We start from the raw sequence: 57671 nt of genomic DNA on the forward strand, positions 1-57671 counted from the left end.
ATCTCATCTTTGGTACGCTCGCCCGTAATTCCTTCACGTGACCATACAGCGACATCGTTTAGATCATTGCCCATCGCACCAGCAATCGCTTCGCCCATACCAATCGCAGTGCCTGACGGCGCATCGACTTTATGGCGATGGTGAGCCTCAACGATCTCAACATCACAATAATCGCCCATCACTTTAGCGGCCTTTTCTAGCAGCTTGAATACTAGGTTTACACCAACGCTGTAGTTAGGAGCCATTACGATAGGCATCTCTTTTGACGCCGCATCAATCACCTGTTTCTCTTCTTCAGAGAAACCTGTCGTACCGATAATTAGCTTCTTTCCGTGACGTTTACAAAGTTCAATATTCGCTAATGTGCTCACAGGTGCGGTAAAGTCGACGATCACGTCAAACTCTTCAATCGCTTTCGAAAGGTCATCGACTAGAGCTACATCAAAACGGCCTTCACCGCATAACTCGCCAACATCAACACCGACCAAAGATGACTCTGGGCGCTCTGAACCAGCGCCAACGCTTGCTTCTGAATTTTGGTGAGCGGCTTTCACCAAGTTACGACCCATACGGCCAGCTGCTCCTGCAATTGCAATTCTTACCACTGCGAATATCTCCATTGTTTTGGTTACCGTCACTGCTCATCTGTCGCAGCAACGTTCATTCGATTAATCTCTTTAAACTAACAACAATCTCAAACTCAGGCTAGCAATTACGAAAACTCTTTTATTACTCGCTCTAAAATGGGCACATTCGCTTCAGGGAATGCGTATTGGCTCAATGATTCAAGATCGACCCATTCACCTTGTTGCCCTTCTTTACCATAAGGCTGTTGCTCGAAATCAGTCACAAGAATGAAATCAAACTTAAGCGACTTGTCACTGTAATCAAATTCAAGGTGCTCAAACAGAGACTGATCTGTCACCTTAATGCCAATTTCTTCATCAAGTTCACGAGCCATCGCTTGCTCAATGGTTTCGCCCGCATCTACTTTACCACCAGGGAATTCCCAGAAACCGCCTTTGTGCTTGTCGTCTGGGCGTTTAGTGATAAAGACCTGTGACTTATCTTGGTTGAAGATAATACCTGCGACAATATGGATTCTTTTCATATGATGATGTTCCTTAATAAAACGCTTCGCTCAAGCTGCCCCTGAATACGTCATCCTCCAGAAGGAGTAACGACTGAGTTGGGGATCTAAAACAGCGTGAGCCTAACTATCAAACGAGATTCCCTACTGCGCTCGTTCCTCGCTATAGGGAATGACGACTTCCCCTCTCATTAAAGGTAAGCCATGAAATTCACATACAAAAAGAGCCGCCTAAGCGACTCTTTAATCAAAACTATATTAAGGCAAAGCTGTATTGGTTGAGAACGAGGAGGCGACGCGGAGTTTACAAGTGTAAATGAGCATCGCCGACGAAGTTATCAGCCACTACAGCAAAGCATTAGTCAATTTTGCCGTGACACTGCTTATACTTTTTACCACTTCCACATGGGCATGGTTCGTTACGACCCACTTTACGCTCATCACGTACTACCGTTTGTGGAGATGCAGCATCAGCTTCATCGTCACCTAGCTGGTTTTCAGCCGTTGCATGTTGTGCTTGTGCACGACGTGCCGCTGCTTCAGCTTGAGCTTGACGTTGAGCTTCCATCTTTTCAACTTCTTCTTGTTGCTGAACGCGAACTTTAGAAAGAATGGTAACAACGTCTGTTTTCAGTGCATCTAACAGGCCTTCAAACAGTTCAAACGACTCGCGCTTGTACTCTTGTTTCGGGTTCTTCTGAGCATAACCACGTAAGTGGATACCTTGACGAAGGTGATCCATCGCAGCCAAGTGCTCTTTCCAAAGACCGTCTAGCGTTTGTAGCATCACAGACTTTTCAAAGTTACGCAGTACTTGAGCACCAACCACTTCTTCTTTCTGTTTGTACGAATCAACCGCCATACCAAGAATGCGCTCACGCAATGCTTCTTCATACAGCTTGTCGTCTTCGTCTAACCAGCCTTGAATATCAAAGTCTAGATCGAAGTCATTCTTCAGACGATCTTGCAGACCCGCAATATCCCACATATCTTCAAGAGACTGAGGAGCGATGTATTCATCAATAACTGACGCCAGTACATCTTCGCGGTTGTGTTCGATCATCTCACTGATGTCATCTGAGCTCATCAGTTCATCACGCAGCTCGTAAACAACCTTACGTTGGTCATTGGCTACATCATCGTACTCAAGAAGCTGCTTACGGATGTCGAAGTTACGACCTTCCACTTTACGCTGTGCTTTTTCAATTGAACGAGACAGCATCTTAGATTCAATCGCTTCGCCTTCGTCCATACCACTTTGGATAAGACCAGCCATACGATCAGACGTAAAAATACGTAGCAGAGAATCTTCCATTGATAGGTAGAAACGAGAAGAACCTGCATCACCTTGACGACCAGAACGACCACGTAGCTGGTTATCGATACGGCGAGATTCATGACGCTCAGTACCAATGATGTGCAGACCACCTGACTCAAGTACTTTATCGTGGATGATTCTCCAATCAGCTTTGATCTTATCGATCTGCTCTTTGGTTGGATTATCTAGCTTCTCAATTTGAGCCTGCCAGCTACCACCCAACACGATATCGGTACCACGACCGGCCATGTTAGTTGCGATAGTTACCGCACCTGGCATACCAGCTTGTGCAACGATCTCTGCTTCCATTTCATGAAACTTAGCATTTAGAACGTTGTGCTTAATTTTTGATTTTTTCAGTGCGTTAGACAGCAGTTCAGATTTCTCGATAGAAACCGTACCAACCAGTGATGGCTGACCAGCCGCCACGCGGTCTTTGATGTCTTCGATGATCGCATTGAACTTGTCTTCTTCAGTACGATAAACCACATCCGGCATATCGTTACGAACCATAGGCTTGTTGGTTGGGATAACCACCGTTTCTAGGCCGTAGATAGACTGGAATTCGAAAGCTTCAGTATCGGCAGTACCTGTCATACCTGACAGTTTTTCGTACAGTCGGAAGAAGTTCTGGAATGTAATCGATGCTAGCGTTTGGTTTTCATTTTGAATCTTCACACCTTCTTTAGCTTCAACAGCTTGGTGTAAACCTTCTGACCAACGACGACCTGGCATAGTACGACCAGTATGTTCATCAACGATAACCACTTCGCCTTCTTCAGTAACGATGTAGTCGACGTCTTTCTCAAACAATACGTGTGCACGAAGAGCTGCATTTACGTGGTGAAGTAGGCTGATATTCGTTGGCGAGTAAAGCGTATCGCCCTCTTCCATCAGGCCATTTTTAACCATTAGCTCTTCAACAAACTCTTGACCGTTTTCAGTCAGGTGAACCTGTTTTGATTTCTCGTCCATGGTGTAGTGACCTTCACCACGGTACTCTTCTGAATCTTCTTTATCTTGACGCTCTAGTGAAGGAATTAGAGTGTTGATGCGCGTATAAAGGTCAGAACTATCTTCAGCTGGGCCAGAGATAATTAACGGAGTACGGGCTTCATCAATCAAGATTGAGTCAACTTCATCGACAACTGCGAAGAAGCGCTCACGTTGAACACGGTCTTCGGCACGGAAAGCCATGTTGTCACGCAGGTAATCGAAACCAAACTCGTTGTTTGTTCCGTATAGGATATCCGCTTGGTACGCTTCTTTTTTCTCTGGCGGAGCCATGTTTGGCACGTTCACGCCAACCGTCATGCCAAGGAATTCAAATAATGGGCGGTTTGTTTCCGCATCACGCTTCGCTAGGTAGTCGTTCACTGTTACGACGTGAACACCTTTACTTGGGAGCGCGTTTAGATAAGCAGGTAGGGTTGCGGTAAGTGTTTTACCTTCACCAGTACGCATCTCTGCAATTTGGCCAGCATTAAGAACCATGCCACCAATCAATTGCACGTCAAAGTGACGCATGCCGTAAACACGCTTCGACGCTTCACGTACCGTAGCGAATGCTTCAGGTAGAAGTTGATCTAACGATTCACCTTTATCTAAGCGCTCACGAAACTCAACCGTTTTTGCTTTTAGCTCATCGTCTGAAAGAGCTTCAAACGTTGGTTCGAAGTTATTAATTTCTTTTACAATTTTTCTAAGGCGGCGCAGTGTTCTGTCATTGCGACTGCCAATTACCTTTGTCAGCAGCTTAGTAATCATGTGCTTGGAATCTCTTCGTTCTCAGATCGTCCGCGATCTATTTTAAATGCCGTCAGTCTCTACTAGCTATAAACTAGTCTTTAGTTACTAACCAAGGATACTGAGATAAATCTAGTATCTTTGATATTGTACTTGAGAGTAGAGTTTTCAAGGCTTCCGTTAAAATTAATGCCCTCTAGTGTAAGTAATTTTCACACTAACGACCATTTATAACCCCATTTGTTTGATGTGCTTGGTACTTTTCTTTCTAATTGTTGATGGATTAGCCAGACTGTCGCCAAATACTAGGCAACTTTTAAATGCTGACGACACTGTATCTGGAAAATAGATACAAAAAAACCAGGTCAATGACCTGGTTTTCAAAATCTTATATTGTCGTAAACAACAATTACGCTAGAACCATTCCTGGCTCAGCAAACGCAACAGGAGAGCCAACTTCTTCTTCGAACGTTGCCCATTCCCACGCTTCTGCATCAGCAAGTACTGCGCGTAGCAATTGATTATTTAGACCGTGACCTGATTTGTATGCACGGAACTCACCGATAATAGCGTGTCCACACATGTAAAGGTCACCAATCGCATCTAGCACCTTGTGCGTTACGAACTCATTTTCGAAACGTAGACCTTCTTCATTAAGAATTCGGTATTCGTCTAGTACGATTGCGCAATCAAAGCTACCACCTAAACACAGGTTTTGTGATTGTAGGTATTCAATATCACGCATAAAGCCGAAGGTACGAGCTCGAGAAATTTCTTTCACAAAGCCTTGTGAAGAAAAATCAAACAACAGGTGCTGTTCATCAGATTCAATTGCTGGATGGTTGAACTCGATTTCGAAGTCCATACGGAAGCCGTTAAATGGAACAAACTCTGCCCACTTATCGCCATCTTCAAAACGGATTGGCTTTTTGATTCGAATAAAACGTTTCGCTGCATTCAGTGTTTCTACACCCGCTTGCTGTAGCAAGTATACGAATGGGCTTGCGCTGCCATCCATAATTGGGATCTCAGGTGCATCGACTTCAACAATAATGTTGTCGATACCCATACCCGCTAGAGCTGCGTTAAGGTGTTCCACTGTAGAGATACGTACGCCTTCGTCATTAACAAGAGCAGTACATAACATAGTGTCACGAACTGATGCTGGATCAGCTGGGAAATCTACAGGTGGATTGACATCTGTACGACGATAAACAATACCTGTATTTGCAGCTGCCGGGCGAAGAGTAAGTGTGACTTTACGACCAGAGTGGAGACCCACACCAGTTGTTTTCACAATTTCTTTCAGAGTACGTTGTCTGATCATCTGCTTGCCTCGTTATCAGTGCTACAAATCACGGTCAGTATTTACCGACCGCGAATTTTACCATTAATTTGACGATAGTCAAACTTTGGGTATTTGTTAATCAGCCTGACGTCGTAAGAATGCCGGAATATCTAAGTATCCACTCTCTTTCTCAGCTTTAGGTGCTGCACTTTGGCTAGCGCCTGTACCTGAAGAAACAGGTGACGTTGTTGGCTGCGGCTTAACTTGAGGTTTTACCTCAGTTTTTTCTTGCAATGGTTGTGCCACTTTATCTTCCACTTTTGGTGCAGCTTGAGCCGCGACTTGTGGTTGAGGAGTTGGTGCAACCTTAGCTTTACCACCAGCAACTAATGTAATGTCTGGTTTTTTCTCTGTACCGATACCTGTTGCTACAACAGTTACACGGATTTCATCCGTCATATCAGGGTCTAGAGAAGTACCAATCACAACTGTTGCGTTATCAGATGCGAATGCCTTAACTGTATTACCTACTGTTTCGAACTCATCTAAGCGCATATCTAGGCCAGCAGTGATGTTCACAAGAACGCCACGAGCACCCGCTAGATCGATGTCTTCTAGTAGTGGGCTAGAAATTGCCGTTTCAGCAGCTTCTTCAGCACGGTCTTCACCTTTTGCGATACCGCTACCCATCATTGCATGACCCATCTCTGACATTACGGTGCGAACATCCGCGAAATCGACGTTAATCATACCAGGGCGAGTAATTAGCTCTGCGATACCTTGTACAGCATTTTTAAGTACATCATTTGCACTTGCGAAAGCTTCTAGCAGAGTGACGCCGCGGCCAAGTACCTTAAGTAGCTTTTCATTTGGAATCGTAATTAAAGAATCCACATGCTTAGAAAGCTCTTCGATACCTTGCTCAGCAAACGCTAAACGCTTTTTGCCTTCGAAGCTAAATGGCTTAGTTACAACAGCAACCGTTAGCACACCCAGCTCTTTCGCAACTTCAGCAATAACTGGAGCAGCACCTGTACCCGTACCACCGCCCATACCAGCTGCGATAAATACCATATCGGCGCCAGTTAGAACTTCTTTAATTCTTTCTCGATCTTCGAGAGCTGCATCACGGCCTACTTGTGGGTTTGCACCAGCGCCCAAACCTTTAGTGATATCACCACCAATTTGGATCACGCTGCTCACGCTTGTTTTACGAAGTGCTTGTGCATCAGTGTTAACACTGATGAATTCTACGCCTTCGATTGATTCACGTACCATGTGCTCAACAGCGTTACCGCCACCGCCACCAACTCCAACGACTTTAATTACTGCATCGTCAGACATTTCCATCATCGGTTCAAACATGTGTTATCTCCGTTTTTTCCTGCAACTCAGGTTAAAACTCTTTTTGTATCCAATTACGCAATTTACCAAATAAACCAGACATAGAAGGTGCTGAACGCTTAGGTTCGCTGTAATCACCTTCATCGCAGATCTGACAATCTCTTGCGTAATGAAGTAAACCAACCGCCGTAGAATGATACGGCTCTTTAACATAATCGGTTAAGCCACTAACTTCTAACGGCTTACCAACTCGAACTTGATTGCGGAAAACACGTTCCGCACACTCTACCAATCCGTCAATTTGTGCCGCTCCACCAGTGAGAACGACGCCAGCTGCAAGGTGGTGTTTAATACCTTCATCTCGTAGCTGTAATTGAACCGTATCAATAGTTTGGTTAACGAGCCCCATAAGTTCAGTGTAACGTGGTTCAATCACTTCCGACAAAGTTTGTCTTTGCAAACTTCTCGATGGACGACCACCTACACTAGGGACGTTAACAGAATCATCCTTGCTTACGAGTTCACTCAGAGCGCAACCATGGTTTACTTTTATCTCTTCAGCATCGCTCACTGGCGTGCCGAAAGCGAAGGCAATATCACTGGTTACTGCATTTCCTGCGTAGGAAAAGACTTCTGTGTGTCGCAGTGCGCCGCCAGTCCAAATGGAAATGTCCATCGTACCAGCACCAATATCAACAACACAGACTCCAAGCTCTCTCTCGTCGTCAGTAATTACCGCATTGCTTGAGGCAAGTCCTGAAAACACGATTTGTTCTACAGTGAGACCACATCGTTCAACAGCTTTAATAATGTTTCTCGCCATGTCGCTGTGGCAAGAAATTAGATGAACACTGACTTCCATTCGAACACCAGATAAACCAAGTGGATTCTTGATCCCCTCTTGATAATCGATGGTAAATTCTTGTGGAATCACGTGCAGAATTCTCTGCTCATCACCTATTTTAATTGATTTCGCGGTATGGATCGCTCGATCCATATCGTCTTGAGACACCTCTTCATCAGAAATAGTGCCCATGCCTTTTTCAATTCGGCTTGCGATATGTTTGCCCGATAGCGAGATAAACACATTGCTGATTTGGCATTCCGCCATCAACTCTGCTTGATCAATCGCTCGCTGAACCGACTTCACTACCGACTCTAGGTCGTTTACACCACCTTTATCCATACCTCTGGATGGGCTTTGCCCTGAACCAATGATATTGATTTGACCATCAGGCAATATTTCACCAACTAGAGCTGATATGGTCGCAGTGCCTATATCAAGACCAACGATTATGTTGTCATCTGCGGTCTTAGTCATCTGTGCTCTCTTCTAACTCTTGCTCTGGAAACCAGCCTACAGCGGCTCCCGTATCATACCTGAGGTCGATGTAGCTCACTTGATTCGCTTTACTACCAAGTTCGTTGTAAAGCGAAATGAAGCGTTCAACACGCTCATCTAAAGAATCTTTACCTAGTTCTAAACGGATACCGTTATCTAGGATTATTTGCCAAGCGCGACGCTCATTGAGAACGAGCGAAGTAACGGTTAACCCTAGATTATTAATCAAAGGAGTTATTTGTCGCCACTTTTCTATCACTTTTTGGCTGGTGCCGTCTGGGCCGTAAAGCTTGACTCTATCGCCCTTCAAAAGACCGATATCACCATTAAACACCTGACCATTGTCATTCAACAGCATGTTACCGTTCCAGATTGCTGCTGCATGATACTCAGTCAAAAATACTTTTATTGTGTCTGGCCACTGCTTACGAATGGACACCACTGAAACCCAAGGTAACGCTTCTAAACTGCCTTGCAACACACCGATGTCTTGCGACATGAACGTTCCAATATGCTCTAGCTCGCCAAAGGCATGTTGAACATCACCAGCGGTTACGTAAGTTAAGTCGCCTTGAAGTACTATTTTGGAGAGAGGCAATCGCTGATCGTCCCACATCCAAGTCAGTGTGGTATAGAAAAGAAATCCAATGAATAGCAGTACCATGACAAAAAAAGACCCGCCTACAGCGTGTTTCTTTAGCGATGGTAAACTGAATAGGTGGCGGTTTTCGCTAAAAGTACTTTCTACCAAAGCCCGCATTTCCTGTCGTTGGTTCGCAATTCTATTCCCTATCTTCGTAATAGAGGTAAAAGCACTTACTTTAACCTATGAATTATACTGAGCAAAATCAAACTATCAAACGTTGATAATAAGATTTTTGGTCAATTTTAGGTCAATCGCAAGAAGTGAGCGATTAACCACAGTCTGTAGACAGTATTCTGTTACGCGTTCTGCATCTTATTAATGTCTAACTGTAACGATTCCAACTTCTTCGCTACTCGACCAACATCGCCCGCCCCCTGTGTTAAAACAAGGTCACCGCCTTGAATTACGTTGGCTAGAGCCGATGGCAGCGTGTTGATGTCTGCAACAAAGATGGGATCTATTTTACCACGCCCACGAATAGTTCGACTTAGTGAACGTCCATCTGCCCCTGCAATTGGTTTCTCACCTGCAGAATATACATCTAATAGAATAAGAACATCAACCTGCTCAAGAACATTCGCAAAATCATCATACAAATCGCGAGTACGGCTGTAACGGTGTGGTTGGAAGATCATCACAAGACGCTTATCAGTCCAACCACTTCGTGCAGCTTGTATAGTTACGTCCACTTCAGTTGGGTGATGACCGTAATCATCGACCAACATTGCCACACCTTTACCCGTTTCATATTCACCTAGGTGATCAAAACGACGTCCAGTGCCTTCCGTTCCCGCCATCGCTTTTAGAATCGCTTCATCGCTTATGTCATCTTCTGTCGCTACCGCAATCGCAGCTGAGGCATTCAATGCATTGTGACGGCCCGGAATGTTCAACGTGATATCTAGGTTAGCTTTGCCTTCACGAACAACCGTGAACTTACCTTGCTGGCCTTCTTGTACGTAGTTCTCAATGCGTATATCAGCATCTTCGGAGAAACCGTAAGTAATCACTTGGCGGCTAACTTGAGGAATAAGCTCACGTACCACAGGATCATCAACACACATCACAGCCTGACCGTAGAATGGCAGATTGTGTAAGAAATCAATAAACGTCTGCTTTAACGTTTCAAAATCACCGCCGTAGGTATCCATATGATCCGCTTCAATGTTAGTCACAATACTAACCATTGGTTGCAGATGCAGGAATGATGCATCACTTTCATCGGCTTCAGCGATCAGGATACGGCTTGAACCTAAACGTGCGTTAGTGCCTGCACTTTTCACCAGACCACCATTTACGAAGGTTGGATCTAGGCCTGCTTCAGAATAAATCTGTGTCACTAGCGCTGTAGTGGTGGTTTTACCGTGCGTACCGGCCACAGCAATGCCATGACGAAAACGCATCAGCTCAGCCAGCATTTCTGCACGACGAACAATTGGTGTACGCGCTTCACGAGCAGCAATAATTTCTGGGTTTTCTTCGTTGATAGCAGTTGAAACCACCACAACACTTGCATCGGCAACGTTACTTGCTTGGTGGCCAACGTAAACAGTCGCCCCCTTGCTAACTAAGCGTTCTGTCACTGGATTTTGAGCAATATCAGAACCCGTGATCTGGTAGCCTTCATTGAGCAAGACTTCAGCAATCCCGCTCATTCCTGCGCCACCAATACCAATGAAGTGGATAGATTTAACACGGCGCATCTCTGGCACCATTGCACGGATTTGCGCTAAGTCTTGGGTATGTTCAATCGTCATCAATTCAATCTCATTATTTTGCTAAAGCTTTGATCGCTTCAGCGACAGTCACATCAGCATCAAACTTTGCGGCTTGACGAGCTTTTGTTGCCATCATTTTTAATTCATTTCTATCAAGCTGCGCGATAGTGTTCGCGAGCTTATCAGCCGTTAGTTGAGGCTGTTCAATCATTAACGCCGCGCCACACTCGACTAAGTGATCGGCATTCAACGCTTGTTGTCTGTCTTTATGCATAAACGGAACGAAGATAGATCCGACACCTGCTGCAGACACTTCGGATACGGTCAAAGCACCTGAGCGACACACTAATAGATCTGCCCACTCATAAGCTTGCGCCACATCATCAATAAATTCAGTCACTTGAACATTATCTACAGAATGTGATTTGTATTGTTCAATAACTTGCTGTTGATTGTTCTTACCCGCTTGGTGCATCACAGTGAAGCCTTCACCAAGCTGCGCCATCGTTACTGGCAAGGTATCGTTCAGGATTTTTGCGCCCTGACTACCGCCCATAACCAAGATGCGGATGTCACCATCACGCTCAGCCATGCGTTGCTCGGGTTCAGCTAAGGCAACAACATCTTCGCGTACTGGGTTACCCACCACTTCTGCGGTAGGAAACGCACCAGGGAAAGCTTGGAAAACCTTTTTAGCAATCTTAGACAGCCATTGATTGGTTAAACCCGCCACGGCATTTTGTTCATGCAGAACCACTGGAATACCAGATAACCAAGCCGCGATACCACCCGGGCCACTGACGTAACCACCCATGCCAAGCACCACATCAGGCCGCCATGCTTTAATATGTCGTCTGGCTTGAAGTATGGCATTAATAATCTGGAACGGCGCTTTAATTAATTTACTAACGCCTTGACCACGCAGGCCTTTCACCTTAATGAAGTCGATCTCAATACCATGTTTTGGCACCAGATCTGCTTCCATTCTGTCTGCGGTTCCTAACCAGCGAATTTCCCAACCTTGTTGCTGAAGCTTTTTAGCCACCGCTAACCCTGGGAAAACGTGACCGCCAGTACCACCAGCCATCACTAAAAGTTTTTTGTTTTGTTTCATAACGTTAGATTCTTATTCTACTAATTCGTTTTGATTGTCGGCTTGTTCTTTTTGTTGCACTCGGCATTCATGATCGATACGCAGCAGCATAGAAACCGCTACTGACATCACGATAAGGCTTGAGCCACCGTAACTGATCAGCGGTAAGGTTAGCCCTTTGGTCGGAACAATACCTGAAGCGGCACCTACATTAACAAGCGTCTGAAAAGCAAACCAAATACCAATGCCAAACGCCAGATAACCGCTGAACACTTGGTCGTTTTCGAAAGCTTTTTTGCCAATAAAAATAGCTTTAAAAACCAAACTAAAGATCAGCATCAACACCAAGGTTACGCCAACAAAACCCAACTCTTCTGCCAGTACAGCAAAAACAAAATCGGTGTGTGCTTCAGGTAGGTACTCGAGTTTTTGAATTGAATTACCAAGCCCTTGTCCCATCCAATCACCACGACCGAACGCCATCAATGATTGAGTTAGCTGATAACCACTACCAAACGGGTCACTCCAAGGTTCCCAGAATGACGTAACACGTCGAACACGATAAGGCTCAATAACAATCAATCCCACAACGGCAGCAATACCTGCCACCATTAGGGCAATAAACTGTGACAGCTTAGCACCTGCGATAAATAGCATGCCAAACAAGGTAACCAGCATGACGACAACGGTACCTAAATCAGGCTGGCCAAGCAGCAAAACCGCAAAGGCACCGAACACCATGATCGGCTTACCAAAACCACCGAAGAAGGTTTTTCTCACTTCATCTTGTTTACGAACCAAGTAGCCCGCCATAAAGATAAACAGAGATAACTTAGCGACTTCAGCAGGCTGTAAGTTAAACAGTCCGAGAGGAATCCAACGTGAAGCACCGTTAACCGACTTACCGACGGCCAACACCACCACTAGCAAAAAGAAGGATAAGCCCAATAGGTACATACTGTATTGAAACCAACGTTTCATCGGGATTTGTAATATTACGCTGGATACGCCCAATGCTAACACAAGGAAAATGGCGTGGCGGAACATGAAGTGAAACGGCTGATCGGTCAAACGAGCACTGATTGGGAACGAAGCCGACGTTACCATCACCAAACCTGTCAGCATTAGCCCAAGAGCAATCCAAACCAACTGACGATCATAGAGCGCCTCTGGTGTGGCACGGTTTAGCCATTGCCAAATGGATTGGTTAATCTCTTTCACTCTTTGCACTGAATGTTAGTCCTTCAACACATTAGGCGTATTCATGAGCAAGTTCAGTGAACGCATCACCTCTCGCCATGAAGTTATTAAATTGATCGAAACTGGCACATGCAGGAGACAGCATCACCATGTCGCCGGCAGCTAACTGCTTCGAGATACTCTCGATGATATCGCGCATGGTATTAAACATCTTAGCCGATGGATGCAACGGCATAAATTGCGCGGCATCTTCACCAAAGCAACACAGTTGAACGTGGTCTAGTTCAGACAGCACAGGTTTAAGCTCACTAAAATCAGCGCCCTTACCTACACCACCAACCAGAAGGTACAAGGTGCCCCGATATTCTAAGCCCGACAGAGCTGCTAATGTACTGGCTACGTTGGTCGCTTTTGAATCGTTAACCCATTTGATTTCGCGTTTGTCTGCCACCACTTGGCAACGATGAGTCAAACCATTGTAGGCCTTCAGAGCTTCAAGGCTTTTGCTGTAATCAATACCGACTTGTTTAAGCAGTGCTAGCGAGACTAGCGCATTTGCTACATTGTGACGTCCAACCAATGTTAAATCTTGAGTAGGAAGTACTGGCTTGCTGTTATCCACCAGCCATTCAGTACCATCAATCGTCGCCACACCAAACTCTTGGTCGTCGAGTCCGAATGTCACTAATGACATGCTTTGATCTGGATACGTCTCTTTGTCGTCGCGGTTTACGATTGCACACTGAGCATTATTAAAGATTCTTAGTTTAGCTTCACGGTAATCAGCCATGCCTTGATAGCGATCCATATGATCTTCTGACAAGTTCAAAAAGGCTGCCGCTGCAAGGTTTAGACTGGACGTTGTCTCTAGCTGAAAGCTTGAAAGCTCAAGGACATATAGATCGGCATTAAGCTCTAAAAGATCTAAGGCAGGAATACCGATGTTGCCACCGACACCAACGTTAAGACCAGCAGCTTTAGCAAGCACACCCGTTAGATCGGTCACTGTGCTCTTGCCATTAGAACCTGTTATTGCCACAACGGGTTTGTCTACCGCCCAACCAAAAAGTTCAATATCGCCAACAACCGGAATATCCGCTTGAATAACATCTTGTATTTCAGCGGTCGCTAAGGCGATACCCGGATTAGCAACCACCAAATCAGCTTCCGCTAACCATTGGCTATTCCAACTTCCAGAATGCAGCTCTGCCGATTCAGGCAAAGATTCTCGGCCTGGTGGTAGCTCGCGAGTATCAATCACCTTCACATGAGTATGAGGTTGATATTTTACGAGATGTTTAACGACAGAGAGCCCGGTAATACCGAGCCCCACAACCACTACATTTTGAATATTTTGCCAACGTTCCATTTAAACAAGATGCTCTTAATAGTTTTAAAGAGCCTCTAATCAGAGGCTCACATTGAATTAACGAACTTTCAGTGTCGCTAGACCAACCAATACTAATACCATTGAGATGATCCAAAAGCGCACGATTACACGTGGCTCCGGCCAACCTTTCAGTTCATAGTGGTGGTGAATTGGTGCCATGCGGAAAATACGCTGACCGCGCAATTTGTAAGAGCCCACCTGCAGTATCACTGACAAGGTCTCCATTACAAACACACCGCCCATGATAACCAGTACCAACTCTTGGCGAACTAACACCGCGATCACACCCAATGCACCGCCAAGCGCTAGCGAGCCAACATCGCCCATGAATACTTGTGCAGGATAAGTGTTGAACCATAGGAAACCAAGTCCGGCACCCACGATTGCAGTACATACCACAACCAATTCAGAAGTGTATGGGATGTATGGGATATGTAAGTATGCCGCGAAGTTAACGTTACCTGTTGCCCAAGCAATCACAGCAAAACCAGCAGCAACCATAACCGTTGGCATAATCGCTAAACCATCTAGGCCGTCGGTTAGGTTTACCGCGTTACTGGTACCCACAATAACAAAGTACGTTAGTACGATGTACAATAAACCTAATTGTGGCATCACATCTTTAAAGAAAGGGACAACCAATTGAGTTGCTGCAGTATCATGCCCGTGAGCATACAGAGCAAATGCGACAACTAAAGCAATCGCCGATTGCCAGAAGTACTTCCAGCGAGCGATCAAGCCGTCTGTATTTTTACGAACCACTTTACGGTAGTCATCAACAAAGCCAACCGCGCCATAACCAGCAAGTACAACTAATACAGCCCAAACATAAGGATTCGAGAGATCAGCCCACATCAATACCGTAATAATGATGGCAGCTAAGATCATCACTCCACCCATGGTTGGCGTACCACGTTTGCTGAAATGAGATTCAGGGCCGTCATTACGAACAACTTGGCCAATTTGTAGCATTTGCAGACGCTCAATTAAACGAGGTCCCATCCACAGCGACAGACATAAAGCCGTCAAAATACTCGCGATTGCACGAAACGATAGGTATTCGAACAAACGGAAAAAAGAAAGGTGTGGCTGTAGTAGCTCTGCAAGCCAAATTATCATGAAAAGTTCTCCTTTAAAGCAGTGGCTATTTTACTCATTCCTGCACTATTCGCGCCTTTTACCAATAAGGTATGTGACGTGTTTTCTGGCAAGCTTAAGTGCTGCTCTATCTGCGCGATCATCGCTTGATGCGTAGTAAAGTGGGTGCCATTACAGACCTCACTAATCACCTTGGTATCATCACCGTAAGTAAGTACATGCTCAAAAGCGAATGGGGCAGCATATTCACCGACTTGACGGTGAAGTGCAAGACTTTCATCGCCTAATTCAGCCATATTACCTAAAATTAACCAACGTTGACCTTTGAAGCTCGAGAGTAGCTTCGCTGCCGCCTTCATTGCTGGCACGCTGGCGTTGTAACTGTCATCTATCAGCTTAATATTCTGACTTAATTGTTGAACCTCAACTCGCCCTTTTACAGAGATCAGATTCGCTAAACCATTTTTCACCTCATCAAGCGTGGCGCCAAATTGGATGCTCAACGCCGCGGCTGCTAATGCATTCGCTACATTATGTTGACCGATGATACCAAGCTCAACAAACATTGAGCCTTGAGGTGTTTGCATATCAAAGCACGCTTCACCTTGCTCATTGATGTGAATATTCTTGGCAAAGTAATGCGCCGAGTTGTCGCTTTCTGAAAATGTCAGCACTGTTTTATCTGCAAGCACGTCATTCCAAAATTCACCACCATTGCTCTCTAGATTAACAATAGCAGTATCACCAACTGCAAGCCCTTGGAAGATTTCACCTTTCGCTTTTTTCACACCATTGATAGACCCAAAGCCTTCTAGGTGCGCTGCAGCTACGTTATTCACCAAGGCAACCTGTGGTTTCACGAGCTGCGTGGTGTAGGCGATTTCACCAATATGGTTAGCGCCTAATTCGATCACCGCATAGTCATCGCTTGGTTCACTGCGTAGCAAAGTCAAAGGCACACCAATATCATTATTGAAGTTACCTGCCGTAAACAGCACCTTGCCACGCTGTTGTAGAATACTTGCCACCATCTCTTTGACGGTCGTTTTGCCACAGCTGCCTGTAATCGCCATGGTTGGAACATTACATTGCTTATGGATCCAAGCACTTAGCTGACCTAAAGCAAGTTTAGAGTCTTCAACAACAACTTGAGTAATATTTAGGTCAAGTTTTCGTTCGACTAATAACGCGCTCGCATTCGCCTCTACCGCTTGATTACAAAAGTCATGCGCATCAAAACGTTCGCCAACGAGAGCTACAAACAATGCGCCCTCTTCAACGGTTCGAGTGTCCGTAGAAACCGCATTAATGACACTATTGCTCGATTTGCCAGCCTCAATCAGCTGACCGCTCACCGCTGAACAAATCTGCTCGAGTGATACATCAATCATTGTGAAATACCTAAAAGTTGTAGCGCAGACTCTCGGTCTGAGTAATGGATCGTTTCGTCTTTCAATACTTGGTAATCCTCATGGCCTTTACCAGCCAGAAGAATAATGTCATTGCTGTCTGCTTGCTCAAGCGCAAACTTAACGGCTTGATAGCGATCGTGTTCGACGAACGCAGATTCAGGTTCTCTTAAGCCAGCCAGCATGTCTTTAACAATCAGTGCCGGGTCTTCGCTGCGAGGGTTGTCATCTGAAATAATGATTTTATCGGCGAACTGCTCTGCGGTTATCGCCATCATTGGTCTTTTCCCGGTGTCACGATCTCCGCCACAACCAAAAATTGCCCACAATTGTCCAGAGCAATGTACACGTAGTGCTGCCAATGCTTTCTCTAGCGCATCGGGCGTATGAGCGTAATCAACAACCAACTTTGCTTTGTTCGGCACTTGGAAAAGCTCCATACGGCCAATCACAGGTTGAAGCTGAGGCGCAGTGTCGACCAAGGTTTGCTTGTCGATACCCAACGAAAGCAAAGTCGCAAAAGCAACCAGTACGTTTGATGCGTTGAACTGACCAATCAGTGGAACAGAAAGCTTCCCTTGCCCCCAACTACCATCAAACGACATCTGAATACCCGTTTCAGCATAAGCAACGTCAGATGCCCATACCGATTGTTGATAGCCCGTTAGCGGTGACAATGAAACGGCTATCGCATTGGATAAATCTGACATCCAAGCCTTGCCTACCTTATCATCGACATTGATGACCGCCTGCTTGCATTTGTGCTCAGTAAACAGGCTCTTCTTAGCCAAAGCGTACTCTTCCATCGTGCCATGGTAATCAAGATGATCACGACTCAGATTAGTAAATACACCAACCTCAAAGTCCAAAGCCTTTACACGACCTTGCACCAAACCATGAGATGAGATTTCCATCGCAGTATAAACTGCACTTTCCTCAGCCAACTCGCTCAGTGTGCGTTGTATTTCAATCGCGCTGCCTGTGGTATTAGCCGCTGTTTTTAGGTTATCTAAGAAGCCATTACCCGTGGTGCCCATAACCGCAGAACGTTGGCCGACCAAATCAAGCCACTGAGCAATCAATTGGGTAATGGTAGTTTTGCCATTGGTGCCGGTAACACCAATCAATTTGGTCGATTGAGAAGAATAGATACGACCAGCCAGTTCAGAGAGAATTGAATCGAGCTCTGCTACATAAACCACTGGCACTGAGTCAAACCACTCGACCAAACCATGAGCTTTGTCATCGCCAGCTTGTGCAATGACGGCTTTCGCGCCTTGAGATACCGCTTTGTCGATAAAACGACGACCATCAACAGCATGTCCGATTACGGCAACAAAAATATCACCTTCCTTGATGTTACGGCTATCCAACTCCAATTGCTCAACAGCAATCGCATCTAGCTCAAGTGAACTAAAGTCCCCCCAAGGAGAAAGTAAAGATGACAGCGTAAGGCTATTACTCATATTGAATCCTGATTGTCTCTATTCTTGAAACTTGTTTTCATCAGCAGGGACATTGAGTATTTGCAGTGCCCCCTTCATGATTTCAGAAAAAACCGGGGCAGCAACTGAACCGCCATAGTAAAGGTCACCTTGCGGCTCATTGACTACGACAACCAGAGCTACTCTTGGATCGCTAACGGGAGCAAAACCCGACGTGATAGCAATATACTCATCACTATAGCCACCCGCCGCGGCTTTACGAGATGTACCCGTTTTTGCCGCAACTCGATAACCCGGAACAGCGGCTCTGGTTGCCGTTCCGCCCTTTTGAGTCACGCCTTCTAACATTTTAAGTACCATCTCTGCATTTTCACGTTTGATGATCTGCTTTGAGAAATCTTGGTCGTTGCTTTTGATGATATGAATCGGTTCATACATACCTTTGTTGGCTAACGTTGCATAAGCATGAGCCAACTGAAGCGGGGTCACAGCTAAGCCATAACCGAACGATAGCGTCGCGATTTCGAACTTGGACCAACGGCGACGGTTAGGGAAAATACCACTCGTTTCACCCACGAGATTTAGCCCAGACATTTCGCCTAAACCAACCGAACTGTACATACCAAGCAAGGCTTCAAGTGGCATATCAAGCGCTAACTTCGCCACACCGATGTTACTTGATTTTTTAAGGATCAAGGCTAAATCAGCTTTACCGACTTTAGAAGTATCACGTACTCGGCTACCTCCAATTTGCATGATGCCATTACCCGTATCAATAATAGACTTCGCATCAGCCGTACCATTTTCCAATGCGGCGAGCACCACAAAAGGTTTCACTGTTGAGCCGGGCTCCATAGCATCGGTCAGCACGCGGTTTCGCATTTTAAAGCTTTGTAAATCAGAGCGGTTGTTCGGGTTGTAAGACGGTGCATTGACCATGGCTAACACAGCGCCCGTTTTCACATCGAGCAGTACAGCAGAGCCTGAGGTCGCTTTATGATCGGCCACCGCTTGCTTGATCGCTCGGTAGGCGATCGCCTGCAGTCGTTGATCTATGGTAAGTTCTAGTGGTTTGCCTTCTTCGCGTTCTTCTAACGCAATATTTTCGACAACGCGTCCGTAGCGATCTTTACGAATCGTTCGCTTGCCCGCTTCGCCCGTGAGCCATTTGTCGTAACTGCGTTCAACCCCTTCCAGGCCGTGCCCATCAATTCCGGTCACACCGATAAGGTGTGCACTGACTTCACCTGCGGGGTAGTAACGTCGAGATTCCGCTTTCAGGCCAACACCCACCAGCTTAAGCTCACGGATGTACTTAGCCATCGCAGGGCTAACTTGTCTTTGTAGATAAATAAATCGACGGGATTTGTTGCTAGAGATCTTATCGATCATTGATTGTCGCTGTAGGCCAAGTACATCGGCTAATGCATACCAACGATCAATCTGAGCCATACCATTTTTATCGAAAATCGTTTTGGGGTCGGCCCATACCGCTTCAACGGGAACACTCACAGCAAGCGGTTCGCCATTACGGTCAGAGATAATACCGCGAGCAGAAGGAATAGCCTTAACACGTACCGAGCGAAGATCGCCCTGACGGATTAAGTTATCGGGTTCAATAATTTGGATGTAAGCCACACGACCAACGAGTGCAGCAAAGGCAAGAAACACGAAAGCAATAACGACGTTGAAACGCCATTTAATAAGAATTGGATCCGAATCCTCTTCGCTCTTCACTCGCTCTTTCGTTGATTTCTTAACGGGTTTAGCGGGTGCTTTTTCCTTTTTACCGGTCATTTCAGTGTGATCACAACTTCTTTGTCAGAGTCTGGACGTTTCATGTCTAGCTCTCTTTTTGCCGATGCTTGAACGCGGCTATGTTCAGCCAGAGCCGTCTCTTCAAGCATTAAATTTCGCCACTCATCATCAAGCTGTTCCCGCTCCACCAATGCCATGTCTTTTTGCGTAATCGCCTGACGTGATACATGTGTCGTAAGAACGACCCCCATCGCACTCGCAAAGATGCAGATAAGAAGCCCCAATGGGACTTTACCCACGGAGATCAAATCAAGAAATATTATCTTGGCTAAGTTGGGTTTGGAGGTCTTCATTGACTATAGCTTTTCTGCGATTCGTAGTACTGAACTGCGCGAACGAGTATTCTCATCCACTTCATCTTTAGAAGGCTTGATCGCTTTACCAATTGGTTTCAGATCGGCACTGCCTAACGCTTTAATTTGGTCTTCTGTTAGCGGTAAACCGTGAGGAACTTGTGGACCTTGGCTCTCTTTACGGATAAAGCGCTTCACCATACGGTCTTCAAGCGAGTGGAAACTGATAACAGAGATACGACCTTGAGGAGCCAGAATACTCGCTGCTCCTTTCAGTGCAGTATCGATCTCTTCCAGTTCACTGTTAATGTAGATACGGAATGCTTGGAAAGCACGTGTTGCTGGGTGTTTTTTCTCTTTGAAGCTTTTTGGAGCGACATCAGAGATAAGCTTAGCCAACTGGCCAGTGCGCGTTAGCGGTTCGTTCTCTTCATTCTCTTGATAAGCAATGATGCCTTTCGCGATACGACGAGCGTGTTTGTCTTCACCGAACTCACGAATAACCCATGTGATGTCATCAAGATCAGCTTCAACCAACCACTGGGAAACAGGAATGCCGGTTGTTGGATCCATACGCATATCAAGCGGGCCATCTTTCATGAAACTAAAGCCACGCTCAGCGTCATCCAACTGTGGTGAAGAAACACCTAGATCCAGTAAAACACCATCCACTTGACCGACTAAGTCATAACGCTCTGCATATTCAGCCATACCTGAGAACGGGCCATGAATAATCGTAAAACGAGGGTCATCAATTTTTTGTGCTTCTGCAATCGCTTGTGGATCGCGGTCAATACTAAAGAGTCTTCCATTCTCGCCCAGTTTAGACAGGATTGTACGGCTGTGACCACCACGGCCAAAAGTACCATCGATGTAGGTACCGTCAGGTTTGATCGCAAGTCCGTCAATAGATTCGTTAAGCAATACTGAAATATGTTTGAATGCTTCTGTCATAGTCTTCTCAGTGAGTGGATTGAGCCATTAGTTCGGCAATAATTTGTTCTATTAACGTTTTAGTGTACTGATTTCACGCTGTATCTCCACCATATTGTGTATAGGCATTTGGAATTTTTGACCCAAGCTTATATCAGGGTGAAAGATTTTAAGGAAATCTAAATAATTTACGTCAATATAAAGCAAAAAACCCATCACTACGGTTAAGTAATGATGGGTTCTTTATATAGGTGGAGTTGACACATACGCCGGGTTCTGTTCCGCTTGCGCGGCGGTAACCATTCGTCTAGGCCTGCAATCGCTCACAGGCTCAAGCAATCTACCCGCCCCCATACGCGAGCAACGCAATGTGAGGGCCTATTTGATCTTGCTCCGGGTGGAGTTTACCTTGCTACGAACTGTTGCCAGTCGCACGGTGCGCTCTTACCGCACCCTTTCAGCCTTACCTGTGCCCCTTCCGAAGAAATGAGGCCATCGGCGGTCTTCTCTCTGCTGCACTTGTCGTGGGCTCGCGCCCCCCAGACGTTATCTGGCACCCTGCTCTATGGAGCCCGGACGTTCCTCCCCTCTACCAGTCTCCCGAAGGACTTCAACGTCAGTTTCCCGAAGGACCTCAACGTCAGTCTCCCGAAGGACATCAGCAAAGCAGCGATTACCCGTTCAACTCCGCGGAGAATTGTATAGAGATTAGTGAGCAGTGTCTAGCGAGATCACAAATATGCTGCAAACACTTGAGTAAATGAATGAATTTCACACAATTCAGGCAAAAAAAAGAGGAATAACGGTAATACCATCATTCCTCAGAAGCTTTTTCAGTAGAGGGCTTCTACAATATAAAGCGCAATCTAGTTGTCTAGATGCTCTAAGCCCCACTTATATAACGCGTTCTTTTTCAAGTTGTAGATTTCTGCCGTCATCGCTGCCGCTTTTTTAAGGGGTAGTTCTTTGGTTAGGATACCCAGCGTGCGAGTTGCTTCATCTGGTAGTTCTGTAGTCGCCTCTTCACGGTGACCATGAATCAGCAGCACCATCTCACCGCGCTTACGGTTCGAATCTTCTTCAATCCACTCAATAAGCTCACCGAGTGGCAACCCTTGAATGGTTTCGAATGTTTTAGTCAGCTCACGCGCCAACACAACTTCACGGTCTGGGCCTAAGATCTCAAGCATGTCTTGTAGAGAATCAGTAATACGGTGCGGTGATTCGTAGAAGATACAAGTACGCTCTGCTTTTGCGATCTCTAAGAACTTATCTTTGCGACCCTTACTCTTTGGTGGCAAGAAGCCTTCAAAGCTAAAGCGATCCGACGGTAAACCAGAAGCACTTAACGCAGTAATCACTGCACAAGCACCAGGAAGTGGCACAACTCTCACACCCGCTTGACGACATTGTGAAACAAGATGGTAACCTGGGTCACTGATTAAAGGAGTACCCGCATCAGAGACTAATGCGATAGACTGACCTTCTAATAACCTTTCGACTAGAACTTGCGCTTTAGTTTGTTCATTATGATCATGTAAAGCGAACGTTCTGGTTGATATATTGAAGTGAGCAAGCAGCTTACCCGTGTGGCGTGTGTCTTCAGCTGCAATAACATCGACACTTGATAAAATTTCAATTGCTCTTTGAGTGATATCTCCCAAATTTCCGATTGGGGTTGGCACAATATAGAGAGTTGGGCTCTCTGTGAGCAAGGTTTTGTTATCTGTCATTTGTTTACCATCACTTCAACGATTAATATAGATACAAATTTATACGGAATTTAAAGAACTCATGGCAACGATGAACCATAAGAGACTCAGTGTACCACGCTTACTCACTCCAATTGCATTAGCAATTACATTGGCGGCTTGTTCTTCAGGTCCTCAAGCACCAACGCGTGTTGATATTACACTCGATCCAGCGCAATCAACTGAAAGTTACATGATGCAGGCGGATAGTAGCAAAGGAAGTCTACAAAACGACTGGTTAATCATGGCGCTTAAGGCTTCTGTGCAAGCTGGAAAAACAGATCAAGCGACTCTGCTTATCAAACGCTTAGCAAAACAAGAACTGAGCGAAGTTCAACAAGCAGAATGGCAATTAGCTCGCGCTCAACTGCTGGTGAATAACTCGCAACCGCAGCAAGCTTACAGCCAGCTGAACTTTCAACCTTGGTGGAAGCTTCCTAACGAGCAGTGGAAAGATTATCACGAGCTACGCGCTAACATTTCTGAAATGCAAAGCGAGTATTTTGAAGCGAGCCGTGAGTTAGTCCTTTATTCTGAATACCTGGACGCTAGCGACGAAAGCCAACAGCAGACTGCCGACCGTATTTGGCAGAACCTGAATAGCTACTCTCAGTATGAAATTTTAGAGCTTAAGACTTCTCCTACAGAAGATGTTCTAGCCGGTTGGCTACAGCTCGCTATTTACATGAAGACGCTGAACTCTAACCTTCCAGATCTACAAACAACCCTGTCCGATTGGCTAGCTGAAAACCCTCGCCATCCTGCAGCGACATACACACCTCAGGCAATCACTGACATATTGGCGCTAGAGATCAGCAAACCAACTAGCACTGTGCTATTACTACCGCTAACGGGTAAGTACGGCAAGCAAGCACAGCTTGTACGTGATGGTTTCATCTTTGCGATGATGAATGACAAAGAACGCGAAGAAGATGCAACGCTGACCGTAATGGATACCAACGTACAAAGTGCCGCTGAAATTAAAGCGACACTGGAAGAGAATAACGTTGATTTCATCGTTGGCCCTCTGATTAAGAGCAATATCACCAAGCTTCAGCAAGCGCAGAAAAACCACGAGAACTCGATTCCAGCATTAGCTCTTAATATTCCAACTCAGCTAGAACCAGATACTAATATTTGTTATCTCGCTTTATCGCCAGAACAAGAAGTCGCTCAGGCTGCGAAACACCTTTTTTCACAAGGCTATAAGTACCCACTTATTCTTGCACCCAAAGGACGCTTAGGTGACCGCGTTAAGCAAGCGTTTAACGAAGAGTGGCAGAAATACAGCAGCAACGACGTTGCAATCAGCTTCTTCTCTGACAAACGCCAACTGCAGCGTAATGTGAATCAGATTTTCGGTTTACAAGAGAGCCAACAACGTATCGCTCAAATGGATGGGCTACTGAACCTAGACCTAGAAACAGAGCCACGCAGTCGTCGTGATATCGATTCTGTCTATATTGTCGCTAAGAATTCAGAGCTAACACTCATCAAACCCTTCATTGAAGTAGCAATTAACCCTGACGCTGACCAACCAGCACTGTTTTCTAACTCACGCAGCAACAGCGGTGACAAGCAGTACGAAGACCTAACGGGCGTGTTCTACAGCGATATCCCGCTATTGGTCGAGAACAAAAACGAGCTTAACAAAGCGCTTAATGATCTATGGCCTTCACACTCGAACAGCCAAAAACGTCTACAAGCGTTGGGAATGGATGCATACTACTTAATGGATGCACTACCACAGATGAAAGCCGTACAAGATTACAGTATTACAGGCGAAACTGGCGTATTAACCATCGACAACAACTGTGTTGTTCAACGTGAAATCAGCTGGGCAGAGCATGGGGCTTTTTAGCCGTAAGTTCCTATCCAAACCATCAATCACCCACAAACAAGTGGGTGATAAATACGAGGCTGTGGCAAAATCGTACCTGATTAACCACGGTTTATCGTTAATAGAAGAAAACTTCATAGCAAAATGTGGCGAGATTGATCTTATAATGCGCCATAACAATACCGTTGTGTTTGCTGAGGTAAAATACCGTAAGCAAACCCGCTACGGACATGCCGCTGAAATGGTGACAGCCAAAAAGTCACAAAAGCTACTCAAAACAGCCAACGTTTGGCTTATGCAGCAAGGCTTGTCGGTACATTCTACAGATTACAGGTTTGATATCGTTGCCATTGAAGGGCCGAATGACAATATCGACTGGATTCAAAACGCGATTACCCAAGGATAAACATGCTAGACAGCATCAAAGAAAGTTTTACAGAAAGTATTCAAATCCAAATTGCAGCGGCTGAAGCACTGCCAGACGCAATCACGCATGCCGCTCAAGCAATGGTTGCAACCCTGCTCAACGGAAACAAGATTCTTTGTTGTGGTAATGGTGGTTCGGCGTCGAACGCTCAGCAATTTGTATCTTGCCTACTTAATCGCTTTGAAACCGAGCGCCCTAGCCTTCCAGCAATGGCTCTCACTGCTGACAATACTACGTTAACGGCTGTCGCTAACGACTACCACTATGAAGAGATCTTCTCTAAGCAGGTACGTGCGTTTGGTCAAACTGGTGATATTTTACTGGCTATCTCTACCAGCGGTAACAGCAAGAACATAATCAAAGCGATGGAAGCGGCGGTAACTCGTGATATGACTATCATCGCCTTTACCGGTAAAGACGGCGGTGAAATGGCTGGCCTGCTTGGTGAACACGATGTAGAAATTCGTATCCCTTCACACCGTACAGCACGCATTCACGAAGTACACATGGTGACACTACACTGCTTATGTGACCTAATCGATCAAGTACTCTTCCCTGCTCACGAAGAGTGATATACGGAGCATCACAATGAAATCATTAACTTCTATGAAGCTGCTTAAGCTGATTAGTGTTTCGCTACTTACACTGTCGTTATCTGGTTGTGCTGGTCTTTTCATTGCTGGTGCAGCAACTACTGCAAATCTAGTCACAGATACACGAACCACCAAAGAGATTTGGAGCGACAACAATATCGAATTTGAAGTTGCAGCTATGACTAATAAACCGCCATTTCGTGGCAACGTCAGTGTCACAGCAAGCTCTTACCGCGGTTCAGTAGTCCTGATGGGGCAAGCAACGACAGATGCTGAACGTCGTTCTTTTGAAAGCCAAGCCAAAGCAGTGACGGGAGTTGAAAGCATACACAACCAGATTCGAGTGAAAGAACCATTGTCTGTTACTGCTATCAGTAAAGACAGTTGGATTACCACTAAAGTGAAGTCTGCCCTACTTGCTGAGTCTGAGCTTAACGGCATAAAAGTTAAAGTAATTACTGAAGATTCAGAAGTATTTCTGCTGGGATTGGTTTCTCGAGAACACGCTGATATCGCGACAGAAGTTGCGCGTAATATCTCTGGTGTGAAGCAGGTGATTCGAGCGTTTGAATATGGCGAAGAAGACGCTTCGGTAAACTAACGCCCTATGAATTTACTTAGCTAACTTAGCTGATTATTAGTTGGCTGGCTGGCTGGCTGGCTGGCTGGCTGGCTGGCTGGCTGGCTGGCTGGTAAAGCCTAACGAAATGAATCAAAAGAATAAAATCAGAAAGCACAAAAAGAAAAAGCAGCGATAAATCGCTGCTTTTTTTGTATTTGGAGTTATTTAAAAAATAACGCTATTTGATAACACGAAGACTTGGGCGACCTTTCGCTGGACGAGATGGCTCAGGTTCTGAGTCAGACTCTTCAGCATCTACGTCTGCTGTTGCAACACTCAAAGATGGGCCTTTTTCTGGTTCTTCAAAAGGACTTTCTTCAATTCCTTCTTCAAACGCTTCCATGTAAGCCTCTTCAGGTTCAAACATGGTGCCAGCACCATTCTCACGAGCATAAATCGCTTGTACTGCATATAGAGGAACGATCACAGAGTGTGGACGACCACTAAAGCGAGCACTAAACGTCACAGCTTCGTTACCCAGTTCAAGTTGTCCAACCGCACGAGGCGCGATGTTCAGAATGATCTGACCATCTTGAACAAACTCGTCTGGAACTCTCACACCCGGCAATGTTGCTTCAACAACCAAGTGTGGAGTCAGTTCGTTATCAACCAGCCATTCATAAAATGCACGAAGCATGTATGGTCGGCGTGGAGTCATATTTGAAATATCCATAAACGCTTAGCGAACGAGTCGCATCTCACGCTCAGCTTCCGTTAGAGAAGCTAGGAATGAATCACGTTCGAATACGCGGTTCATGTAAATCTTAAGTTCTTTAGAACCTGGACCAATCAGTTCGATACCAAGCTCAGGTAAGCGCCATAGTAGCGGAGCTAGGTAACAATCAATTAGGCTAAACTCTTCGCTCATGAAGTATTCATACTCAGCGAAGATAGGTGCAAGAGTTAGTAGGTCGTTGCGTAATTTCACGCGAGCTGCTTCAGATTCTTCAGCGTTGCCTTTAACGATCTTCTCTGCAACTGAATACCAGTTACGCTCAATGCGGTACATCATTAGACGACTATTACCACGAGCAACCGGGTATACAGGCATCAATGGTGGATGAGGGAAACGCTCATCTAGGTATTCCATGATGATCTTTGAGTCATATAGAGCAAGCTCACGATCAACAAGAGTAGGTACTGATTTGTACGGGTTCAGTTCAACAAGCTCTGCTGGTAGATTTTTCTCATCAACCAACTCAACTTCAACACTTACGCCTTTTTCAGCAAGAACAATGCGCACCTGATGGCTATACATATCAGAAGCACTTGAGAAAAGAGTCATTACAGAACGTTTATTGGCAGCTACAGCCATGGAGCCCTCCAGTACACTTTAAATAAAAACAATGGAGGCCTAAAGCCTCCATTGAACATTAACATAATTTGGGAATTAGCACGGTATTATAGCATAATTAGTGCACATCACGCCAATACTCTTTCTTCAGCAAAATCACGATGATAGTGAAGATTACTAAGAAGGCCATTACCCACCAACCCATAGCATGACGCTCAAGTTGAACAGGGTCGCCCGAGTAAACCAAAAAGTTAACAAGGTCACGAACTGCTTCGTCGTATTCACCAGCACTTAATTCGCCAGAACCATCTGTTTCAGTACCAACAACAACCTTTACTTCCTCACCATCGACCATGTGAGTATCGTAGATTGGCGTTGGGATACCTTGTAGTTCTTCAAGAACATGCGGCATACCAACACTTGGGAAAACCAGGTTGTTCACACCAAATGGACGAGACGGATCTTCATAGAAAGTACGAAGGTACGTGTATAGCCAATCTGCGCCACGAACACGAGCTACCAATGTTAGATCTGGTGGTGGTGCACCAAACCAACCAGCTGCTTGCTCAGAAGGCATAGCGTTAACCATCAAGCTACCAATTTTTACTTCAGGATCGAAGATCAGGTTTTCCTTCATTAGGTCTAAAGGAATCTCCAAATCATTCGCAACACGTTCATAACGTTGGTACTGCGTTGAGTGACAAGCGAAACAGTAGTTCATGAACATCTTAGCGCCATTTTGCAATGAAGCTTTGTCTGTTAAATCATTGTTTGCTTTGTCTAATGGTACGCCTGCACCCGCTGCCATCGCTAGTGACGGCAACATAGCAAATAAAATTACAATCCACTTTTTCATTTGAATGTCACCCTTTCTGGTAATGGTTTCGTCGCTTCATTTTTACTGTAGAACCACAGCAGAACGAAGAACATGAAGTAACCTAAGCTAAAGATTTGAGCTAGTAGCGTGTATGTTGGCGTTGCTGGAAGCGCGCCAAGTACACCAAGCGCAATAAAGCTTATTGTGAATTGGATGATGTTAATCAAATGCAGTTTGCTACGGTAACGGTAAGAACGCACTTTACAACGGTCGAACCATGGCAGTAGGAATAGCACAACAATAGATGCGCCCATTGCAACGACACCTAACAGTTTATCTGGAACAGCACGTAGTACCGCGTAGAACGGCGTGAAGTACCAAACTGGAGCAATATGCTCAGGTGTTTTCAGTGGGTTTGCAGCTTCAAAGTTAGGCGGCTCAAGGAAGTACCCACCCATCTCTGGGTTAAAGAACAGCACGTAGCAGAATAAGAATAGGAAACCAGCAACACCTACCATATCTTTTACCGTCCCGTATGGGTGGAAAGGAATAGAGTCGATGATGTCGTATTTCTTAGTGTAATCCTTGTGGAATGGGAACTGAGTCTTGTAGTCGTCGCCCATTGTGCCTTTAGGAAGCTTAGTTTCGATACCGTCCGGGTTGTTCGAACCCACTTCATGCAGCGCCAGTACGTGAAGTACGATAAGCAGCAGAAGTACGATTGGCAGAGCGATAACGTGCAGTGCGAAGAAACGGTTCAACGTTGCGCCAGAGATGATGTAGTCACCACGGATCCAAAGCGTTAGATCGTCACCAATAACAGGGATCGCACCAAATAGAGATATGATTACCTGAGCACCCCAGTAAGACATTTGACCCCATGGCAGTAAGTAACCCATGAAAGCCTCAGCCATAAGTACTAAGAAGATCAACATACCGAAGATCCAAAGTAGCTCACGAGGTTTTTGGTAAGAACCGTAAATTAGGCCACGGAACATATGCAGGTAGATTACAACAAAGAATGCTGAAGCTCCTGTTGAGTGCATGTAACGTAGTAGCCAACCGTATTCCACATCACGCATGATGTATTCAACAGAAGCAAATGCGCCCTCACCAGACGGTACATAGTTCATTGTCAGCCAAATACCCGTAAGGATTTGGTTAACCAGTACCAACATAGCTAAAGAACCAAAAAGGTACCAAAAGTTAAAGTTCTTAGGCATTGGGTATTCAGATAAATGCTTTTTGTAAGCATTCATCGCGGGTAGACGTTTCTCTACCCAATCAAGCAATCCTTGCATTACGCGTCTCCCTCGTCCACACCAATCATGATCTTCGTGTCACTCAAATACATATGCTTTGGTACAACAAGGTTCAATGGAGCCGGTACGCCTTGGAATACTCGACCTGCCATATCAAACTTTGAACCATGACAAGGACAGAAGAAACCAGACTTAACGCCCTGAACCTGTTCTGCGAAAGAATCTGGCAGGTAAGTTGGAGAACAACCTAAGTGCGTACAGAAACCAACAGCAACAAAGAATTCCGGCTTAATTGAACGAAACTCGTTCTGCGCGTATTCTGGTTGTTGTTCAGCTTCAGATTGAGGGTCACGAAGTTGACCACCGATCGCTTTTAGATTCTCTAGCACCGATTCAGCACGGCGTACAACCCATACAGGTTTACCTTGCCACTCGACACGAACCATTTGTCCCGGTTCTAACTTACTGACTTCCACTTCCACCGGTGCGCCCGCAGCTTTCGCCTTGGCACTCGGATTCCATGATTTAATAAAAGGCACGGCTACAGCAGCTGCTCCTAAACCACCAACAACGGCTGTTGTTGCGGTTAAGAAACGCCTGCGACCGTTATTTAAAGGCGCGTTGCTCATCCAAACATTCTCCCATTTGCTCCTTATGGATTGAAATAATTCCGAATAAAGAGCATGGCTAACAAAATATGTATTTAGTTCTATTTATTGACGGCAAATGATAAATAAAACCCTACTTTTTGACAAGATAAAGCTACCTTTTTGTAACAATCATGAGGCAAAGCGCACATTGGGTTACAAAAGCTTTCAAAATATAAGAATTTAGGAATAAAACGAGGGAGGGAAAGCGTTTAGAGGGGCTATAAAAACAAAAAGCCCGGCATATAGCCGAGCTTTGAACCACAATTCCAGTCGTAAAACTGGGAGCGTGTACTTTTTCGTAAAGAAAAATTAACGCTTAGAGAATTGAGGTTTACGACGTGCTTTACGTAGACCAACTTTCTTACGTTCAACGCAACGAGCGTCACGCGTAACATAGCCAGCTGCACGTAGAGCAGGACGTAGAGTTTCATCGTATTCCATAAGAGCACGAGTGATACCGTGGCGGATTGCGCCAGCTTGACCTGAAATACCACCACCAGAAACAGTGATGTAAAGGTCAAGTTTCTCAGTTAGTTCAACTAGCTCAAGAGGTTGCTTAACAACCATACGAGAAGTTGGACGACCGAAGTAAACATCAAGGCTGCGCTTGTTGATTACGATCTCACCAGAGCCTGGTTTGATGAAAACACGAGCTGCTGAGCTTTTGCGACGACCAGTGCCGTAGTATTGATTCTCTGCCATTGTCTTAATCCCCTTAGATGTCTAGTACTTGTGGCTGTTGAGCAACATGGTTGTGCTCAGTACCAGCGTACACTTTAAGCTTACGGTACATCGCGCGGCCTAGTGGACCACGTGGAAGCATACCTTTAACTGCTAGTTCAAGAACCATTTCTGGTTTCTTAGCAATTAGCTTTTCAAAAGTGATAGTTTTAAGACCACCTGGGAACTCAGAGTGACGGTAGTAAACCTTACCCTTAGCTTTGTTACCAGTTACAGCAACTTTCTCAGCGTTAACAACGATGATGTAATCACCAGTGTCTACGTGAGGAGTGTATTCTGCTTTGTGCTTGCCGCGTAGGCGAGAAGCGATTTCACTTGCTAGACGGCCAAGAGTTTTGCCTTCAGCGTCTACAACATACCAGTCGCGTTTTACAGTTTCTGGTTTAGCAACGAAAGTTTTCATGCTAATAATTACCTATTTAAAAAATTTACACTTAAGGAATACTCGCGTATTCCCACTGTCTAAGAGTTACCATTCATCACCCCTTCGAGTGTTGGAAAACTCTTGGCATAACGTGATTTTACTCATCGCTAGAGGCCCGCAGTAACGGTAGGTCGCAGGATTATAGAGAAGAGCGAAGAAAAAATCACCTCTTTTTGAACAAAATCACGATTTTTTTAATTCTCTTTCTTATTCGAGATAATCAAAGCTAACTTAAGTGTTCTTTTGCCAAATACTCATGGCTCTGCATTTCAATTAAACGCGACTGACAACGTTTAAACTCAAACTCTAGTTGACCATGGGTGTATAGTTTTTCTAGCTCCACTTCCGCTGAAATAATCAGTTTCACATTGCGCTCATAGAACTCATCAACTAACGCAATAAAGCGTCTAGCAGCGTCATCGGAAGTCGCGCCCATTTGCAACACATCAGCCAATAGAACTGTGTGATAAACTCGAGACAATTCAATATAGTCATTTTGGCTGCGAGCCGACTGACAAAGCTGAGCAAAAGTACCATGCAGCACGCCATCACTCGCTTCGACTACATCTAATTGACGGTGATTAACCTCTATCTGCTTAAGCTTCTCTTTATCTTCACCCACCAACTGCGCGTAATATTTCTCTAGATTGATATTGGCTTGATTATCTAATGGGTAATGATAGATCTCAGCTTGCTCTAAGGTTCTCAGGCGGTAATCAATACCACTATCGACATTAAGGATGTGGCAATTCTCTTGAATAAGCTTAATAGCGGGTAAGAAACGCGCTCGCTGTAACCCGTTGCGATACAGATCCGCAGGTGGAATATTAGAGGTCGCAACCAAGATAACGTTTCGAGCGAATAACTCTTGGAACAAAGTTCCTAAGATCATGGCATCGGTAATGTCTGAAACAAAGAATTCATCAAAACAAATAATATCCGCTTCTTCTTTCAACTTATCTGCCACTAAAGGCAACGGGTCGCTAACATTACCTAGCGCCCTTAGCTCATCATGGACTCGATACATAAAGCGGTGAAAGTGAACGCGCATTTTTTTTGTGGTCGGTAAGGCATCGTAGAACGTATCCATTAAATAGGTTTTACCGCGCCCGACGCCGCCCCAAAAATAGAGGCCTTTTGGTGGCAGTGGCAGTTCTGGCTTTTTGCCCATTAACTTCTGGAATCGAGTCAGTTGAGGAATAGGGGTATTCATGTAATCTTGGAATTGATGAAAGAGTTCATCTAAAGATTTAACGGCTTGCTCTTGTGCTGGATCTCTTTGAAATCCATGTTCTTTTATATCTTGTTCGTATTTTTTAATGGGATTCATGACGACATTTCCACAATGAAAGCGATATCAGACAGCAAATAAAAATGAGCCCAAACAGTATGAGATATGTCGCTATGCGGTGAATAATGCAGCATCAAACTGCTAACTAGCGCACACGCATTTCTCTTTATACTGCGGCTTTCTCATAGTACCATGGAGCCGTATCACGTGTAACTAAGCAGTAACAAACATGTTAAAAAACAATAATAAGGAGCTGTTATGCCTTGGATGTATGCCGTTGCCGGTTTACTAGTCGGAGTTATTTTAGGGGTCGCTATTTCTCGTCTCATGACACCTGAATACAAAAAACAAAAGAACGTACAGAAAGAATTAGATAGCGCAAAGTTTGCCCTGGAACAGCAGCGACAAGAGCTAGCTGACCACTTTGCGAAATCAGCAGAAATGTTGGACACCTTAGGTAAGGACTATACAAAGCTTTACCAACACATGGAAAAAACAAGCTCAGAGCTACTCCCTAACCTGCCAGAGCAAGACAACCCATTTGTGAAAACAGCCGCTGCTCATTCGGATAAGCCACAAGATAAGTCTTCAGTTAAAGAGTCGACTCTTGAAGAACAACCGAAAGATTACGCGAACGGCGCAACCGGTTTATTTACCGAGCAGAAGAAAGAGATCATGGATGCTCCCGATGTCGTAACAGCAAAAGCATCGTAAACATTTAACACTTCTGTGAACTTTACAAAGGTTTTTGAGTCATAACTTTCACTCAGGTCATTTGAAACTTATCCTATTTATTACACGTAGTGAGAAGAATAAGACCTTAACTAGAGAGGAGTTTATGATGAAAAAACCTTTGCTCGCTTTATCAATACTGACTTTAAGCTTAAGTTCAATCATCACCCCCATCCAAGCAACGGCCGCACTGCCATTAAGTGTGGGTAATGAACAATTACCAAGCCTCGCACCTATGCTTGAACAAGTGACCCCCGCTGTAGTTAGTATTGCCGTAGAAGGCAAACAGGTACAACGTCAGCAAATCCCTGAACAGTTTCAATTCTTTTTTGGCCCAGAACAAACACGAGAGCGTCCATTTCGCGGGCTAGGCTCTGGTGTGATCATTGATGCCAAGAAAGGCCATATTGTCACCAATTACCATGTCATCAATGGTGCCGACGATATCAAAGTAAAACTTCACGATGGTCGAGAGTACGATGCCGAGCTCATCGGTGGAGACCAAATGTCTGATATCGCACTGCTCAAATTAGAAGAAGCCAAGAACCTTACCCAGATAAAAGTCGCAGACTCCGACAAACTAAGAGTTGGTGACTTTAGTGTCGCTATCGGTAACCCATTCGGACTTGGGCAAACAGTAACATCCGGCATCGTATCTGCACTCGGCCGTAGCGGCCTGAATCTAGAGAACTTTGAAAACTTCATTCAAACCGATGCAGCTATCAACAGTGGTAACTCTGGTGGTGCGTTAGTGAATCTCAACGGTGAACTGATTGGTATCAACACGGCTATCCTAGGCCCTAACGGAGGCAATGTCGGTATCGGCTTTGCAATTCCTTCCAATATGATGACAAACCTGACTGAACAGATTCTCGATTTCGGTGAAGTAAAACGTGGCATGCTTGGTGTCCAAGGTGGAGAGGTCACCTCGGAATTGGCTGAAGCGCTTGGTTATGAGTCCAGCAAAGGTGCTTTTGTTAGCCAAATTGTACCCGACAGTGCTGCAGACAAAGCAGGATTGAAAGCGGGCGATGTCATTGTCTCCATTAACGGTAAGCGTATTGATACTTTTAGTGAGTTAAGAGCCAAAGTAGCCACCCTAGGTGCAGGTAAACAGATCGAGTTAGGCGTGGTTCGTGACGGTAAGCATAAGACCTTTGACGTCACGCTTGGTGAATCCACAAATAGTAAGACACAAGCTGAAAAGCTCCATGAAGGACTTGCCGGTGCAGAGCTCACCAACACAACCGACAGCGATTCAGCGACAGGCGTCAAGGTATCAAGTGTCGCTCAAGGTTCGCCAGCAGAAGCTTATCAGCTTCTTAAAGATGACATCATCATCGGGGTAAACCGCCAACCAGTTAAGAACCTTGCTGAATTTAGAAAGATTCTTGAAAAACAACCTGGCGTATTGGCACTTAATATCCAGCGAGACGATAGGACTATCTATCTAGTTATTCGATAGCCATACGTCAGCGTAATTACAGGGAGGCTCAGTAAGTTTGCTTTAAACTTACTCAGTCTCCCTTTTCTTTAGATCAATCAAAATGCTATGCTTCACTGATAATCAAGTCAGTCATCCATTGACGGATGCTTCATACCTTACTTGTTGAAGAGGGAAACATGCTGTCCTTTCTATTTCGTTCTATTTCCCTTGGACTCGTTTCTGCGGCACTTATTCTTCTCGCATTCCCGAGTTTAAGGCCCGCTATTGTTGCAGACGTCACGAACCCTCAAGTCGATAATATTGGCTCTCTTCAGATCTCATTTAACCAAGCGGTGCGACGTGCTGCCCCCGCGGTGGTTAATATTTATAGCCGTAAATACGCAGAAAGCGATCGCAATAAGCTACTCACTCAAGGATTAGGTTCAGGGGTCATTGTTAGCGAGAAAGGCTACATCATTACCAATTTCCACGTTGTGGCTCAAGCCGACCAAATCGTCGTGGCACTTCAAGACGGACGAGTAGCCGCCGCACAGCTTGTCGGTTCAGACAAACGCACCGATATCGCGATACTCAGAGTCAGCGGTGACAACTTACCCGTGATTCCACTGAATCAAGATTACACAGCAAATGTCGGCGACGTGGTTCTAGCTATCGGTAACCCATACAACCTAGGCCAAACCACGACCTTTGGTATTATCTCGGCGACCGGTCGCTCTTCAATCAGTGCCGATGGCCATCAAGCCTTTATCCAGACCGATGCTGCAATCAATGAAGGTAACTCAGGTGGTGCACTGGTTAACTCACAAGGCGAGCTCGTCGGTATCAATACTGCTTCTTTCCAACAAGCTACCGACATGGAAACCTACGGGATCTCATTTGCAATCCCCTACTCACTTGCTAATAAAATCATGGAGAAGATCATCGCCGATGGTCGTGTTATTCGTGGTTATATTGGTGTCGACGGACAAGACATCAATTCGGTGACTTCACGCTTGCTGGGCACTAAGAACATCGGTGGTATTGTTGTCTTAGGCATTGACCCGAATGGCCCTGCAGCCGATGCCGGCTTTGAAGCACAAGATATCATTATCAGCATCAACAATACCCAAATTAGCGGACGACAAAGCGTAATGGACATTGTTACTGATCTTCGACCAGGTACTGTCATTGATGTTGGTGTATTACGCAAAGGTGAAAACAAGACCCTCAAGGTCACCATTACCGAAGACACACGCCTGTAGTCTTTATTTAGTTTGATTGCCGATAGCTAGCAACTCAAACCGCCATGTACAGATACAAAAAGTATAGATACAAAAAACCCAGCTCTTAAGCTGGGTTTTCTTTTATTAATCAATGCTGATTATAAACTCAATCAAAACTATGCGTCACTAGGTTCATCGATATCGATGCGCGTCACACGCTGTAAACCTCTTGGGAGTAGACCACCACGACGACCACGCTCACCACGGAAGTTTTCAAGGTCCGCCGGTTTCAAGCCAAGTTTACGTTTGCCCGCGTAAATAGTCAGCGTTGCATTCTCTGGAATGGCCATCAGATGCGATACAAACTCTTCTCGCTCTTTTGCTTTCGCAGAAGGGATATTGATGATTTTGTTGCCTTTACCTTTGCTCAGCTGAGGTAGGTCTTTAATCGGGAACAACAACATACGGCCTTGGTTAGTAATCGCCAGAATCTGGTTACTGTCCAAGTCAGCAATCGGGCTTGGTAACATCACTTCAGAAGCTTGTGGCAAGTTAACCAACGCTTTACCGCTCTTGTTCTTAGAAAGCAGATCGCTACCCTTACAAACAAAGCCATAACCCGCATCAGAGCCGACTAACCATAATTGTTCATTCTCTCCCATCACCACTTGGCGAATAGAAGTACCCGGGCTGACGTTCAAGCGGCCTGTAATTGGCTCACCTTGGCTTCGCGCCGACGGTAGTGAATGTGACTCAAGGGAGTAGCTTCGGCCATCACTGCCAAGGAACACCGCTTGTTGGTTACTCTTACCCTTAGCGCTTGCTAAGAATTTATCACCTGATTTGTAGTTCAAGCCTTCAGCGTCAACTTCATGCCCTTTAGCATGGCGAATCCAACCTTTTTCAGAAAGCACGACCGTAATTGGTTCACTTGGTACTAAGTCGCGCTCTGTTAGCGCTTTCGCTTCAGCACGCTCAATCAGAGGTGAACGACGATCATCGCCGTATTTATCAGCATCTGCTTGGATTTCTTTTTTGATCAACGTATTCAAGCGACGCTCTGAACCGAGTAGCTTTTCAAGCTTTTCACGTTCAGCTTCAAGCTCTTCTTGCTCTGCTCGAATTTTAAATTCTTCTAACTTAGCTAAGTTACGAAGTTTAATATCAAGAATCGCATTAGCTTGAATTTCAGAAATGTTGAAACGGCTCATTAGAACAGGACATGGTTCGTCTTCTGTACGAATGATCTCAATCACTTCATCGATATTAAGATAAGCAGCAAGTAAGCCTTCTAAGATGTGCAAACGTGCCAGTACTTTATCTAAACGGTACTGCAAACGACGACGAACGGTCGTGCGACGGAACTCAATCCACTCTTTCAGGATTTGAACTAAGCCTTTAACTTGAGGACGATTGTCTAAACCAATCATGTTCAAGTTAACGCGGAAGTTTTTCTCGAGATCCGTCGACGCGAACAGGTGGCTCATCAGTTGGTCACAGTCGATACGGTTTGAACGAGGAACGACAACGATACGCGTTGGGTTCTCGTGATCTGATTCATCACGCAAGTCGTCAACCATAGGCAGCTTCTTAGCGCGCATCTGGTTCGCAATTTGCTCAAGTAACTTCGCACCTGACACTTGATGAGGTAAAGACGTGATAACAATATCAGAGCCTTCCTTGTGCCATACCGCGCGCATCTTGATGCTGCCACGGCCTGTACGGTAGATCTTTTCGATGTCCGACTTCGGCGAAATAATTTCAGCCTCTGTCGGGTAATCTGGGCCTTGAATGAAACCCATCACATCTGGAAGTTCAGCTTTCGGCGTATCAATCAAATGAATCGCCGCGTTCGCCACTTCACGTACATTGTGAGGCGGGATGTCGGTCGCCATACCAACCGCAATACCTGTGATGCCGTTAAGTAAGATATGAGGAAGGCGTGCTGGCAACATCTGAGGCTCTTTCATGGTGCCATCAAAGTTGGGTTGCCAATCAACGGTTCCCTGACCTAATTCACCAAGCAGGACTTCCGCAAACTTAGACAGTTTTGCTTCGGTATAACGCATCGCAGCGAACGATTTCGGGTCATCCGGTGCACCCCAGTTACCTTGACCATCTACCAATGGGTAGCGGTAAGAAAATGGTTGCGCCATCAATACCATCGCTTCATAACAAGCAGAATCACCGTGTGGGTGATACTTACCTAATACGTCACCAACGGTACGTGCTGATTTTTTGTATTTCGATGCAGCGGATAAGCCCAGCTCAGACATCGCGTAAATAATACGACGCTGTACTGGCTTCAAGCCATCACCGATATACGGTAATGCACGATCCATGATCACGTACATTGAGTAATTTAAGTAGGCATCTTCGGTGAACTTGCGCATTGGCAACTGTTCAACGCCATCATATGTAATTTCGTTAGACATCCATTATACCTCGGCCATATCACCGTTAGTCTGTAGCCATGTACGGCGATCATCTGCACGTTTTTTACCAAGCAGCATGTCCATCATCTCGTTGGTCGCTTCGTTGTCATCAATCGTTAATTGAACAAGACGACGAGTGTTCGGATCCATGGTGGTTTCACGTAACTGAAGTGGGTTCATTTCACCCAGACCTTTGAATCGTTGCACGTTGATCTTGGCTTTCTTCTGCGATAGTCGCTCAAGCACACCATCTTTCTCTGCGTCATCGAGTGCGTAGAACACTTCTTTACCGCAATCGATACGATACAGAGGAGGCATTGCCACATAGATATGACCCGCTTCAACCAAAGCATGGAAGTGGCGAGTAAACAGTGCACACAACAGCGTCGCGATATGAAGACCATCCGAGTCCGCATCGGCAAGGATACAGATCTTACCGTAACGCAGGCCTGACAAGTCATCGTTATCAGGGTCGATACCCAGAGCAACCGAAATATCGTGTACTTCTTGTGAAGCCAATACTTGGTCTGCTGACACTTCCCAAGTATTTAGGATCTTACCGCGAAGTGGCATAACCGCTTGGAACTCACGATCACGTGCTTGTTTAGCAGAACCACCCGCCGAGTCCCCTTCCACGAAGAAGATTTCGGTACGGCTTAAATCTTGAACTGAACAGTCGGTTAGCTTACCCGGCAATGCTGGGCCTGAAGCGATCTTCTTACGCACAACCTTTTTGCTTGCGCGCATACGGCGGTGAGCATTGGCAATACAAGCTTCAGCTAACTGCTCTGCCAGTTGCGGTTTTTCGTTCAACCACAAGCTAAAGGCATCTTTTACCACACCAGATACAAACGCTGCGGTTTGACGAGAAGAAAGACGTTCTTTTGTTTGACCAGCAAATTGCGGATCTTGCATCTTCACCGATAGTACGTACGAACAACGATCGAAAATATCGTCACCCGTCAACTTAACGCCACGCGGCAGAAGGTTACGGAATTCACAGAACTCACGCATTGCATCAAGCAGACCTTGGCGAAGACCGTTTACGTGTGTACCACCTTGCTTAGTTGGTACTAAGTTCACGTAACTCTCGGTGATCATATCACCACCTTCTGGCTGCCAAATGATCGCCCAGTTCGCCATTTCCGTTTCAGCAACGAATTCGCCAACATAAGGTTCCTCAGGCAGTAAGGTGTAACCTTTCACACCTTCTGCAAGGTAGTCTTTCAGACCATCTTCATAGAACCATTTATGCTCTTCACCACCAACTTTGTCGACAAAGGTGATTTCTAAACCTGGACAAAGTACGGCTTTAGCGCGCAAATTATTGATAAGACGTAAAACAGAGAACTTAGAGCTATCGAAGTATTTAGGATCTGGCCAGAAATGCACCGTCGTACCGGTATTGCGGTGACCACAAGTACCCGTAACCGTAAGATCCGTTACGGCATGACCACCTTCAAGGGCAATTTCATGTACCTGACCGTCACGGCGAACCGTCACTTCAACACGTTTTGACAACGCGTTTACCACCGAGATACCTACCCCGTGCAAACCACCTGAAAACTTGTAGTTATTGTTCGAGAACTTACCGCCAGAGTGGAGCTTAGTTAAAATCAGCTCAACACCTGAGATCCCTTTTTCAGGGTGAATATCAACCGGCATACCACGGCCATCATCCGTCACTTCTAACGATTGGTCTGCATGCAACACGACTTTAATCTTCTTAGCGTGTCCCGCTAGTGCTTCATCAACCGAGTTATCAATGACTTCTTGGGCAAGGTGGTTTGGTCTTTCTGTCTCGGTATACATTCCCGGGCGGTGTCGCACGGGGTCGAGACCTTCAAGTACCTCGAGGTCTTTTGCATTATATTGTTCAGTCATAATACGGAGTTTACTCAAAAAGTTTGCGTCAGTTCGCTGGCTCTAGTTTAACTAAAGCGAAATCATTACTATGAACCGTCATAGTAGAGCGAACGAGCGAAGTATTGGGGAATATAGTCTGGAAGCTGAGTAATGATGTCAAGCTAGTTCAAAAACTAAGGCATCAAACTATGATATTTCACCACTGATAGATGAAATAACAGTCAAACAAGAGAAAATTACTTGATTGGTGAAACAGATTAAAGATTTAGAAAGGTGATGATTTGTTGGGGGTAGCGTTCAAAATTAACAAAGCTATGATCCCCCCCCTCTTCTACTGTCTGTAGTGCACCTTGGTACTTCTCTACCGCTTGTCGGTAATCCAGAACTTCGTCTTCCGTTTGCTGAAGTAACCAGAAGTCACTCGGCTGAGCGATAGCCGGAACCTCTAACGCCTTCAGTTCATTGATATGTTTTGTTTCCAGAACATATCGCTCTTCTGTATATGGATTTACTTGTTCACCTAAATAGTCAGCAAGAAGCTCATACGGCTTAACGGCTGGGTTCACAACCACAGCTTTAAAGCCATAGTGAGTATTCAGCCATGTTGAAAGATAGCCACCCAAAGAACTACCTACCAACGCTATCTGATATTGCTCTTTATATTGCTCCACCAGTTGCTGCAAATAAATGGCCGCTTGCTGAGGAAAACTCGGCAGTTGAGGTGTCATCACCTTGATATCAGGACGATGCTCCGCGCAATAGTCAGCCATCACCGTTGCTTTGTGAGAACGTGATGAACTGTTAAAACCGTGAATATAGAGAAGCAGTGGCGGCTTAGCGGCTTGCTGTTCAGAATCAAACATCAATAACCTGCCGCTTCAAAATCAGGTAAGAATTGTCCATGAGGTAAACGGCGAACTTGCGTGCTTACTGATCCATCTTGATGCAATTCAATCTCTCTCCAACCAGGCGACAAAGTATCAACCGCAAAGTCATCTGAGTTAGGTTTGAATTGTACACAAGTTGACGGTGTTGCCATGACTTGTACACCATGATGATCTCGATTCATGTCTTGATGAACGTGACCACACAGTACCGCTTTCACATTGATGTGCTGTTGAACCACTTCCCAAAATTGATCAGCATCTTTCAGGTTATGTTGGTCCAGCCATGCACTGCCAACCAATAGTGGATGATGGTGCAGCAGAACCAAGGTATTACGTTCGGGGAATTCGGTTAGCTTTTGTTCTAGTAGATCAAGCTGTTGATCACTGAGACGTCCGTGAGGCACACCAACCACTTGCGAGTCCAGCATCACCATCTGCCAATTATTGCCTAGCAAGACATGCTCAACACACTGTATTTGTGGTGATGGTAAAACACTGCCCATATTCGGTTTGAAGTCATGATTCCCTGGCAACCAGTAACACGGTTTATCCAAAGGTTGAATTCCTGACTCAAATTTTTGGTACGACTCAGCACTGTGATCTTGAGAAATATCACCGGTTGCCAAAATCGCTTGATAGTCAAAGCCCTGACTAACAATGGCATCGACTACAGCACGAAAGCTATCTTGAGTGTTGATGCTTAATAAACTGCCATTGCTCGGCGCAAATAAATGCGTGTCCGTTAGCTGTACAAGCTTAATACTGCTCTCATCAAATTTTGAAGTGTGTGATAATTCCAAAATAACAAATCCAGATACGTTACTGTTTAGACTTTAAAAGTGTTTTTAAATAGGCTCAATTAAAAAGAAACTGGGGTTCGGCTGATACCCGTTTTTAAACAAAACGTTAACCATTCCCCAAGAAATTTGTTCAATTGAAATTTCTCATCCTTTTGCAGAAGTTTTGTGTTGGGATAGTCATATTTTGCTTTGACTCGCGAAAAATCCCCGCTAGCGCACACTTCTGCAACTCGAGCGTCGTGATATAGCCTGACAGACATTTTTGGCAAAGGAAACACTGGCATCGCGTCACTCTGACATATATCTATTAATGTGGTGTATTTTGTGACCTCATTCACTGTCAATTGATACACCATATTAACGGCTTGGTAACAGCGAACGTCACCAACCTCATGCTCAACCGGTAACAGAGCATTAAGTTTGGCATAGTTAGTCTCGTAAACTCGCATCAATTCAGCCAGATCGACATGATACGGTTTTTTGACTGCTATATTTGGCATGACGTTAATCTATCCACTCTGACTGTAATTCTTGGTAGTTCAATTGTAGCCACTGCAGCGCAATGATCGTAGCGCCATTTTCAAACACACCGTCTTTTACTAACTGATAAGCGGCTTCGCGACTCATCACTTGCACGCGAATATCTTCACCTTCGTAATCCAATCCGTGAACCCCTTTTGCTGTCGTGGCGTCAACACAACCAACAAAGACGTCGAGCTTTTCTGAGCAACCGCCGGATGAAGGATAATACGAAGTAATAGGCAATACAGATCCGACTTCGACCCCCGCTTCTTCCATCGCCTCACGACGAGCAACATCTTTTGGTGATTCATCGGTATCAATAATCCCCGCAACAATTTCGTATTGCCAGGGGTTTTCATGCTCTAGAGCACCGACACGGATCTGTTCTACGATCACGACTTCATCACGTATAGGGTCATAAGGTAGCAAAGCGGCAGCATGTCCACGCTCAAACATCTCACGCTCGATTGGTTGGCTCCAGCCACCCTCAAACAGTCTATGTTTAAATGTGTACTTAACCATTTTGAAAAAACCACGAAACAGCGTCTCTTTTGAGACTATTTCCACATCTTGCGGAGTAAACTCATGTCGTTGATTGTCATACTGTTGCATTTGATACCTCACTAAGTGATCTTATAGTTTACTCATTGTCCGAGTTAACTACCAAGGATAAGGTTCAACTTTTAGTATAAAACTTATAATTAAAGTTAAGTTTTAAAAAATAAATATTGCACAAGTGGACAGTTAACTGTAAAAAAGTGCAAAGTTTCGAGTAAATTACCACCAAACTGGGTTAAACTCTTTTAAAGAAAATTCCATTAAAGGCAGGAATAGGAAAATGAAAAAACTGCTTCCACTATTTATCAGTGCAGCAATTGGCAGCCTGAGTTCGTCAGCTTTCGCTGATACGCTAGCTGAGGTTTACGACCAAGCAAAACAGAACGATCCTCAACTTCTTCGTTCAGCAGCGAAGCGCGATGCCGCTTTTGAAGCAGTAACGTCAAACCGTAGTGATTTGCTACCACAAATTGACTTGAGAGCTAACTACGACATCAACCGTGGTGAGCGAAGTGATGTAAATAATGACAGCAATCAATGGGGAGCTGGAATTTACTTTTCTCAAGAGCTGTACAAACGCTCTTCTTGGATCACGCTAGATACAGCAGAGAAAAAAGCTCGCCAAGCTGATTCTGCTTATGCAGCAGAGCAACAAGATCTGATCCTTCGTGTTGCTACCGCTTACTTCGAAGTACTTCGTGCTCAAGATAGCCTAGAGTTTGTTCGTGCTGAAAAAGCCGCAGTTGCTCGTCAACTGGAACAAACTAAGCAGCGCTTTGAAGTTGGCCTTTCAGCAATCACCGATGTGCATGATGCGCAAGCTCAGTACGATGGCGTATTGGCAGACGAAGTTTTAGCAGAGAACACTCTGATTAATAACTACGAAGGTCTACGTGAAATCACAGGTCAAGAGCACTCTAACCTAAACATCTTAGATACAGACCGCTTCTCAGCAAGCAAGTCTTCTGAATCTGCTGTTGCACTGGTTGAGCAAGCTCAAGAGAAAAACCTGAAGCTATTGGCATCACGTATTGATCAAGACATCGCTAAAGACAACATCACACTAGAAAGTTCTGGTCACCTACCTAGCCTAACCTTAGACGGCAACTACTCTATTGCAGATCAGTCAAAAAGCTCTCAAGACTACGATCAAGATAATCTAAACGTCGGCTTAAACTTAGTTGTACCTCTATACACAGGTGGTAGCACAACTTCTTTGACTAAACAGGCTGAATACAACTATGTTGCAGCAAGTGAAGATCTAGAAGCGACTTACCGTAGCGTTGTGAAAGATGTTCGTGCATTCAACAACAACATCAGTGCTTCAATTGGTGCGCTACGCGCTTACGAACAATCTGTTGTTTCTGCTCAATCGGCCCTAGAAGCTACAGAAGCAGGTTTTGATGTAGGTACTCGTACTATCGTTGACGTACTAGATTCAACTCGTCGCCTATACGATGCCAACAAAAACCTTTCAGATGCTCGTTACAACTACATCCTAAGTGTCCTTCAGCTTCGTCAAGCGGTTGGTACGCTAAGCGAACAAGACATTGTAGATGTAAACGCAGGCCTAAAAGTTGCAAGCAAGTAATTCTTAAATCCTAGTTAAATACTCTAACCAGAGTCTTTAATAAAGTGACTAGATTACCGTTACAAAAATGCCGCTCAATGAGCGGCATTTTTATTATCTATTGAAAGCTAATTCTCAGCCTAACCCAAAGGTTAAGCCTTGAGACGAGAAAGCTAGAAGACTAAGAGTTAGCCTCGACCACCTTGAATCGCTTTAATGATTTCAGTCGTAGAGCAACCATCTTCAAAGTTAAGTACTTTAACTTCACCACCAGCGGCAATCACTTCCGCACCACCAGCAATATCTTCAGGTTTGTAGTCACCACCTTTCACGAGAATGCTTGGAAGAACTTCAGAGATCAAACGTTGCGGTGTATCTTCAGAAAACGGAACCACCCAATCAACCGCGCCTAAACCGGCCAACACCGCCATACGACGATCGGTTGGATTCACAGGGCGACCCGGGCCTTTTAAGCGTTTCACTGATTCATCCGTATTCACTGCAACGATCAAACGATCGCCCAACTCAGCCGCGTGGTTCATGTAAGAAACATGTCCAGCATGCAGAATATCAAAGCAGCCATTAGTCATAACCACTTTCTCGCCTTTCGCACGGGCACGTTTCACAGCTTCAACCAATGCCGCTTCAGAGATCACACCGTAATCAGTATCTTGGCTACCATGAATCGCTTCCGCTAACTCAATCGTAGACAGCGTCGATGTACCTAGCTTACCGACTACCACGCCAGCCGCAGCGTTTGCTAATGCACACGCTTCATCCAGTGGCTTACCGGCAGCAACTGAAGCTGCGAGTACTGAAATAACCGTATCACCAGCACCAGTAACGTCATACACTTCTTTCGCCTGAGTCGGTAAATGGAATGGTTCTACGCCTTTACGAAGTAGTGTCATACCATGCTCACTGCGAGTCACTAGCAGGGCTTCAAAATCAAACTCTTCGATTAACGCGAGTCCTTTTTCGATCATTTCATCTTCAGATTTAACCTTACCGGCAACCAACTCAAACTCCGCCATGTTTGGCGTAAGTAATGTCGCACCACGGTAGCGTTCAAAATCTGCACCTTTCGGGTCGATAAACACCGGAACGTTCGCTGCGCGCGCTTTTTGAATAAAGCTCTGCACATGCTCCAAAGCACCTTTCGCATAATCAGATAAGATTACCGAGCGTACATTAGGAAGCGCTTGCTCCATGCGAGATAAAACAAGTTCAGGATCCGTGTTCTCAAATTTGTCTTCAAAATCAAGACGGATCAACTGCTGTCCACGGCTCATGACACGCAGTTTTGTGATGGTCGGATAATCTTCCAACTCAACGAAATCACACTTAACCTTTAATGCACCCAAGGTATTTTTCAATACCTCAGCTGGCTCATCTTTTCCAGTCAAACCAACGATATGAGCATGACCACCAAGAGAGGCAATATTCATTGCTACGTTGGCAGCACCACCAGGGCGCTCTTCGTTATTTTCTACTTTAACAACGGGCACAGGTGCTTCTGGTGAAATACGGCCAGTAGGGCCATACCAGTAACGGTCAAGCATTACATCACCGACAACAAGAACGCCTGATTGGCTGTAGTCAGGTAGAATTGGTTTCATTGTGGATCTCCAAAAATCGAATCTGGCTAGAGTCTAGCACACTGATTACAGTGGCTAAACCATAGAAAAATGAGTGAAAGCCTAACTCGATAGATACTCTAGCAGCTAAGAAGTAGCTAATAAGCAACTAAGAAGTCGATAAGCGATCACTAAATGATAATTACGCAACCGTTAAGAAATAGTTCGGTTACGCTTCCATCCATTGCTTCCATGCCTGAACAACATGTTCCCTTTCCATTTTAAATTTATCAATCGCCACATCCGCATCAAGGTTTAATAAATTGCGGTGATGGATTTCATCTCTTAATGTTGTATAGGCATGGGTTAATGCCATGCCTTGCTGTTCGTCCATAATCCCTTGCGACAACAGGCTTTCAAAGATTCGTACATTGTCACACCAACGAGTCAACTTAGGTTTTTCATTGCTGTATCGAAGTACTAAATACTGCGCCAAAAACTCAATGTCTGTAATACCACCCGCATCTTGTTTCAGCATGAATCTCTCCGCTTTTTTTCCACCGAGGTGCCCGCGCATTTTTTCACGCATATCGACAACGGATTTTTTAAGTACAGCCTCATCTCGTGATAAGCATAGAACTTCATGTCGTGTTTTATTAAACGCAGATGCCAATAAGTCATCGCCATAAATCATACGAGCACGAGTCAAAGCTTGGTGCTCCCAAGTCCACGCATCATTGTGCTGATACTCGTCAAAAGCATCGGTTGGACTCACTAATAGACCAGAGACACCTGAAGGGCGCAAGCGAGTGTCGACCTCGTACAAAATACCAGAAGCCGTTCTGGTCGAGAATATATGAATAATGCGCTGCGCCAATCTCAGATAAAACTGGCGTCCGTCGATCTCTTTTTTACCATCAGTATAGATGTGTACCGGGCAATCGTGCATGAACACGATATCGAGATCGGAATTATAGCCAAGCTCCCAACCGCCGACTTTACCGTAACCAACCACAGCGAAGCCACGACCTTCACGATCTTTAACGTGGGTAGGCTCCCCAAACTTGGCTGTTACTTGTAACCAAGCTTGATTGATGCCAGCCTCAACAATCGCTTCTGCTAAGTAGGTTAGATGGTCGCTGACCTTCATGACAGGCAAAACGCCCGCAATATCAGCGGCTGCAATTCTCAAGATACAAGTCTGCTTAAACTGACGCAGCCCCTCCATCTGTTGCTCCATATCATCTTCAGGAATACGGGCTAGATAATCACGTAACTCGGTCTTGTAAGACTCTAAAGGCACAGGATTATAGAGTTGTTGCGGATCGATAAGTTCATCTAACAAGATGGGGTAACGCCCCAACTGCTCCGAAATCATCGGACTCGCTGTACATAAGCGAACTAACTGAGTCAGCGCAGCAGGATGTTCATCAAGCAGCTCTAGATACGTGGTGCGCGTAACGATTTTTTGCAGAAGGTGCAACACTCGAGACAAACCAAATTCTGCATCCTTGGCGGTGTAGAGCGCTTGAAACACTTTGGGCATCAAACGATTGAGTACTTCACGTCCACGAGGGCCAAGGGTTTTCTTAGCCAAATCAGCTTTGAATTGGATAACGGTTTTCGCCGCTTGCTGCGGGTTATCAATCGCGATGTCATGCTCTAGAACCTGCTCAATCACATCTTGCTTATGAGCCATATCCCACAACTCACTAAAGTGACTCGCGATTGGATTTGCGTCATCTTCATCAACCCCAATCAGGTCTTCGAATACGGTGTGGACATTAGCCATATGAGTACGGGTTGCCGCAATCAAACTATCCCAATCCGCAAACTGCATAGCGACAGCAAGTTGCAATTGCTCGAAATCGCCATCAGGTAAGGTTTGAGTTTGCTTGTCAGCCATCGCTTGTAATAGGTTCTCAAGGCGACGTAAAAACAGGTATGCCTCACGTAAGTGACCGACTTCTTCTGCTTCTAATAAATGAAGAGATTCAATCGCACTTAACGTCTCCAACAAACCTCGACCACGAAGGCTCGGCTCACGCCCGCCACGAATCAGTTGAAAGACTTGAGCAATAAACTCGACTTCACGAATGCCACCAGAACCAAGCTTAATGTTGTTTGATAAGCCACGACGTCGCACTTCGCTACTGATCATCGACTTCATTCGACGCAAAGATTGAATCGCACTGAAATCAATATAACGACGAAAAACAAACGGACGCAGCATCTGACGGAGTTCTTGGTATTCTGGGTACATTTCGCTGCCCATCACTCGCGCCTTAACCATCGCGTAGCGTTCCCAGTCACGGCCTTGTTCTTGGTAATAGTCTTCAAGAGCAGCATAGCTCATGACCAAAGGACCGCTCTCACCGAATGGACGTAGGCGCATGTCGACTCGATAACAGAATCCGTCAAAGGTTTGCTGATCAAGCGCCTTAATAATACGTTGCCCCAAACGCGTGAAGAACTGCGCGTTAGCGATACTTCTTCTTGCTCCTTGGGTTTCGCCATTTTCTGGGTAGGTAAAAATTAGATCGATATCGGAAGAGAAATTCAGCTCACCGCCACCTAGTTTGCCCATGCCGATGATCAACATAGGCTGCGCTTCACCTTGCTCGTTACAAGGTGTGCCCCACTCTTTACAACAAATATCGTACTGCCATTGATAGGTCTCGAAGATCATCGCCTCTGCTAGCATCGACAAATGACTTAAGCTCTGTTCTAGATCCCATGAGCCCATAAAGTCACGCCAAGCAATGTAGGTCATCTCTCGATTACGGAATTGGCGCAGTACACGCTGGCCGCTCATCTCATCAGCACAACCAGAAAGTAACTCGGCCAAACGCTCGCGATACCCTTCCGCACGCTCTTCGCATGCCAACATATCAGGTAAGTCACCACATAAAACCGTATCACGCTGCAGGCAATCGCCAATAAAACAGCTTAAACCGAGTACACGTTTAAGATCTTCAGTCAGTGGCTCAGACCAAGTATTGATAGCTTCACTTTGATGCTCTAATAATTGCTCAAAAGCAGACTGGGAATGAGTGATGAGTTGAGAAGGCAATGGCATGTTTCTTCCTTGTTTAAGCTGCGCGCCGAACAATCGATTTATCGATTCAGTTCTTCAATAACGAGTTTTCATAACTAAAGATAAGTTATACCAAAGTTCTGCCAATAAAAAACGCCCACATTAGCAATGTGGGCGTTTTATCAGTGAACTTATCAAGTAAAGCCTTTATCTCTAATAACCAATCTACGTGGCAAAACCTCTAGGAATAAACCTTTAGATATTACGAACTAGAGCTCAGACCGAAAGCTGGGGATTAAACCTTAAACTGCTTAATCTTACCGTCTAGCTCTTGCGCGTTGCTTTCCATGATCTCAGAAGTCTCGAGAAGCTCACCAACCACCACTACAGAAGCTTCAACAAGTTCACGAACATTGGTTAGGTTGATACTCATCTCTTCAGCAACAGTGCTCTGTTGACCCGCAGCTGTAGCTATCTGGAAGTTCATATCATTGATTTGGTTTACCTGGCTTACGATGCCATCAAGCTCAGAACCAGCGTTAGTCACTAGGTCTACGCCTTCAGCAGCTTCAACAACACTCTTTTCCATCAGCTCTACTGCCGAGTTAGCACTGCTTTGTAGCTGGCTGATCATATCTTGAATTTCTACGGTCGCTTGTTGAGTGCGTTGCGCAAGGTTACGAACCTCATCGGCAACCACCGCAAAACCACGTCCCGCTTCACCGGCACGCGCGGCTTCAATAGCTGCGTTCAACGCTAATAGGTTGGTTTGCTCTGAAATGCCTTGGATAGTACCAACCACACTGCCAATCGAGTCTACGCGCTCTTCTACTTGGTTTACCGCTGCTGCAGAGGCTGCGATGTCCGAAGAAAGCTCACTCATCTTAGAAACAGAACCTTGAACGAACTTCTGACCTGTTAATGCTTGACCTGATGCTTGCTCAGTAAGAGAAGAAGCACTTTGCGCGTGCTCAGCCACGGTTTGCACAGTAGACGTCATCTCGCTCATTGCTGTCGCTAGTTGGTCGATTTCGTTAAATTCTTCCTGAGCTGAATCTTTGGTTTCGGACATGCTGATGGTCATCACTTCCGTCAGGGCAAACAATTCATCAGAAGAGGCCACCTGAGTTTTGATCATGTCATTCAACTGGACTCGCGTTTTTTCGAGTTCTCGTGCCACATCACCGTATTCATCTTTACAATCCATATGAATAGGCACTGATAGGTTCTTATCGGCCATGGTTTTAATGGCGTCATTGAGGTATTGAGTTTGGCGAAGCATAACGCGCGCCGCGGCTAATAGAAGAACCACAAACACAATGATCATCACGGCTGTTTGCCAAGCCACTTGAACTAAGTAAGTCTCGTAATGCTGCTGTGCAACTTGCGCATTGTTGGTAACTGCAAGTAATGAATCGTAAAACGCACTTGCATCCCATAGCTGCTTCGAAATAATCAAGATAGTGCTGAAAACCATCAGCATGATCATTTTAGGAACGAGACGGATGTCTGAGATAATCCTTTCCCACGGCTTGAATGACAGTTTAGTCATTGTCAGTTCTCCATTAACTCTTATATATTGATGGCTTCTATATCCGCGAGATGGCTATGTCAGTCAAAGTTCGCGATTTATTTTGAGCCTCGTATGAATGTTAAATAGTATCAAAGACACCACTAAGCCGATGAGCTTATTATCACTGATTCTCTCTTTCTTAGCGTTATTTGTGATCTCAGGCTTATTGTTTGCACCGATTGATAAAGAATCGAAACAAGTTCTTATCGGCCTAGACTTTATAATCTGTAGTGTTTTTCTTTTTCAGCTCACTATTGATCTATTCAGATCACAAAATAAGAAAGAATATCTAAAAGTACACTGGATCGATTTCTTGGCAAGCATCCCTATGGTCGAGCCGCTTCGATTCGCTCGCATTTTTCAGATCTTGCGCGTGATTCTCGTTCTTCGGTCAGGCAAACGTGTTTTCAGAGAGCTGTTTCGCAATCGAAAAGAAACCACACTCGCCTCAATTATTTTGCTATTGGTTATTCTCCTGACCATAGGTGCAGGAACAATACTGTTGCTAGAGCACAAGGATCCCAATGCCAACATTACCACTGGCCAAGATGCTTTATGGTGGGCTTTCGTAACGATTAGTACCGTGGGGTACGGCGATCATTATCCAGTAACGAGTTCAGGCAAGTTGGTCGCTTCTCTGGTGATCATTTGTGGGGTGGGTGTTTTTGGTATGATTTCAGGGTTGATTACTTCTTTGATCACTTCCCCAACTCGCCATGACAATCAACGAGCAGAAAACAAAGAGAAGCACCTTGAGAAGATCATCGAGCAACAACAGCAAATTATCGAACGACTAGAAAAGCTGGAACAACGAACAAAAAAATAGGGCCAAAGCCCTATTTTCAATTTGATGTTGTTATGAAACTCAGTCTTGCCAGTACGGCTCAACTTCTACGCTTATTTGGCGTGTCTGTTCCATCGCGTGCAGAATAGACACCTCTTGACGAGCTAACCAACGCTCAAGCTGAACCTTCTCATCGCCTTCCAACTTCTCCGTCAAAGGCTCTAATGTTTTAAGTGCCAGCAAATCATCAATACCTTGCACCATATCAGCCCACGGTAGACGGAAAGTGTTTCGTTCATCGTCGTCATACAAACTCGCGAAACCGACACCAGAATATAGATTTCGCATCAAACGATATTGCTGTTCAATGTACGCTTGGCTGGTCATTACGCGTTCCGGTGGAAAAGCTTCCATCAAGTCGGCCCATGTACGATCGAGTTGCTGCACGGAAAACCATTCGATACCACGAGACATTTGCTCACGCGCTTTTTCATCTAAGAATGGCTGCCAACCACGAGATAAGATCCAGCGGCTCAGATCTAACAATAAACCGGTATAACGAGCAGAGCTCAACAAGGTCAGCAGCTCTTCGCGATCGGGAAGTTGCTCTTGCATCTCTTTAAGTTCAGCGACCAAGAACTTACGCGCATCCAGTTTTCGCAGCACGTGGCCTTTATCTTCGAGCAAGTCTTCGAAATGGTCATAGCTTTTCAGCCAATCGAGCTCTTGCTCAAGCCACTTAAGCTCTTGGCGTAAAATAGCACTCGCACGTCTTGGGACAATACCGCCATAAATAGTGAAGGTTTGACGAATGAAACTCAGCGAGTGACTGATTTCATGTAACGCTTCAATTGATTGACGCTCAGTGAAGATCTGCTCGTGATAATGCCAATGAGCGAGAGCATGCTCTAAAGATTGAATGAAACACGACTCAACGGTATCACTTTTGTCAGTATCAACTAAAGTCAAAGGAGTGACTTCATCTCCTTGATAACCTTGAGCAAGGCGGTAACCCTTAGCCGCTTTGCTTAGGTTACCTAAACGCATGCCGCCTTGTTCACAGAATTGACGAGACAGGGTAAACAGAGCATCCGTTTGACCCGATTTAAGCTCTAGTTCGACTTCGCAAATAGGCTCTTGCAGTTCGCCTGCTTCAACAAAACCTTGATCGAATGCGACCTCGACTTGGCTGCCATCAGGCATACCAATCAACCACTGCTCACGAGTGAAGTTGGTAGAAAATAGAGGAGTCAGCTCCGCTTGCAATGTTTCGATGTCTTTACCTGCTGGCCAGATATCCTCTGGATGCAGAGCTAGCTTAGGTTCGTTGCTGTCGTGTTCTGCATTGTATTCAGGCCTTTGATGCAAGCCAGCAACCACACGACCAGCCGTTTTTACGGTTTGTACAAATACGTCATCAAAGCGTCGAATGCGCAAGCCAGTATCGTGCTTGCGTAGCCAGTTATCGGGGGTGTCAAAGTAGATGTTACCTAGCTCACGACAACTGTGCTGAAGTACTTTAGTTTCAGCAATTTTATTGCGTAAAGTCTCTGAAAAATCAGGAGAAACAAAAAACTTCAGTTCTATCTCGGTTTCCATAGTTATACCTTTCTGTGAAGATAGGGACAGGATATTGCCAATTTGAAAACTCAGCAAGTCAGAAATATCGCCCTTATGATGATCTAAAACAGTTTTAATGAGACATTGATTAGGTTAACATGCGCGACTTTGTAGCCATCGCTTAACATTTCACCATGAATATGGTGTATGTTGTTTTAAGGTTATTATTTATTAGGTTGGATGACCATGCCAGTAAATACAATTATGGGGTTATTTGCAAAGTCCCCAATTAAACCTTTGCAGCGTCACGTAGTATGCGTGAACGAATGTTGTTCTCACCTAGTTAATTTCTTTGAAGTTTCTTCAAAAGGTGACTGGGAAAAAGCATCAGAAATTCGAGCTCAAATTTCTCACCTTGAGAAAGAAGCTGACGTACTAAAACGTGAAATTCGCCTTAAACTTCCTCGCGGTTTGTTTATGCCAGTTGATCGCACCGATATGTTGGAGCTATTAACTCAACAAGACAAACTCGCAAACCTAGCGAAAGACATTGCTGGCCGTGTATATGGTCGTCAACTTGTCATTCCTGCTCCTATGCAAGAAAACTTCATCGCTTACGTTAAACGTTGTCTAGATGCAGCGAACCAAGCACAAAACGTAATCAATGAATTAGACGAATTACTTGAAACTGGCTTTAAAGGCCGTGAAGTAACACTCGTTGCTGAAATGATTCATCAATTAGATGTAATTGAAGATGACACGGATGCGATGCAGATCGAACTACGCCAACAACTAATGGCGATTGAAGAAGGTCTGAATCCAGTTGATATCATGTTCTTATACAAAATTCTTGAATGGGTTGGTGGTATTGCAGATCAAGCACAGCGTGTAGGCGCTCGTCTTGAAGTAATGCTTTCTCGATCTTAAATCATACGTTAACTATATAACGAAGAGCATTTTTTGAACAAACCACTTATGCGCTGAGTATTTCTCTCGCTGAGCGGTTTTTTGCGTCTAAATTTGTTCCGCTTGTTATCAAACAACTAGGTATTACGATGGATATCCTTGCTAACTACGGCACTGTCCTGATTATTGTTGCAGCAGCTTTCGGTTTCTTGATGGCTATTGGTATTGGTGCAAATGACGTTGCGAACGCAATGGGCACTTCAGTAGGCTCTAAAGCTCTAACCGTTAAACAAGCGATCATTATCGCAATGATCTTTGAATTCGCAGGTGCTTACCTTGCGGGCGGCGAAGTAACAGACACGATCCGTAAAGGTGTTATCGAAACGTCTCTATTCGCTCATCAACCTGATGTACTTGTATACGGCATGATGTCTGCGCTACTAGCAGCTGGTACATGGCTACTTCTAGCTTCATACATGGGCTGGCCAGTATCAACGACTCACTCAATCATCGGTGCAATCATCGGTTTTGCTTGTGTGTCTGTGGGTACTGAAGCTGTAGATTGGAACAGTGTTCAAGGCATTGTGGGAAGTTGGATTGTCACACCATTGATTTCCGGTATCTTCGCCTACCTCATATTTGTCAGTGCCCAACGACTGATATTCGATACAGAAAACCCGTTATTCAATGCGAAGCGTTTTGTACCGGTATACATGTTCATTACTACAATGGTCATTGCACTTGTAACGATCAAGAAAGGTCTTAAGCACGTAGGCCTTCATCTAACCGGTACTGAAGCATGGTTATGGGCTGCAGGTGTTTCTGCTGTCGTCATGGTTGGCGGTTACTTATACATTCAGAAGAAGTTTGCTAACCGCGAAGAAGACCACGGTTTTACTGGCGTAGAAGGTATCTTCAGCGTACTAATGGTTATCACGGCTTGTGCAATGGCATTCGCACACGGTTCAAACGATGTTGCCAACGCGATTGGTCCACTATCAGCGGTTGTTTCAACGGTTGAGCACATGGGCGAAATCTCAGGCAAGAGCACTATCGCATGGTGGATTCTTCCACTAGGTGGTATTGGTATCGTTGTTGGTCTTGCAACAATGGGCCATAAAGTAATGGCAACTGTTGGTACTGGTATTACAGAACTAACACCTAGCCGTGGCTTTGCTGCACAACTTGCAACAGCATGTACGGTTGTACTTGCTTCAGGTACTGGCCTTCCGATTTCAACCACGCAAACATTGGTTGGTGCGGTTTTGGGTGTAGGTTTTGCTCGTGGTATCGCAGCTCTAAACCTAGGCGTTGTGCGTAACATCGTAGCTTCTTGGATTGTGACGTTACCTGCAGGTGCTCTACTTGCTGTTGTATTCTTCTACGCAATTCAGGCTATGTTTACTATGTAATAGCCCTGACGTTAGTTATTATTAGCGTCAGAAAACGGTGAGCTTCAGTAAAGATATGTAAATACCATGTCATTATTGACTCAAACGCACAGAAAGGGAGGCTTTGCCTCCCTTCTTTGTTGCACCATATAAAAAAACTAAATATTATTTGCTGATTGAGGCTGACTCATACGCCTACCCAATTTGAATCGTTAAAGGATTTACTGTGAAAAAACTGATTAGCTTAGTTTTGTTCGCAATGCTTGCGGCTCCAGCTGCCTTTGCTCAAGACCGTTATATTGCTGACAAACTATTTACTTATATGCACTCTGGCCCAAACAATACTTTCCGTATCATAGGTAGTATTGATGCCGGTGAGAAAATCACCTACCTGCAAACTAACAAGAGCACGGGTTACACTCAGGTTCAAGATAGCCGAGGACGCAAAGGTTGGGTTGAGAGTAAGTTCGTAAGCACAAAAGAAAGTATGGCACTGCGCATGCCTAAGCTAGAGAAAGAGCTCTCGGAAGTAAAAGGCAAGCTGGCGAATGCTCGCCAAAGTGCTGATAGCGAAAAAGCAGGTCTCGCAAGCTCTCTAGACTCTCGTAACAAGCAGATTGCTGAACTAGAGCAGAACTACAGTGAGATTAGCCAACAGCTAACGAGCTCTCAAACAGAGAACCGTGAACTACGCGCTAAGCTAGATACTCAAAAAGATGACTTACTATTGAAGTACTTCATGTACGGTGGTGGTGTTGCTGGTATTGGTCTACTTCTTGGCCTTGTTCTACCACACATCATGCCTCGTCGTAGAAAGTCACCAAACGGCTGGGCGTAAGCCTCGCATTTGGTACAGTAGATTCAGTATCGAATACCAAAAAGGAGCACCGAGGTGCTCCTTTTTATTTACCTTCATCTAGACCCCTTTAGAACTCGTTAGCCTTTCCACTCGTACAAAGCTGGGATTTCTATCTTCTGCTGATTGAATTCAATGATTACCGATTGTGGTTTAATCTCAAGCAACTGAATACCCCGCTCGATCCACTCCCCTTGAGCGACTTCGTGGCCATTCACTTTGACCCAACGCTTAGTTTCACTACTCGAGTACATATGAGTTTGTAGGTCTAACTTAGGTAATACACCCGACAGTCTATTACCATGTGTTTCTAAACCTATGACCTGAGAATCCATACTCCCCACAGGTCTAGAATCCATCGGTTCGGGTGAGACCGGTTGCTCTCCCATCATTGATTCAAGTTTCAATGCTAAATCGGGTGGTAACTCGGTGAGGTCTAACCCTTTCAGTAAATCACGGTCCGATTGTAGAATACCATTCTCATTATTCGTTCCAGGTTGAACTAATGGTTCGACAGATGACGGTTCAAAATTCGTTGCAGCTTGATTACTATTATCTACATTTGCCACGATCGCTTTTGAGCCACTAGCGATATCATCGATGTCGGTGCCCATATTTACATGCATTTCTTGGCGCGGTAGTGCTTTCAAAAGTTGGCTTACCGGTGCCGAGCGAACAGAGAATAATACTTCATCGTCTGCATCCACTAACACAGCATCCACACTGGCTATGTCAGCACTAGCAATTTGAGGAGCAAGGTCTGGTTGAAACTTTGATTCAGACAGAGATCCGGAGGCGACTTGGCTAGTCGAGTTTTTATGTTGTTGGTTATATGATTGATAAGCCAGAAGGCCGCCCACCAACAAAGAAGGCACTAAGACAAGGAGTAGCCCCATTGCTAACGATGAACCTCGTTTGCTGCTAATCCCTCTAGCAGAACTAGGCTCGTGATGATTTTGGTAGCCTCTGAAGCTAGGTTTATTATTAGAAGACTGTTTAAGCTGGTACATAATACGTGACATTAGCTTTCGCCTCCTTCTAGCAACATCAATTGAGGCGAGTCGAGTTGAGCTAATCTCTGCAGT

At 45.1% G+C, this 57671-nt stretch carries 50 protein-coding genes and 1 other RNA gene (2 of these 51 running past the window's edge); 12 read left to right on the forward strand and 39 right to left on the reverse strand.

Annotated elements, in window-relative coordinates; all coding sequences use genetic code 11:
- From dapB to rsmI, 19 genes are all read right to left on the reverse strand, one after another.
- On the reverse strand, positions 1-620 hold the 5' portion of the coding sequence (dapB, locus tag K08M4_RS12525) for a 4-hydroxy-tetrahydrodipicolinate reductase (protein WP_004734972.1). It extends 205 nt beyond the left edge of the window; only the first 620 of its 825 coding nucleotides appear in the window; it begins with the start codon at positions 618-620; its stop codon lies beyond the left edge, outside the window.
- A 92-nt stretch (positions 621-712) separates the two neighbouring features.
- Positions 713-1111 carry an 8-oxo-dGTP diphosphatase MutT gene (gene mutT, locus K08M4_RS12530; RefSeq protein ID WP_086050071.1) on the reverse strand — a complete coding sequence of 133 codons (399 nt, stop codon included), beginning with the start codon at positions 1109-1111 and terminating at the stop codon, positions 713-715.
- Between the two features lie 337 nt (positions 1112-1448).
- Positions 1449-4175 (reverse strand): preprotein translocase subunit SecA, encoded by a 2727-nt coding sequence (gene secA, locus K08M4_RS12535; protein WP_086050072.1) that lies wholly within the window; start codon positions 4173-4175, stop codon positions 1449-1451.
- A 388-nt stretch (positions 4176-4563) separates the two neighbouring features.
- Positions 4564-5481: a UDP-3-O-acyl-N-acetylglucosamine deacetylase gene (gene lpxC / locus K08M4_RS12540; protein WP_009848388.1), complete on the reverse strand. Its 918-nt coding sequence runs from the start codon at positions 5479-5481 to the stop codon at positions 4564-4566.
- 96 nt (positions 5482-5577) lie between these two features.
- Complete coding sequence (ftsZ, locus tag K08M4_RS12545; protein ID WP_086050073.1) at positions 5578-6807, reverse strand: cell division protein FtsZ; 1230 nt, start codon at positions 6805-6807, stop codon at positions 5578-5580.
- Between the two features lie 31 nt (positions 6808-6838).
- Positions 6839-8107: a cell division protein FtsA gene (ftsA, locus tag K08M4_RS12550; protein ID WP_086050074.1), complete on the reverse strand. Its 1269-nt coding sequence runs from the start codon at positions 8105-8107 to the stop codon at positions 6839-6841.
- Positions 8100-8879: a cell division protein FtsQ/DivIB gene (locus tag K08M4_RS12555; protein WP_086050075.1), complete on the reverse strand. Its 780-nt coding sequence runs from the start codon at positions 8877-8879 to the stop codon at positions 8100-8102. Before K08M4_RS12555 ends, ftsA begins: the two co-directional genes overlap by 8 nt.
- A 191-nt stretch (positions 8880-9070) precedes the next feature.
- Positions 9071-10531 (reverse strand): UDP-N-acetylmuramate--L-alanine ligase, encoded by a 1461-nt coding sequence (murC, locus tag K08M4_RS12565; RefSeq protein WP_086050077.1) that lies wholly within the window; start codon positions 10529-10531, stop codon positions 9071-9073.
- A gap of 13 nt (positions 10532-10544) precedes the next feature.
- Positions 10545-11606 (reverse strand): undecaprenyldiphospho-muramoylpentapeptide beta-N-acetylglucosaminyltransferase, encoded by a 1062-nt coding sequence (gene murG / locus K08M4_RS12570; RefSeq protein ID WP_086050078.1) that lies wholly within the window; start codon positions 11604-11606, stop codon positions 10545-10547.
- 12 nt (positions 11607-11618) lie between these two features.
- Entirely contained in the window at positions 11619-12815 is a 1197-nt protein-coding gene (gene ftsW, locus K08M4_RS12575; protein ID WP_009848956.1) for a cell division protein FtsW, read from the reverse strand.
- A 22-nt stretch (positions 12816-12837) separates the two neighbouring features.
- Positions 12838-14154 carry a UDP-N-acetylmuramoyl-L-alanine--D-glutamate ligase gene (murD, locus tag K08M4_RS12580; protein WP_086050079.1) on the reverse strand — a complete coding sequence of 439 codons (1317 nt, stop codon included), beginning with the start codon at positions 14152-14154 and terminating at the stop codon, positions 12838-12840.
- 57 nt (positions 14155-14211) lie between these two features.
- Complete coding sequence (gene mraY / locus K08M4_RS12585) at positions 14212-15294, reverse strand: phospho-N-acetylmuramoyl-pentapeptide-transferase (RefSeq protein WP_004735991.1); 1083 nt, start codon at positions 15292-15294, stop codon at positions 14212-14214.
- Positions 15291-16664, reverse strand: a complete 1374-nt coding sequence (locus K08M4_RS12590) for a UDP-N-acetylmuramoyl-tripeptide--D-alanyl-D-alanine ligase (protein WP_086050080.1) — start codon at positions 16662-16664, stop codon at positions 15291-15293. The genes mraY and K08M4_RS12590 overlap by 4 nt, the downstream gene beginning before the upstream one ends.
- Positions 16661-18148, reverse strand: a complete 1488-nt coding sequence (murE, locus tag K08M4_RS12595) for a UDP-N-acetylmuramoyl-L-alanyl-D-glutamate--2,6-diaminopimelate ligase (protein WP_086050081.1) — start codon at positions 18146-18148, stop codon at positions 16661-16663. Before murE ends, K08M4_RS12590 begins: the two co-directional genes overlap by 4 nt.
- Before the next feature lie 18 nt (positions 18149-18166).
- A complete protein-coding gene (locus tag K08M4_RS12600; protein ID WP_086050082.1) occupies positions 18167-19924 on the reverse strand; it encodes a penicillin-binding transpeptidase domain-containing protein in 1758 nt (585 codons plus the stop codon).
- A complete protein-coding gene (ftsL, locus tag K08M4_RS12605; RefSeq protein ID WP_086050083.1) occupies positions 19921-20238 on the reverse strand; it encodes a cell division protein FtsL in 318 nt (105 codons plus the stop codon). Before ftsL ends, K08M4_RS12600 begins: the two co-directional genes overlap by 4 nt.
- Before the next feature lie 3 nt (positions 20239-20241).
- Positions 20242-21192 (reverse strand): 16S rRNA (cytosine(1402)-N(4))-methyltransferase RsmH, encoded by a 951-nt coding sequence (rsmH, locus tag K08M4_RS12610; RefSeq protein WP_017084764.1) that lies wholly within the window; start codon positions 21190-21192, stop codon positions 20242-20244.
- Between the two features lie 228 nt (positions 21193-21420).
- Positions 21421-21860, reverse strand: an RNA gene (gene rnpB / locus K08M4_RS12615) — RNase P RNA component class A.
- A gap of 177 nt (positions 21861-22037) precedes the next feature.
- Positions 22038-22904: a 16S rRNA (cytidine(1402)-2'-O)-methyltransferase gene (gene rsmI / locus K08M4_RS12620; protein ID WP_086050084.1), complete on the reverse strand. Its 867-nt coding sequence runs from the start codon at positions 22902-22904 to the stop codon at positions 22038-22040.
- Between the two features lie 61 nt (positions 22905-22965).
- Between rsmI and K08M4_RS12625 the strand changes: the two genes are divergently transcribed.
- Genes K08M4_RS12625 through K08M4_RS12640 form a run of 4 tightly spaced genes read left to right on the forward strand, consistent with a single transcriptional unit; the run spans position 22966 to position 26383 of the window.
- Positions 22966-24783, forward strand: coding sequence for a penicillin-binding protein activator (locus K08M4_RS12625; RefSeq protein WP_086050085.1), 1818 nt, complete (start codon positions 22966-22968; stop codon positions 24781-24783).
- Positions 24770-25168 carry a YraN family protein gene (locus K08M4_RS12630; RefSeq protein ID WP_086050086.1) on the forward strand — a complete coding sequence of 133 codons (399 nt, stop codon included), beginning with the start codon at positions 24770-24772 and terminating at the stop codon, positions 25166-25168. The genes K08M4_RS12625 and K08M4_RS12630 overlap by 14 nt, the downstream gene beginning before the upstream one ends.
- 2 nt (positions 25169-25170) lie before the next feature.
- Positions 25171-25761, forward strand: a complete 591-nt coding sequence (locus tag K08M4_RS12635) for a phosphoheptose isomerase (protein WP_004729817.1) — start codon at positions 25171-25173, stop codon at positions 25759-25761.
- Positions 25762-25777: 16 nt separating this feature from the next.
- Positions 25778-26383 carry a BON domain-containing protein gene (locus K08M4_RS12640; protein ID WP_086050087.1) on the forward strand — a complete coding sequence of 202 codons (606 nt, stop codon included), beginning with the start codon at positions 25778-25780 and terminating at the stop codon, positions 26381-26383.
- Positions 26384-26582: 199 nt separating this feature from the next.
- On the opposite strand, the gene sspB is transcribed toward K08M4_RS12640, so the two are convergent.
- The 8 genes from sspB to zapE all read right to left on the reverse strand — a co-directional run bounded on the left by sspB (position 26583) and on the right by zapE (position 32922).
- Positions 26583-27077: a ClpXP protease specificity-enhancing factor gene (gene sspB, locus K08M4_RS12645; protein WP_012603204.1), complete on the reverse strand. Its 495-nt coding sequence runs from the start codon at positions 27075-27077 to the stop codon at positions 26583-26585.
- Between the two features lie 6 nt (positions 27078-27083).
- The gene (sspA, locus tag K08M4_RS12650) at positions 27084-27719 is read right to left on the reverse strand and encodes a stringent starvation protein SspA (RefSeq protein WP_009848943.1); all 636 of its coding nucleotides are present in this window, start codon (positions 27717-27719) and stop codon (positions 27084-27086) included.
- Between the two features lie 97 nt (positions 27720-27816).
- Complete coding sequence (locus K08M4_RS12655; RefSeq protein WP_086050088.1) at positions 27817-28554, reverse strand: cytochrome c1; 738 nt, start codon at positions 28552-28554, stop codon at positions 27817-27819.
- A complete protein-coding gene (locus K08M4_RS12660) occupies positions 28551-29816 on the reverse strand; it encodes a cytochrome b (RefSeq protein WP_009848941.1) in 1266 nt (421 codons plus the stop codon). Before K08M4_RS12660 ends, K08M4_RS12655 begins: the two co-directional genes overlap by 4 nt.
- Complete coding sequence (gene petA / locus K08M4_RS12665) at positions 29816-30406, reverse strand: ubiquinol-cytochrome c reductase iron-sulfur subunit (protein ID WP_010434692.1); 591 nt, start codon at positions 30404-30406, stop codon at positions 29816-29818. The genes K08M4_RS12660 and petA overlap by 1 nt, the downstream gene beginning before the upstream one ends.
- Before the next feature lie 330 nt (positions 30407-30736).
- Entirely contained in the window at positions 30737-31129 is a 393-nt protein-coding gene (rpsI, locus tag K08M4_RS12670) for a 30S ribosomal protein S9 (RefSeq protein ID WP_004740758.1), read from the reverse strand.
- Between the two features lie 13 nt (positions 31130-31142).
- The gene (rplM, locus tag K08M4_RS12675) at positions 31143-31571 is read right to left on the reverse strand and encodes a 50S ribosomal protein L13 (RefSeq protein ID WP_010434689.1); all 429 of its coding nucleotides are present in this window, start codon (positions 31569-31571) and stop codon (positions 31143-31145) included.
- A gap of 247 nt (positions 31572-31818) precedes the next feature.
- Positions 31819-32922 carry a cell division protein ZapE gene (gene zapE / locus K08M4_RS12680; protein ID WP_086050089.1) on the reverse strand — a complete coding sequence of 368 codons (1104 nt, stop codon included), beginning with the start codon at positions 32920-32922 and terminating at the stop codon, positions 31819-31821.
- A gap of 219 nt (positions 32923-33141) precedes the next feature.
- Between zapE and zapG the strand changes: the two genes are divergently transcribed.
- The 3 genes from zapG (at position 33142) to degS (ending at position 36303) form a co-directional block, all read left to right on the forward strand.
- On the forward strand, positions 33142-33597 hold the full coding sequence (gene zapG, locus K08M4_RS12685; RefSeq protein ID WP_009848969.1) for a Z-ring associated protein ZapG: 456 nt from the start codon (positions 33142-33144) through the stop codon (positions 33595-33597).
- A 127-nt stretch (positions 33598-33724) separates the two neighbouring features.
- On the forward strand, positions 33725-35080 hold the full coding sequence (locus tag K08M4_RS12690) for a Do family serine endopeptidase (protein WP_086050090.1): 1356 nt from the start codon (positions 33725-33727) through the stop codon (positions 35078-35080).
- 158 nt (positions 35081-35238) lie between these two features.
- The gene (gene degS / locus K08M4_RS12695) at positions 35239-36303 is read left to right on the forward strand and encodes an outer membrane-stress sensor serine endopeptidase DegS (protein ID WP_086050091.1); all 1065 of its coding nucleotides are present in this window, start codon (positions 35239-35241) and stop codon (positions 36301-36303) included.
- A 137-nt stretch (positions 36304-36440) separates the two neighbouring features.
- Here degS and parC read toward each other — a convergent pair whose 3' ends face one another.
- From parC to nudF, 6 genes are all read right to left on the reverse strand, one after another.
- Positions 36441-38699 carry a DNA topoisomerase IV subunit A gene (gene parC / locus K08M4_RS12700; RefSeq protein WP_086050092.1) on the reverse strand — a complete coding sequence of 753 codons (2259 nt, stop codon included), beginning with the start codon at positions 38697-38699 and terminating at the stop codon, positions 36441-36443.
- 3 nt (positions 38700-38702) lie between these two features.
- Complete coding sequence (gene parE, locus K08M4_RS12705; protein WP_009848965.1) at positions 38703-40583, reverse strand: DNA topoisomerase IV subunit B; 1881 nt, start codon at positions 40581-40583, stop codon at positions 38703-38705.
- Between the two features lie 239 nt (positions 40584-40822).
- Positions 40823-41428, reverse strand: coding sequence for an esterase YqiA (yqiA, locus tag K08M4_RS12710; RefSeq protein WP_086050093.1), 606 nt, complete (start codon positions 41426-41428; stop codon positions 40823-40825).
- Positions 41428-42252, reverse strand: coding sequence for a 3',5'-cyclic-AMP phosphodiesterase (cpdA, locus tag K08M4_RS12715; RefSeq protein ID WP_086050094.1), 825 nt, complete (start codon positions 42250-42252; stop codon positions 41428-41430). Before cpdA ends, yqiA begins: the two co-directional genes overlap by 1 nt.
- A 59-nt stretch (positions 42253-42311) precedes the next feature.
- Positions 42312-42752 (reverse strand): DUF1249 family protein, encoded by a 441-nt coding sequence (locus K08M4_RS12720; RefSeq protein ID WP_009848962.1) that lies wholly within the window; start codon positions 42750-42752, stop codon positions 42312-42314.
- Positions 42753-42756: 4 nt separating this feature from the next.
- Complete coding sequence (gene nudF / locus K08M4_RS12725) at positions 42757-43386, reverse strand: ADP-ribose diphosphatase (RefSeq protein WP_086050095.1); 630 nt, start codon at positions 43384-43386, stop codon at positions 42757-42759.
- Positions 43387-43612: 226 nt separating this feature from the next.
- Between nudF and tolC the strand changes: the two genes are divergently transcribed.
- The gene (gene tolC / locus K08M4_RS12730; RefSeq protein ID WP_086050096.1) at positions 43613-44923 is read left to right on the forward strand and encodes an outer membrane channel protein TolC; all 1311 of its coding nucleotides are present in this window, start codon (positions 43613-43615) and stop codon (positions 44921-44923) included.
- 167 nt (positions 44924-45090) lie between these two features.
- Here the strand turns inward: tolC and hldE are convergent, their stop codons facing one another.
- The 3 genes from hldE to K08M4_RS12745 all read right to left on the reverse strand — a co-directional run bounded on the left by hldE (position 45091) and on the right by K08M4_RS12745 (position 51068).
- Positions 45091-46521, reverse strand: coding sequence for a bifunctional D-glycero-beta-D-manno-heptose-7-phosphate kinase/D-glycero-beta-D-manno-heptose 1-phosphate adenylyltransferase HldE (hldE, locus tag K08M4_RS12735; protein ID WP_086050097.1), 1431 nt, complete (start codon positions 46519-46521; stop codon positions 45091-45093).
- 187 nt (positions 46522-46708) lie between these two features.
- Positions 46709-49558, reverse strand: a complete 2850-nt coding sequence (gene glnE, locus K08M4_RS12740) for a bifunctional [glutamate--ammonia ligase]-adenylyl-L-tyrosine phosphorylase/[glutamate--ammonia-ligase] adenylyltransferase (protein ID WP_086050098.1) — start codon at positions 49556-49558, stop codon at positions 46709-46711.
- A 253-nt stretch (positions 49559-49811) separates the two neighbouring features.
- On the reverse strand, positions 49812-51068 hold the full coding sequence (locus K08M4_RS12745) for a methyl-accepting chemotaxis protein (protein WP_086050099.1): 1257 nt from the start codon (positions 51066-51068) through the stop codon (positions 49812-49814).
- A 97-nt stretch (positions 51069-51165) separates the two neighbouring features.
- Here K08M4_RS12745 and K08M4_RS12750 point away from each other — a divergent pair, with 97 nt between their 5' ends.
- Positions 51166-51915 carry a potassium channel family protein gene (locus tag K08M4_RS12750; protein WP_086050100.1) on the forward strand — a complete coding sequence of 250 codons (750 nt, stop codon included), beginning with the start codon at positions 51166-51168 and terminating at the stop codon, positions 51913-51915.
- A 39-nt stretch (positions 51916-51954) separates the two neighbouring features.
- On the opposite strand, the gene K08M4_RS12755 is transcribed toward K08M4_RS12750, so the two are convergent.
- Complete coding sequence (locus K08M4_RS12755) at positions 51955-53472, reverse strand: CYTH and CHAD domain-containing protein (protein WP_086050101.1); 1518 nt, start codon at positions 53470-53472, stop codon at positions 51955-51957.
- A 207-nt stretch (positions 53473-53679) separates the two neighbouring features.
- On the opposite strand from K08M4_RS12755, the gene K08M4_RS12760 reads away from it, so the two are divergent.
- From K08M4_RS12760 to K08M4_RS12770, 3 genes are all read left to right on the forward strand, one after another.
- Entirely contained in the window at positions 53680-54360 is a 681-nt protein-coding gene (locus K08M4_RS12760; RefSeq protein ID WP_170213692.1) for a TIGR00153 family protein, read from the forward strand.
- A 128-nt stretch (positions 54361-54488) separates the two neighbouring features.
- Positions 54489-55751: an inorganic phosphate transporter gene (locus K08M4_RS12765; RefSeq protein ID WP_086050103.1), complete on the forward strand. Its 1263-nt coding sequence runs from the start codon at positions 54489-54491 to the stop codon at positions 55749-55751.
- A 205-nt stretch (positions 55752-55956) separates the two neighbouring features.
- Entirely contained in the window at positions 55957-56568 is a 612-nt protein-coding gene (locus K08M4_RS12770; RefSeq protein ID WP_086050104.1) for a TIGR04211 family SH3 domain-containing protein, read from the forward strand.
- 98 nt (positions 56569-56666) lie between these two features.
- On the opposite strand, the gene K08M4_RS12775 is transcribed toward K08M4_RS12770, so the two are convergent.
- Positions 56667-57608 carry a general secretion pathway protein GspB gene (locus K08M4_RS12775; RefSeq protein ID WP_086050105.1) on the reverse strand — a complete coding sequence of 314 codons (942 nt, stop codon included), beginning with the start codon at positions 57606-57608 and terminating at the stop codon, positions 56667-56669.
- A protein-coding gene (locus K08M4_RS12780) for an ExeA family protein (protein ID WP_198299294.1) crosses the window boundary here: on the reverse strand, positions 57608-57671 show its 3' end. Its footprint extends 1625 nt past the window's final position; the window shows 64 of its 1689 coding nt (coding positions 1626-1689); its start codon lies off the right edge, out of view; its stop codon occupies positions 57608-57610. The genes K08M4_RS12775 and K08M4_RS12780 overlap by 1 nt, the downstream gene beginning before the upstream one ends.

The sequence above is a fragment of the Vibrio syngnathi genome (assembly GCF_002119525.1).
Classification (GTDB): domain Bacteria; phylum Pseudomonadota; class Gammaproteobacteria; order Enterobacterales; family Vibrionaceae; genus Vibrio; species Vibrio syngnathi.

Coding starts and splice junctions, on each gene's coding strand:
- mutT (WP_086050071.1), bottom strand. CDS start 1,111: ATGAAAAGAATCCATATTGTCGCAGGTATTATCTTCAACCAAGATAAG.
- K08M4_RS12760 (WP_170213692.1), top strand. CDS start 53,680: ATGCCAGTAAATACAATTATGGGGTTATTTGCAAAGTCCCCAATTAAA.
- ftsL (WP_086050083.1), bottom strand. CDS start 20,238: ATGAAGACCTCCAAACCCAACTTAGCCAAGATAATATTTCTTGATTTG.
- K08M4_RS12745 (WP_086050099.1), bottom strand. CDS start 51,068: ATGACTAAACTGTCATTCAAGCCGTGGGAAAGGATTATCTCAGACATC.
- K08M4_RS12640 (WP_086050087.1), top strand. CDS start 25,778: ATGAAATCATTAACTTCTATGAAGCTGCTTAAGCTGATTAGTGTTTCG.
- K08M4_RS12635 (WP_004729817.1), top strand. CDS start 25,171: ATGCTAGACAGCATCAAAGAAAGTTTTACAGAAAGTATTCAAATCCAA.
- parE (WP_009848965.1), bottom strand. CDS start 40,583: ATGACTGAACAATATAATGCAAAAGACCTCGAGGTACTTGAAGGTCTC.
- petA (WP_010434692.1), bottom strand. CDS start 30,406: ATGAGCAACGCGCCTTTAAATAACGGTCGCAGGCGTTTCTTAACCGCA.
- K08M4_RS12630 (WP_086050086.1), top strand. CDS start 24,770: ATGGGGCTTTTTAGCCGTAAGTTCCTATCCAAACCATCAATCACCCAC.
- K08M4_RS12600 (WP_086050082.1), bottom strand. CDS start 19,924: ATGACCGGTAAAAAGGAAAAAGCACCCGCTAAACCCGTTAAGAAATCA.
- glnE (WP_086050098.1), bottom strand. CDS start 49,558: ATGCCATTGCCTTCTCAACTCATCACTCATTCCCAGTCTGCTTTTGAG.
- K08M4_RS12655 (WP_086050088.1), bottom strand. CDS start 28,554: ATGAAAAAGTGGATTGTAATTTTATTTGCTATGTTGCCGTCACTAGCG.
- K08M4_RS12765 (WP_086050103.1), top strand. CDS start 54,489: ATGGATATCCTTGCTAACTACGGCACTGTCCTGATTATTGTTGCAGCA.
- K08M4_RS12775 (WP_086050105.1), bottom strand. CDS start 57,608: ATGTCACGTATTATGTACCAGCTTAAACAGTCTTCTAATAATAAACCT.
- parC (WP_086050092.1), bottom strand. CDS start 38,699: ATGTCTAACGAAATTACATATGATGGCGTTGAACAGTTGCCAATGCGC.
- ftsA (WP_086050074.1), bottom strand. CDS start 8,107: ATGACTAAGACCGCAGATGACAACATAATCGTTGGTCTTGATATAGGC.
- mraY (WP_004735991.1), bottom strand. CDS start 15,294: ATGATAATTTGGCTTGCAGAGCTACTACAGCCACACCTTTCTTTTTTC.
- sspA (WP_009848943.1), bottom strand. CDS start 27,719: ATGGCTGTAGCTGCCAATAAACGTTCTGTAATGACTCTTTTCTCAAGT.
- K08M4_RS12720 (WP_009848962.1), bottom strand. CDS start 42,752: ATGCCAAATATAGCAGTCAAAAAACCGTATCATGTCGATCTGGCTGAA.
- zapE (WP_086050089.1), bottom strand. CDS start 32,922: ATGAATCCCATTAAAAAATACGAACAAGATATAAAAGAACATGGATTT.
- K08M4_RS12660 (WP_009848941.1), bottom strand. CDS start 29,816: ATGCAAGGATTGCTTGATTGGGTAGAGAAACGTCTACCCGCGATGAAT.
- rplM (WP_010434689.1), bottom strand. CDS start 31,571: ATGAAAACTTTCGTTGCTAAACCAGAAACTGTAAAACGCGACTGGTAT.
- sspB (WP_012603204.1), bottom strand. CDS start 27,077: ATGGATATTTCAAATATGACTCCACGCCGACCATACATGCTTCGTGCA.
- hldE (WP_086050097.1), bottom strand. CDS start 46,521: ATGAAACCAATTCTACCTGACTACAGCCAATCAGGCGTTCTTGTTGTC.
- murG (WP_086050078.1), bottom strand. CDS start 11,606: ATGAAACAAAACAAAAAACTTTTAGTGATGGCTGGTGGTACTGGCGGT.
- zapG (WP_009848969.1), top strand. CDS start 33,142: ATGCCTTGGATGTATGCCGTTGCCGGTTTACTAGTCGGAGTTATTTTA.
- K08M4_RS12690 (WP_086050090.1), top strand. CDS start 33,725: ATGAAAAAACCTTTGCTCGCTTTATCAATACTGACTTTAAGCTTAAGT.
- secA (WP_086050072.1), bottom strand. CDS start 4,175: ATGATTACTAAGCTGCTGACAAAGGTAATTGGCAGTCGCAATGACAGA.
- rpsI (WP_004740758.1), bottom strand. CDS start 31,129: ATGGCAGAGAATCAATACTACGGCACTGGTCGTCGCAAAAGCTCAGCA.
- nudF (WP_086050095.1), bottom strand. CDS start 43,386: ATGCAACAGTATGACAATCAACGACATGAGTTTACTCCGCAAGATGTG.
- degS (WP_086050091.1), top strand. CDS start 35,239: ATGCTGTCCTTTCTATTTCGTTCTATTTCCCTTGGACTCGTTTCTGCG.
- rsmI (WP_086050084.1), bottom strand. CDS start 22,904: ATGACAGATAACAAAACCTTGCTCACAGAGAGCCCAACTCTCTATATT.
- murD (WP_086050079.1), bottom strand. CDS start 14,154: ATGGAACGTTGGCAAAATATTCAAAATGTAGTGGTTGTGGGGCTCGGT.
- yqiA (WP_086050093.1), bottom strand. CDS start 41,428: ATGTTTGATTCTGAACAGCAAGCCGCTAAGCCGCCACTGCTTCTCTAT.
- ftsZ (WP_086050073.1), bottom strand. CDS start 6,807: ATGTTTGAACCGATGATGGAAATGTCTGACGATGCAGTAATTAAAGTC.
- K08M4_RS12755 (WP_086050101.1), bottom strand. CDS start 53,472: ATGGAAACCGAGATAGAACTGAAGTTTTTTGTTTCTCCTGATTTTTCA.
- rsmH (WP_017084764.1), bottom strand. CDS start 21,192: ATGACAGAAGCATTCAAACATATTTCAGTATTGCTTAACGAATCTATT.
- K08M4_RS12750 (WP_086050100.1), top strand. CDS start 51,166: ATGTTAAATAGTATCAAAGACACCACTAAGCCGATGAGCTTATTATCA.
- tolC (WP_086050096.1), top strand. CDS start 43,613: ATGAAAAAACTGCTTCCACTATTTATCAGTGCAGCAATTGGCAGCCTG.
- murE (WP_086050081.1), bottom strand. CDS start 18,148: ATGAGTAATAGCCTTACGCTGTCATCTTTACTTTCTCCTTGGGGGGAC.
- K08M4_RS12625 (WP_086050085.1), top strand. CDS start 22,966: ATGGCAACGATGAACCATAAGAGACTCAGTGTACCACGCTTACTCACT.
- lpxC (WP_009848388.1), bottom strand. CDS start 5,481: ATGATCAGACAACGTACTCTGAAAGAAATTGTGAAAACAACTGGTGTG.
- K08M4_RS12590 (WP_086050080.1), bottom strand. CDS start 16,664: ATGATTGATGTATCACTCGAGCAGATTTGTTCAGCGGTGAGCGGTCAG.
- murC (WP_086050077.1), bottom strand. CDS start 10,531: ATGACGATTGAACATACCCAAGACTTAGCGCAAATCCGTGCAATGGTG.